This is a genomic window from Cypionkella psychrotolerans (genome assembly GCF_001294535.1).
Taxonomy (GTDB): Bacteria; Pseudomonadota; Alphaproteobacteria; order Rhodobacterales; family Rhodobacteraceae; genus Cypionkella; species Cypionkella psychrotolerans.
The window spans coordinates 57,672-113,570 of the sequence record NZ_LGIC01000037.1 but is presented as its reverse complement, the minus strand read 5'-3'; the positions used below and the strand labels follow the sequence as shown (position 1 = coordinate 113,570).

55 protein-coding genes and 1 tRNA gene (2 of these 56 running past the window's edge) are annotated in these 55,899 nt (G+C 60.1%); 23 read left to right on the top strand and 33 right to left on the bottom strand.

What is annotated here, in order from left to right; genetic code table 11:
- On the bottom strand, positions 1 to 1,453 hold the 5' portion of the coding sequence (guaA, locus tag AKV04_RS09110) for a glutamine-hydrolyzing GMP synthase (RefSeq protein WP_054006133.1). Its footprint begins 104 nt before the window's first position; the window shows 1,453 of its 1,557 coding nt (coding positions 1–1,453); the start codon lies at positions 1,451 to 1,453; its stop codon lies off the left edge, out of view.
- 271 nt (positions 1,454 to 1,724) lie between these two features.
- Here guaA and AKV04_RS09105 point away from each other — a divergent pair, with 271 nt between their 5' ends.
- A complete protein-coding gene (locus tag AKV04_RS09105; protein ID WP_054006188.1) occupies positions 1,725 to 3,275 on the top strand; it encodes a trimethylamine methyltransferase family protein in 1,551 nt (516 codons plus the stop codon).
- Positions 3,276 to 3,365: 90 nt separating this feature from the next.
- On the opposite strand, the gene AKV04_RS09100 is transcribed toward AKV04_RS09105, so the two are convergent.
- Complete coding sequence (locus AKV04_RS09100; protein WP_054006132.1) at positions 3,366 to 3,653, bottom strand: DUF6477 family protein; 288 nt, start codon at positions 3,651 to 3,653, stop codon at positions 3,366 to 3,368.
- Positions 3,654 to 3,875: 222 nt separating this feature from the next.
- Here AKV04_RS09100 and AKV04_RS09095 point away from each other — a divergent pair, with 222 nt between their 5' ends.
- Complete coding sequence (locus AKV04_RS09095) at positions 3,876 to 4,988, top strand: DUF6456 domain-containing protein (protein WP_054006187.1); 1,113 nt, start codon at positions 3,876 to 3,878, stop codon at positions 4,986 to 4,988.
- 117 nt (positions 4,989 to 5,105) lie between these two features.
- Here the strand turns inward: AKV04_RS09095 and AKV04_RS09090 are convergent, their stop codons facing one another.
- Entirely contained in the window at positions 5,106 to 5,678 is a 573-nt protein-coding gene (locus AKV04_RS09090; protein ID WP_054006131.1) for a LysE family translocator, read from the bottom strand.
- A gap of 192 nt (positions 5,679 to 5,870) precedes the next feature.
- On the opposite strand from AKV04_RS09090, the gene lipA reads away from it, so the two are divergent.
- Complete coding sequence (lipA, locus tag AKV04_RS09085) at positions 5,871 to 6,821, top strand: lipoyl synthase (RefSeq protein WP_054006130.1); 951 nt, start codon at positions 5,871 to 5,873, stop codon at positions 6,819 to 6,821.
- 36 nt (positions 6,822 to 6,857) lie between these two features.
- On the opposite strand, the gene AKV04_RS09080 is transcribed toward lipA, so the two are convergent.
- Positions 6,858 to 7,328, bottom strand: a complete 471-nt coding sequence (locus tag AKV04_RS09080) for a c-type cytochrome (RefSeq protein WP_235815579.1) — start codon at positions 7,326 to 7,328, stop codon at positions 6,858 to 6,860.
- Between AKV04_RS09080 and AKV04_RS27530 the strand changes: the two genes are divergently transcribed.
- The gene (locus tag AKV04_RS27530) at positions 7,327 to 7,455 is read left to right on the top strand and encodes a hypothetical protein (RefSeq protein WP_268871786.1); all 129 of its coding nucleotides are present in this window, start codon (positions 7,327 to 7,329) and stop codon (positions 7,453 to 7,455) included. The genes AKV04_RS09080 and AKV04_RS27530 overlap by 2 nt on opposite strands.
- A gap of 79 nt (positions 7,456 to 7,534) precedes the next feature.
- On the opposite strand, the gene AKV04_RS09075 is transcribed toward AKV04_RS27530, so the two are convergent.
- The 4 genes from AKV04_RS09075 to hpt form a co-directional block, all read right to left on the bottom strand.
- A complete protein-coding gene (locus AKV04_RS09075) occupies positions 7,535 to 8,170 on the bottom strand; it encodes a glutathione S-transferase family protein (protein WP_054006129.1) in 636 nt (211 codons plus the stop codon).
- Complete coding sequence (locus AKV04_RS09070) at positions 8,171 to 9,061, bottom strand: cytochrome c (protein ID WP_054006128.1); 891 nt, start codon at positions 9,059 to 9,061, stop codon at positions 8,171 to 8,173.
- Positions 9,062 to 9,174: 113 nt separating this feature from the next.
- Positions 9,175 to 9,348: a hypothetical protein gene (locus AKV04_RS26645; protein WP_202905590.1), complete on the bottom strand. Its 174-nt coding sequence runs from the start codon at positions 9,346 to 9,348 to the stop codon at positions 9,175 to 9,177.
- On the bottom strand, positions 9,348 to 9,887 hold the full coding sequence (gene hpt, locus AKV04_RS09065; RefSeq protein WP_054006127.1) for a hypoxanthine phosphoribosyltransferase: 540 nt from the start codon (positions 9,885 to 9,887) through the stop codon (positions 9,348 to 9,350). The genes AKV04_RS26645 and hpt overlap by 1 nt, the downstream gene beginning before the upstream one ends.
- A 67-nt stretch (positions 9,888 to 9,954) precedes the next feature.
- On the opposite strand from hpt, the gene AKV04_RS09060 reads away from it, so the two are divergent.
- The gene (locus AKV04_RS09060; protein WP_054006126.1) at positions 9,955 to 10,413 is read left to right on the top strand and encodes a type II toxin-antitoxin system RatA family toxin; all 459 of its coding nucleotides are present in this window, start codon (positions 9,955 to 9,957) and stop codon (positions 10,411 to 10,413) included.
- 78 nt (positions 10,414 to 10,491) lie between these two features.
- On the opposite strand, the gene AKV04_RS09055 is transcribed toward AKV04_RS09060, so the two are convergent.
- Genes AKV04_RS09055 through AKV04_RS09045 form a run of 3 tightly spaced genes read right to left on the bottom strand, consistent with a single transcriptional unit; the run spans position 10,492 to position 12,584 of the window.
- Complete coding sequence (locus AKV04_RS09055) at positions 10,492 to 10,956, bottom strand: CinA family protein (protein ID WP_054006125.1); 465 nt, start codon at positions 10,954 to 10,956, stop codon at positions 10,492 to 10,494.
- A gap of 3 nt (positions 10,957 to 10,959) precedes the next feature.
- Entirely contained in the window at positions 10,960 to 11,463 is a 504-nt protein-coding gene (locus tag AKV04_RS09050; RefSeq protein WP_054006124.1) for a phosphatidylglycerophosphatase A family protein, read from the bottom strand.
- Entirely contained in the window at positions 11,460 to 12,584 is a 1,125-nt protein-coding gene (locus AKV04_RS09045; RefSeq protein ID WP_054006123.1) for a bifunctional 2-C-methyl-D-erythritol 4-phosphate cytidylyltransferase/2-C-methyl-D-erythritol 2,4-cyclodiphosphate synthase, read from the bottom strand. Before AKV04_RS09045 ends, AKV04_RS09050 begins: the two co-directional genes overlap by 4 nt.
- Positions 12,585 to 12,775: 191 nt before the next feature.
- Here AKV04_RS09045 and dusB point away from each other — a divergent pair, with 191 nt between their 5' ends.
- From dusB to hflX, 7 genes are all read left to right on the top strand, one after another.
- Positions 12,776 to 13,768, top strand: coding sequence for a tRNA dihydrouridine synthase DusB (gene dusB / locus AKV04_RS09040; RefSeq protein WP_054006122.1), 993 nt, complete (start codon positions 12,776 to 12,778; stop codon positions 13,766 to 13,768).
- Positions 13,765 to 14,850: a two-component system sensor histidine kinase NtrB gene (locus AKV04_RS09035; RefSeq protein WP_054006121.1), complete on the top strand. Its 1,086-nt coding sequence runs from the start codon at positions 13,765 to 13,767 to the stop codon at positions 14,848 to 14,850. The genes dusB and AKV04_RS09035 overlap by 4 nt, the downstream gene beginning before the upstream one ends.
- A complete protein-coding gene (locus tag AKV04_RS09030) occupies positions 14,851 to 16,218 on the top strand; it encodes a sigma-54-dependent Fis family transcriptional regulator (protein ID WP_054006120.1) in 1,368 nt (455 codons plus the stop codon).
- A 147-nt stretch (positions 16,219 to 16,365) separates the two neighbouring features.
- Entirely contained in the window at positions 16,366 to 18,576 is a 2,211-nt protein-coding gene (locus AKV04_RS09025; protein ID WP_054006185.1) for a sensor histidine kinase NtrY-like, read from the top strand.
- A complete protein-coding gene (gene ntrX / locus AKV04_RS09020) occupies positions 18,573 to 19,970 on the top strand; it encodes a nitrogen assimilation response regulator NtrX (protein WP_054006119.1) in 1,398 nt (465 codons plus the stop codon). Before AKV04_RS09025 ends, ntrX begins: the two co-directional genes overlap by 4 nt.
- Positions 19,971 to 20,121: 151 nt before the next feature.
- On the top strand, positions 20,122 to 20,355 hold the full coding sequence (hfq, locus tag AKV04_RS09015; RefSeq protein WP_054006118.1) for an RNA chaperone Hfq: 234 nt from the start codon (positions 20,122 to 20,124) through the stop codon (positions 20,353 to 20,355).
- A 47-nt stretch (positions 20,356 to 20,402) separates the two neighbouring features.
- On the top strand, positions 20,403 to 21,686 hold the full coding sequence (gene hflX, locus AKV04_RS09010) for a GTPase HflX (RefSeq protein ID WP_407638413.1): 1,284 nt from the start codon (positions 20,403 to 20,405) through the stop codon (positions 21,684 to 21,686).
- Between the two features lie 28 nt (positions 21,687 to 21,714).
- On the opposite strand, the gene AKV04_RS09005 is transcribed toward hflX, so the two are convergent.
- Positions 21,715 to 24,186, bottom strand: a complete 2,472-nt coding sequence (locus tag AKV04_RS09005) for a penicillin acylase family protein (protein WP_054006116.1) — start codon at positions 24,184 to 24,186, stop codon at positions 21,715 to 21,717.
- A gap of 79 nt (positions 24,187 to 24,265) precedes the next feature.
- Between AKV04_RS09005 and AKV04_RS09000 the strand changes: the two genes are divergently transcribed.
- Positions 24,266 to 25,126, top strand: a complete 861-nt coding sequence (locus AKV04_RS09000; protein WP_054006115.1) for an NAD(P)-dependent oxidoreductase — start codon at positions 24,266 to 24,268, stop codon at positions 25,124 to 25,126.
- Positions 25,127 to 25,200: 74 nt separating this feature from the next.
- On the opposite strand, the gene AKV04_RS08995 is transcribed toward AKV04_RS09000, so the two are convergent.
- Positions 25,201 to 25,767, bottom strand: coding sequence for a lipid-binding SYLF domain-containing protein (locus AKV04_RS08995; protein ID WP_054006184.1), 567 nt, complete (start codon positions 25,765 to 25,767; stop codon positions 25,201 to 25,203).
- 86 nt (positions 25,768 to 25,853) lie between these two features.
- Positions 25,854 to 26,864 (bottom strand): porphobilinogen synthase, encoded by a 1,011-nt coding sequence (hemB, locus tag AKV04_RS08990; RefSeq protein ID WP_054006114.1) that lies wholly within the window; start codon positions 26,862 to 26,864, stop codon positions 25,854 to 25,856.
- 124 nt (positions 26,865 to 26,988) lie between these two features.
- Between hemB and AKV04_RS08985 the strand changes: the two genes are divergently transcribed.
- Together AKV04_RS08985 and mfd are read left to right on the top strand one after the other, a co-directional pair.
- Positions 26,989 to 27,513 (top strand): hypothetical protein, encoded by a 525-nt coding sequence (locus AKV04_RS08985; protein WP_054006113.1) that lies wholly within the window; start codon positions 26,989 to 26,991, stop codon positions 27,511 to 27,513.
- 3 nt (positions 27,514 to 27,516) lie between these two features.
- Complete coding sequence (mfd, locus tag AKV04_RS08980; RefSeq protein WP_054006112.1) at positions 27,517 to 30,963, top strand: transcription-repair coupling factor; 3,447 nt, start codon at positions 27,517 to 27,519, stop codon at positions 30,961 to 30,963.
- Between the two features lie 61 nt (positions 30,964 to 31,024).
- On the opposite strand, the gene AKV04_RS08975 is transcribed toward mfd, so the two are convergent.
- The gene (locus tag AKV04_RS08975; RefSeq protein WP_054006111.1) at positions 31,025 to 32,221 is read right to left on the bottom strand and encodes a multidrug effflux MFS transporter; all 1,197 of its coding nucleotides are present in this window, start codon (positions 32,219 to 32,221) and stop codon (positions 31,025 to 31,027) included.
- 1 nt (position 32,222) lies between these two features.
- Positions 32,223 to 32,870, bottom strand: coding sequence for a DsbA family oxidoreductase (locus AKV04_RS08970; RefSeq protein WP_054006110.1), 648 nt, complete (start codon positions 32,868 to 32,870; stop codon positions 32,223 to 32,225).
- A 147-nt stretch (positions 32,871 to 33,017) separates the two neighbouring features.
- Here AKV04_RS08970 and AKV04_RS08965 point away from each other — a divergent pair, with 147 nt between their 5' ends.
- From AKV04_RS08965 to AKV04_RS08955, 3 genes are all read left to right on the top strand, one after another.
- Complete coding sequence (locus tag AKV04_RS08965) at positions 33,018 to 33,647, top strand: helix-turn-helix domain-containing protein (RefSeq protein WP_054006109.1); 630 nt, start codon at positions 33,018 to 33,020, stop codon at positions 33,645 to 33,647.
- Between the two features lie 113 nt (positions 33,648 to 33,760).
- On the top strand, positions 33,761 to 34,501 hold the full coding sequence (locus AKV04_RS08960) for a metallophosphoesterase family protein (RefSeq protein ID WP_054006108.1): 741 nt from the start codon (positions 33,761 to 33,763) through the stop codon (positions 34,499 to 34,501).
- Positions 34,502 to 35,917 (top strand): serine/threonine protein kinase, encoded by a 1,416-nt coding sequence (locus AKV04_RS08955; RefSeq protein ID WP_054006107.1) that lies wholly within the window; start codon positions 34,502 to 34,504, stop codon positions 35,915 to 35,917.
- A gap of 3 nt (positions 35,918 to 35,920) precedes the next feature.
- On the opposite strand, the gene AKV04_RS25455 is transcribed toward AKV04_RS08955, so the two are convergent.
- Together AKV04_RS25455 and AKV04_RS08950 are read right to left on the bottom strand one after the other, a co-directional pair.
- Entirely contained in the window at positions 35,921 to 36,037 is a 117-nt protein-coding gene (locus AKV04_RS25455; RefSeq protein ID WP_082351572.1) for an entericidin EcnA/B family protein, read from the bottom strand.
- 4 nt (positions 36,038 to 36,041) lie between these two features.
- On the bottom strand, positions 36,042 to 37,868 hold the full coding sequence (locus tag AKV04_RS08950; protein WP_054006106.1) for an extracellular solute-binding protein: 1,827 nt from the start codon (positions 37,866 to 37,868) through the stop codon (positions 36,042 to 36,044).
- A gap of 253 nt (positions 37,869 to 38,121) precedes the next feature.
- On the opposite strand from AKV04_RS08950, the gene AKV04_RS08945 reads away from it, so the two are divergent.
- Positions 38,122 to 38,892, top strand: coding sequence for a 3-hydroxybutyrate dehydrogenase (locus tag AKV04_RS08945; protein WP_054006105.1), 771 nt, complete (start codon positions 38,122 to 38,124; stop codon positions 38,890 to 38,892).
- An 80-nt stretch (positions 38,893 to 38,972) separates the two neighbouring features.
- Here the strand turns inward: AKV04_RS08945 and AKV04_RS08940 are convergent, their stop codons facing one another.
- The 4 genes from AKV04_RS08940 to sthA are packed head-to-tail and all read right to left on the bottom strand — an operon-like array spanning position 38,973 to position 42,963.
- Complete coding sequence (locus AKV04_RS08940) at positions 38,973 to 39,662, bottom strand: DUF502 domain-containing protein (protein WP_082351571.1); 690 nt, start codon at positions 39,660 to 39,662, stop codon at positions 38,973 to 38,975.
- 56 nt (positions 39,663 to 39,718) lie between these two features.
- Positions 39,719 to 40,639 carry a pseudouridine-5'-phosphate glycosidase gene (locus AKV04_RS08935; protein WP_054006104.1) on the bottom strand — a complete coding sequence of 307 codons (921 nt, stop codon included), beginning with the start codon at positions 40,637 to 40,639 and terminating at the stop codon, positions 39,719 to 39,721.
- A complete protein-coding gene (locus AKV04_RS08930; protein ID WP_054006103.1) occupies positions 40,636 to 41,526 on the bottom strand; it encodes a PfkB family carbohydrate kinase in 891 nt (296 codons plus the stop codon). Before AKV04_RS08930 ends, AKV04_RS08935 begins: the two co-directional genes overlap by 4 nt.
- A 45-nt stretch (positions 41,527 to 41,571) precedes the next feature.
- Entirely contained in the window at positions 41,572 to 42,963 is a 1,392-nt protein-coding gene (gene sthA / locus AKV04_RS08925; protein ID WP_054006102.1) for a Si-specific NAD(P)(+) transhydrogenase, read from the bottom strand.
- Positions 42,964 to 43,120: 157 nt separating this feature from the next.
- Between sthA and AKV04_RS08920 the strand changes: the two genes are divergently transcribed.
- The 3 genes from AKV04_RS08920 to tsf all read left to right on the top strand — a co-directional run bounded on the left by AKV04_RS08920 (position 43,121) and on the right by tsf (position 46,066).
- Positions 43,121 to 44,065: a homocysteine S-methyltransferase family protein gene (locus tag AKV04_RS08920; protein WP_235815577.1), complete on the top strand. Its 945-nt coding sequence runs from the start codon at positions 43,121 to 43,123 to the stop codon at positions 44,063 to 44,065.
- A 257-nt stretch (positions 44,066 to 44,322) separates the two neighbouring features.
- Positions 44,323 to 45,081 carry a 30S ribosomal protein S2 gene (rpsB, locus tag AKV04_RS08915; protein WP_054006100.1) on the top strand — a complete coding sequence of 253 codons (759 nt, stop codon included), beginning with the start codon at positions 44,323 to 44,325 and terminating at the stop codon, positions 45,079 to 45,081.
- Between the two features lie 88 nt (positions 45,082 to 45,169).
- Positions 45,170 to 46,066: a translation elongation factor Ts gene (gene tsf / locus AKV04_RS08910; RefSeq protein WP_054006099.1), complete on the top strand. Its 897-nt coding sequence runs from the start codon at positions 45,170 to 45,172 to the stop codon at positions 46,064 to 46,066.
- 331 nt (positions 46,067 to 46,397) lie between these two features.
- On the opposite strand, the gene AKV04_RS08905 is transcribed toward tsf, so the two are convergent.
- The 11 genes from AKV04_RS08905 to iscR form a co-directional block, all read right to left on the bottom strand.
- Positions 46,398 to 47,189, bottom strand: a complete 792-nt coding sequence (locus AKV04_RS08905) for a helix-turn-helix transcriptional regulator (protein WP_054006098.1) — start codon at positions 47,187 to 47,189, stop codon at positions 46,398 to 46,400.
- Positions 47,190 to 47,276: 87 nt separating this feature from the next.
- A complete protein-coding gene (gene rpe, locus AKV04_RS08900; protein ID WP_054006182.1) occupies positions 47,277 to 47,960 on the bottom strand; it encodes a ribulose-phosphate 3-epimerase in 684 nt (227 codons plus the stop codon).
- 160 nt (positions 47,961 to 48,120) lie between these two features.
- A tRNA-Arg gene (locus AKV04_RS08895) sits at positions 48,121 to 48,197 on the bottom strand.
- A 44-nt stretch (positions 48,198 to 48,241) separates the two neighbouring features.
- The gene (locus AKV04_RS08890; RefSeq protein ID WP_054006097.1) at positions 48,242 to 49,462 is read right to left on the bottom strand and encodes a cysteine desulfurase; all 1,221 of its coding nucleotides are present in this window, start codon (positions 49,460 to 49,462) and stop codon (positions 48,242 to 48,244) included.
- 2 nt (positions 49,463 to 49,464) lie between these two features.
- Complete coding sequence (locus tag AKV04_RS08885) at positions 49,465 to 50,040, bottom strand: YIP1 family protein (RefSeq protein WP_054006096.1); 576 nt, start codon at positions 50,038 to 50,040, stop codon at positions 49,465 to 49,467.
- Positions 50,030 to 50,518: a Yip1 family protein gene (locus tag AKV04_RS08880; RefSeq protein WP_054006095.1), complete on the bottom strand. Its 489-nt coding sequence runs from the start codon at positions 50,516 to 50,518 to the stop codon at positions 50,030 to 50,032. The genes AKV04_RS08885 and AKV04_RS08880 overlap by 11 nt, the downstream gene beginning before the upstream one ends.
- Positions 50,519 to 51,805 carry a Fe-S cluster assembly protein SufD gene (sufD, locus tag AKV04_RS08875; protein WP_054006094.1) on the bottom strand — a complete coding sequence of 429 codons (1,287 nt, stop codon included), beginning with the start codon at positions 51,803 to 51,805 and terminating at the stop codon, positions 50,519 to 50,521.
- Positions 51,805 to 52,560 (bottom strand): Fe-S cluster assembly ATPase SufC, encoded by a 756-nt coding sequence (gene sufC, locus AKV04_RS08870; RefSeq protein ID WP_054006181.1) that lies wholly within the window; start codon positions 52,558 to 52,560, stop codon positions 51,805 to 51,807. The genes sufD and sufC overlap by 1 nt, the downstream gene beginning before the upstream one ends.
- 54 nt (positions 52,561 to 52,614) lie before the next feature.
- Positions 52,615 to 54,135, bottom strand: coding sequence for a Fe-S cluster assembly protein SufB (sufB, locus tag AKV04_RS08865; RefSeq protein WP_054006093.1), 1,521 nt, complete (start codon positions 54,133 to 54,135; stop codon positions 52,615 to 52,617).
- A 34-nt stretch (positions 54,136 to 54,169) separates the two neighbouring features.
- Positions 54,170 to 55,213, bottom strand: a complete 1,044-nt coding sequence (locus AKV04_RS08860) for a cysteine desulfurase family protein (RefSeq protein WP_054006092.1) — start codon at positions 55,211 to 55,213, stop codon at positions 54,170 to 54,172.
- Positions 55,210 to 55,686: a Fe-S cluster assembly transcriptional regulator IscR gene (gene iscR, locus AKV04_RS08855; protein ID WP_054006091.1), complete on the bottom strand. Its 477-nt coding sequence runs from the start codon at positions 55,684 to 55,686 to the stop codon at positions 55,210 to 55,212. The genes AKV04_RS08860 and iscR overlap by 4 nt, the downstream gene beginning before the upstream one ends.
- 159 nt (positions 55,687 to 55,845) lie before the next feature.
- On the opposite strand from iscR, the gene AKV04_RS08850 reads away from it, so the two are divergent.
- A protein-coding gene (locus AKV04_RS08850; protein WP_054006090.1) for an alpha/beta hydrolase crosses the window boundary here: on the top strand, positions 55,846 to 55,899 show its 5' portion. The gene runs 606 nt beyond the window's last position; only the first 54 of its 660 coding nucleotides appear in the window; the start codon lies at positions 55,846 to 55,848; its stop codon lies off the right edge, out of view.

Sequence of the window (55,899 nt, the reverse complement as noted above, 5' to 3'; positions counted from 1 at the left end):
AATCATGGGTGAACGGATAGGTGTCGGCGGTCATGCCATCGACACTTGTCACCGCGCGCAGCGCCAAAGCGTAGTCATAGGTGCGCCCGTCGCCCATCACGCCGACGGTTTTCATCGGCAGGATGGCGGCGAAGGCTTGCCAGATTTCGTCATAGAGGCCGTGTTTGCGGATCTGGTCGATATAGACCGCATCGGCTTGGCGCAGGATATCCAGCTTTTCGACTGTGATCTCACCCGGGCAGCGGATCGCGAGGCCAGGGCCGGGGAAGGGGTGGCGGCCGATGAAGCTGGCGGGCAGGCCTAGTTCACGACCCAAAGCGCGGACTTCGTCTTTAAACAATTCGCGCAGGGGTTCGACGAGTTTCAGGCCCATCTTTTCCGGCAAGCCGCCGACGTTGTGATGGCTTTTGATGGTGACCGAGGGGCCACCGGAGAAGCTGACCGACTCGATCACATCGGGGTAAAGCGTGCCTTGAGCAAGGAACTCTGCGCCTTCAATGCCATTGGCGTATTTCTGGAACACGTCGATGAACAGACCGCCGATGATCTTGCGCTTGGTTTCGGGGTCGGAGACGCCGTCCAGCTTGCCCAAGAACAGCTCGGATTCGTCGGCATGGATCAGGTTCAGGTTGTAATTGTCGCGGAACATCGCGACGACCTGCTCGGCCTCACCTAGACGCAGCAGACCATGATCGACAAACACGCAGGTCAGTTGATCGCCGATGGCTTCGTGGATCAGGATCGCGGTGACAGAACTATCAACGCCGCCCGACAGCGCGCAGATCACCTTTTTGTCGCCGACTTGCGCGCGGATCGCGGCGATGGCTTGTTCGCGGTAAAGCCCCATCGTCCAATCGCCGGTAAAGCCTGCCAGCTTCACGAAATTCTCGTAGAGCTTCGCACCCTTCGGGGTGTGATGCACCTCGGGGTGGAACTGCACCGCGTAGAAGTGGCGGGCAGGGTCGGCGGTGACGGCGAAGGGGGCGTTGGGCGAGGTGCCGTAGACCAGGAAGCCGGGGGCGATTTTTGAGACGTGATCGCCGTGGCTCATCCAGACTTGCTCGCGTCCATCTGCAAACCAGCCATCCAGGATCGACAGCTTATCCGTGGTGGGGGTCACAAAGGCGCGGCCAAATTCGGCGGTGCCGTGGCCATTTTCGACCAAACCGCCCAACTGCTGCATCATCGTCTGTTGGCCGTAGCAGATGCCTAAGACGGGCACGCCGAAAGACCAGAGCGCTTCGGGCGCGCGGGGCGAGCCTGCGCGGGTCACCGAATCCGGGCCACCCGACAGGATCACCGCTTTGGGTGCAAAGCTTTTGAGGAACGCGTCATCGACCTTATTGTAGGGGTGGATTTCGCAATAAACGTTCAACTCGCGCAGGCGGCGCGCAATCAGTTGCGTGACCTGAGAGCCGAAGTCGATGATGAGAAGGCGATCATGTTGTGTCATGGCCTCGGGTAGCCGGATGCGTGGAGAATCGCAAGATCGGTTGGCGGGATTTTCGTGCGCAAACGCGGAAAGGGGGCCTTTCAGCCCCCCTCGGCGTGCCGCCTCACCCCCTTGAGGATATTTGAGCACAGAGGATGGGCTTAAGTCGTTTCCAGAGTGGCAACATGTCGGTTTCGTCGCTTATGCGGCGTATTCGATGGGCGGGGGCTGGCGCGTTCACGGCATAAGAGCCAAAACAATGCCGCGCGGGCGGCTGGGGATGGAGATTGCGATGAGCGATGTGGCAGAAGCTGGTGGTCGGCGGGTGCGGGGCGGTGGCGGGGCGACACGTCGGGCCGAGCGCACGGCAGTCTCGTTCGAGACTGCGAAATTCATCCAGCGCAACATCCCGAACTTTGAGATTCTGAACGAGGAGGCGCTGCAGATCATCGAATACAACGCGGAAACCGTGTTGGAAGAGATCGGCGTTAACTTTGTCGAAAACGAAGCGGCACTGGTGCGTTGGCGCGAAGCGGGCGCGGATGTGCGCGGCGAGCGGGTGCATATTCCGCGCGGGTTGGCGCGCAAGCTGTGCTCCACCGCCCCGAAAACCTTCACCCAATACGCCCGTAACCCCGAGCGCAATGTCGAAGTCGGTGGCCGCAATCTGGTGCTGGCCCCGGTCTATGGCCCGCCCTTCGTGCGCGATATCGAAGGCGGGCGGCGCTATGCCACCATCGCGGATTTTGAGAAATTCGTGAAGCTGGGCTATATGTCGAAATGGCTGCACCACTCAGGCGGCACGGTTTGTGAGCCGACCGATGTGCCGGTGAACAAGCGCCACTTGGACATGTTGCGTGCGCATATGGTGTTGTCGGACAAGCCTTATATGGGCTCGGTGACGGAACCTTCGCGGGCTGCGGATTCGGTTGAAATGTCTAAGCTGCTGTTCGGCGCGGATTTTGTCGATCAGAACACGGTGATGACCTCGTTGATCAACATCAACAGCCCGATGACCTTTGACGGCATCATGATGGGGGCTTTGGAGGTTTACGCCAAGAACAACCAAGCCTCGATCGTCTCGCCGTTTATTGTTGGTGGGGCTATGGCTCCGGTGACGGTGGCGGGGACGCTGACGCAGGTGTTGGCGGAGATTTTGGCCGGGGTGTCGTATTCCCAGTTGGTGCGGCCCGGTTCGCCGGTGATCGCGGGGGCGTTTGTGACCTCAATTGATATGAACTCGGGGGCTCCGACCTTTGGCACCCCGGAAGCCGCCCACATCACCTATGGTGTCGGGCAACTGGTACGTCGTTTGAACCTGCCGTATCGCTCGGGTGGTTCGTTCTGTGGCTCAAAACTACCGGATGCGCAGGCGGCTTATGAGACCGCAAACAGCCTGAACATGGCGCTGCTGGCGGGGGTGAACTTCATGCTGCACGCTTGCGGTTGGCTGGAGGGCGGTCTGGTCAGCTCTTACGAGAAATTCGTGATGGACGCCGATCAGTTGGGCACTTTGCACCATCTGGCGCAGGGCGTGATGATGGACACCAACGGGCAGGCGATGGACGCGATCCGCGAAGTGGGGCCGGGGGGGCATTATTTGGGCTGCGAACATACCCAAGCCAACTTCAAAACCGCGTTCTGGCGTTCGGATCTGCTGGATTACAAGCCGTTTGAGACTTGGGCCGAAGAAGGTGCGCGCGACACGCAGACCTTGGCGGCGGAGCGAGTGAAGAAGATGCTCGGCGATTATGTAGCGCCTGCGATTGACGAGGGCGTGCGCGAGAGCATCGACGAATATGTGGCCAAGAAGAAAGCCTCGATGCCGGATGCGTTCATGTAATCTGGCCGAAGACATCAGTTTAACGAGTGCTCTGGTATGAGTGGTGACAGGCCCGCAGCGATGCGGGCCTTTTGCTGTTTGGTAGGCGGCCTAAATGGCTTTCGGCGCGCGCGGCAGCAGCCGCACTTCGGCGATCAGCGCAATCAGCACCTCAATGTGACGCGCGACCGAATAGCTCGCCTCACCGCTGACCCGAATGTCCTCCAGCCGTTCCTCCTCGGCCAACAACCGCGTCACCGCGCGTTCGGGCGAGGGGGTGCTGTCGACCAAGCGCTTCAGATCACGGTCGCGGCGATAATCCAGCACGCCACAGCGGGCAGCACGGATCAACATGCGTGGGCGCTTCAGGGTTTCAAGCAGGGCGCGGAAATCGGTCATTCTAGGAAGCCTCCATGAGTGGTGGAGCCTGCATAGCACGGCACAACTGGGCGTTGCGCAAAGCCGAGTTGCAGCGCACGGGAGCTTCCGAGATTGTTTAAGATTTATAAACAATTATCGGCAACAGCTCAGAAATTAACGATTGGGTAATCAATGCCTTCCACGCTTGTTAACGTTTCGGCAAGGTTTGATCAGGAAGGCGCTGCGGCGCGGCAAAACAAGATGCAAAGCAATCTCTCCCCCCTGCAGTGCTTGCCCGGATGGCTGCCAGACGCCGTGCGGCTATACCTGGATCATACCGAAGATGGTCAATCTTATCGCGCCCTTGCGCGACGTGAGGGTCGACATGCCTCGACCGTGATGCGCGCGGTGCGCCGCTATGAGACCCGGCGCGATGACCCTTTGCTGGATGAGGCGTTGGCCGCCCTGACCAGTGCCCCCGCGCCACGCTTGCCCCCGATCAATAAGGATGACGACATCATGACCGCCCCTTTGCGCCCGCAGAACATTGTTGCCGATGAAGCGACAATCACGTCAGAGGGCAAACGTATTTTACGCCGTCTGGTTGAACCGGGGGCGGTGCTGGCCTTCGCGCCGGATATGGAAAAAGCCGTGGTGATGCGCGAGTTTCCCGATGGCCACACCGCGCGGACGGCGGTGGTGGAGCGGGTGATCGCGCAGGCTTTCGCGCTGAAGGATTGGATTTCCTGCCGCAAGCCGGGACGGGTGGCGACTTATGAGATCAGCTCGGTCGGGCGGGCGGCGCTGAAGCGGATGGTGGATGATGATGCGCGCGCGGGCGGCTTCGCCGAGGCGCAGACGGCGTTTGGCGGTCAACACCGGGAGTGGAACTCGCGTGTCGTCAGTGAGGACGCTGGCCCGCGCCGCATCCGCTATAATCTCGCCGAAAGTCCGGTGGCGGTGCTGGGGCGCAGGCGCGACAAGGACGGCAAGCTGTATCTTGAACCTGAACTAGTGGTGGCCGCCGAACGGCTGCGCGAGGATTTTGAGCTTGCCCAGATGGGGCCGCGGGTGGCGCAGAACTGGGAGCGGTTTTTGACCGGAGCCGACCGGGGCAGTTTCCGCGCCGAGGCTGGCATCGCCGAGGGGCCGCGCGCCGCACGCGACCGGGTGGCAGCGGCGTTGCGTGATCTGGGGCCGGGTTTGGGCGATGTGGCGTTGCGGGTCTGCTGTTTTCTTGAAGGCATCGAAACGGCCGAGCAGCGCCTGGGTTGGTCGGCGCGCTCCGGCAAGGTGGTGCTGCGCATTGCCTTGCAGCGGCTGGGCAAACATTTTCAGGAAACCTACGGGCGCTCAGGGCCGCTGATTGGGTGAGCGGCGACCCCGGCTTTGCCGGGGGAAAAACCCTCCGGTGGAGGGTTCTTAGTCGCGAACGGGCGCGCAAGACTGCGCGCCCCGGCGGCCGAACGCCTCACCCCGCGCGACGTCGCCTTAAGCTCCCAACCCCTTTGCCAGCAGCGTCAGCGACACCACGCTCAACCACACCGAAGCCCCACGCCGAATCCACAGCATCGCACCGCCGTCGCTACCCGACACGCCGCCCATCCACGCGCCAAACCCCGCCCAAGCAGCCGCCACACCCACCACCAAAACCGAAAACAGCGCCAGATGGCTGCCAAGTGCATCCGGCGAGGGCAGCAAAACCAGCCCGAAAATCAAGGCCTTGGGATTAAGCATGGTGGTGGTGAACACCAAAGCCGCACTGACCCGCTGCGTGCCCCTCTGCACGGTCTGCGGCAACCACAGCTTGATCGCCAGCCACGCCACCCACAGCCCAGCCGCAATCGCCACCAAGGCCCGCGCGCGCGGTGCATCGTGCAAAACCGCAACGCCGACCAACGCCAACGGCACCACCATGACCAGATAGCCTGCCAGCTCTGCCGGAATCAGCCGCAAAGCAGACCGCCAGCCGCGCTCGGCTCCGGCCAGAAACAGCAAGGTGTTGGTCGGGCCCGGCGTGATCAGCAGCACGAGGATGGCGAGGGTGAGGTCTATCATGGTCATGGGTTTCCTTAGCGCGGTGAAGGTAACGCGCCCATGACCCAGATCAACCGCAAATGAAACCGAGCGGCAGCTTCAGACCCCCCTCAGCCCTGACCCTTGTTACACCTGCATAGACCTGCGGCCGGAACGCCGTTGCCAAGCCCTGTCAGGCAGACTATTTAGAGTGGATCACCGTTTCAGGGGGAAAAACCGTTGCGCGACCTCAAGCTGCCGGATCAACGTCACCCCGAAAAGGCGCATAAGCCCGACAATGCGCAGCCGAAAAAGCCCGATTGGATTCGCGTCCGCGCGCCAACCTCGGAAGGCTACAAGAAAACCCGCGACATACTGCGCGAGAAAAAGCTGGTGACGGTTTGCGAAGAAGCCGGCTGCCCGAATGTGGGGGAGTGCTGGTCCCAAGGCCACGCCACCATGATGATCATGGGCGAGATTTGCACCCGCGGCTGTTCGTTCTGCAACATCGCCACCGGCAAGCCCAACAACCTTGATGCGTTCGAGCCGGGCCGCGTCGCCCATGCCGTGGCTGAACTGGGCCTGAACCATGTGGTGATCACCTCCGTGGACCGCGACGATCTGGACGATGGCGGCGCCGAGCATTTCGCGCAGACCATCCGCGCCATCCGCCACCGCGCCCCCGGCACCACGATCGAAATTCTGACGCCAGATTTCCTAAAATGCCCGCCGTCGGCGCTGGAAAAGGTCGTCGAGGCCCGCCCGGATGTGTTCAATCACAACCTTGAAACCGTCCCCGGCCTCTATCCCACCGTCCGCCCCGGCGCGCGCTATTTCCATTCGTTGCGGCTGTTGCAGAAGGTCAAAGAACTCGACCCGACGCTGTTCACCAAATCCGGCATCATGGTGGGCCTCGGCGAAGACCGCCAAGGCGTGCATCAGGTGATGGACGACATGCGCGCGGCCGATGTCGATTTCCTGACCATCGGGCAATACCTGCAACCGACTCCGAAACACCACCGGGTAGATCGGTTTGTGACGCCGGACGAGTTCAAAAGCTATGAGCAAACCGCGTTTGGCAAAGGCTTCCTGATGGTGTCGGCCACGCCCTTGACCCGCTCCAGCTACCACGCCGGCGACGATTTCGCCCGGCTGCGGGAAGCAAGGCTGCAGAAATTGGGGCGCGCGTAAGGCTTAAGGGGGGGGCCTCAGCAGCCCCCCGAAAGATCAGCTTTCCGGCTGACGATAGGCCTTATGGCAGGCCGAGCACGCACCGCCCAGCTGCGCCATGCTGGCTTTGATCGCATCGCCACCCGTCGCCGCGGCTGTCTGCATCATCGCGGCGGCATTGTTCAGATCGGTGATCTTGGCCAGAAAATCATCCTGCTTGGCCCAGATATCCGCCAAAGCAAAGCTGTCGGCGGATTTGCCATTTTCCGAGCCGGCCGGGAATTGCGTCGTTGAAATCACCGAAGCCACCGCCGCGACATTCGCCGCCGCTTTGGTTGCAGCAGCTTTGTCATAGGCGACCTCACCCTTGGCCATGCCGCCCAAAGTGCCCAGATCAGAGGCCATTTGCAGCATCAAGCCATGCCGGGTTTCGACCGCATCTTTGAACGGGTCTTCAGCGTCCTGCGCATAGACGCCAAACGCCGTCAGCGCCGCCATGGTGGTAAAGGCAATAAGACGTTTCTTCATGGATCACTCCGCTTGCAAAGCGCCGATGGGGGCGCGGGCTGGCCGGAGCGTGACGCTACCGGATGCGGGCAAGCTTGCGCAGTTGCTGCACTTGCACAAGGGGCGGCGGATGCAGCACCCATGCTAAAGGCTTGAAATACACAAAGAGTTTACAGCAGATCCGCGCTTATGCCGACAGCTTATGGATCAGGCTTGGGGGTTTGGCTTCAGGTCGGCGGCAGGAAAGCTTGATAGTGCGCCTGAAACGCGGGCAGCGCCTCAAGGCGCGCACTCAATCGGCGCAGGTTTGGCAGGCTTGCGGGGTCGATCAACCCCGGATGCGACTCGGTGACAAAGCGCCACGCACAACCCACCGCGATATCGGCATGGCTGAGCGGCCCGAACCAATAGGAGCCCGAATCTTGCCCCGAAACAGCACGCCCAGCCAGATCCGCCTCAAGTGCTGCCAACACCGCGCCGATCTGGCTGCGGCAGCGGGCATCAAAGCTGGGCGAGATGGTGGTGTGCATCGCCCGTTCATAGAACAGAATGACCGCCTTATCCGCCAGCCCACAGCCCAAAGCCGCGATCTTCAGCACCCGATGCCGCGCGGGCTCCGTGCGCGGAAACAGCGGTTCCTCGACCAGCCCATCGAGATAATCCAGTATCATATGGCTGTCGGTCAAAATGAAGCCATCCTCCAGCACCAAAACCGGCACGCGGGTGAGCGGGTTATAGGCACGCAAACGATCGGCATCGCCAAACGACGACCATGGGCGATGCTCAAACCCCATGCCATAGAGCGTTAGGGCCACGCCAACCCGGCGCACAAACGGGCTGTCGTATTGACCGATCAGGATCATTCATTTCACCGCAGGCACAAGTTGCAGATAAGCCGCCACCGCTTGGCGATCCGACTCGGGCAACTTGGCCATATTCTCGACCACATGCGCCATATGGCCACCGACCGAGTCAAACTCAGGTGTGAAGCCCGAGGTCAGATATTCCACCACATCCGCCGCGCTCCACGTCAGCTTTCCCGGCGTGATGTTCGGTATGCGGCCCTTGCCATTGGGGTTCGGCGCCCCCGACAGCCAAGCCGCGCGCTGCAAGCCGCCCAAAGCGTTGCGCGGCGTGTGACATTCGCCGCAATGCGCCAAAGCCTCAGCGATATAGCGGCCTCTGGTTTGCTCGGGGGTCAGATCGCCCGCGATCATCCAATCGGTCTTTTCAAACAGCAGCTTCCATATCCCCAAACTGCGGCGGATGTTGAAGGGAAAGCCGATCTGATGCGGTTTCGAGGGTTCAGCCGAAGCAGGCAGCCCATCCATAAACGCTTTCAAATCCGCCACATCCTGCGGCACCATCTTGTTATAGGCATTATAGGGCAGGGCAGGGTAAAGATGCTCGCCCTGCTTACCCACCCCTTGCGTCACAGCATTGGCAAATTCCACCAGCGTCCAGCCACCAATGCCCTGCACAGGGTCGGGTGAGATGTTGGGGGCGACAAAGGTGCCGAAGGCCGAGGGGAATTCCTGCCCGCCCGCCAGCACCAGCTCCTCCGCGCCCTTGGCATCCACCGTCGCATGGCACGAGGCACAACCCGCCGCCCAGAACACCAACTCGCCCTTGGCCGCATCGCCCTTCAGCCCGTCGTAGAGCCCGACATCAACGGACTGCGGTGCCGAGACCAGCAGAAAACCGCCAAATCCCAACAGCACAACAGCTAAAACGGCAGAGAGCAGACGGGACATGGCACTGACCTTTGAAGGATTTAGCCATCTGGTCTGGCCAATTCTGCCGCACGTTACACCAGAATATGTGTTTGGAAAGGACGATTTCGGCACATAATTGTCGCAGGCCAGTTCTAGCGCAGCTTTGTCTTGCCGTTCACCGTCAGCCACTCGGGCCAGCCCCAGACATGCTCAATTCCGAACAGGATAAGGCACAAAATCCCCACGCCCAGCACCAGCTTCACCCGTCCCATCGACGGCGGACGGCGCGCCCAACGTGCCAAACGGATCAGCCAGATCGGATTCATCAATCTGTAAACCGCACTTTGCCGATATAGGGCAGATTTCGATTTCTCTGCGCAAAATCAATGCCATAGCCTACAACAAACTCATCGGGGATCTCAAACCCGGTCCAAGTCGCCTTGATATCCACCTCGCGCCGGGTCGGTTTGTCAAGCAAAGCGCAGACCTCCAAGCGATGCGGCTGGCGCGACATCAGCAGGTTTTTCACATGATGCAGGGTGAAGCCGGTATCGACGATATCCTCGACCACCAGCACATCTTGGCCTGCAATCTCGCCGCGCAGATCCTTCAAAATCCGCACCTCGCGGCTGGAATGCATCGCATCGCCGTAAGAGCTCGCTTCCAGAAAATCGACTTGCACCGGCAGATCAATCTCGCGCACCAAATCGGCGATGAACACGAAAGACCCGCGCAGCAGCCCGACCACGATCAGCTTGTCGCACCCCTTGTAGTGTTCGGTGATCTCGCGCGCCAAAGCCTCCACCCGCGCGGCGATCGCCTTGGCCGAGATCATTTGGTCGATGACATAAGGACGCGTCTGCATGGGGGCCTCTTGATTTCCGTTGGTTTTCTACTCAATACCTGCGCTCAAGTCACGCGATAGGTTACCTGTGCCGCATCACTCTGAAACCAAGCACCTGCCGTATCAAGCCGTACAAATGTACGGCCTTGTCGCCGATGTTGCACGCTACCCTGAATTTCTGCCTTGGACCGCCGCCGCCCGCATCCGCTCGCGCTCGCCCATCGCAGGCGGTGGCGAGGTGATGGAGGCCGATCTGGTGATCAGCTTCAAAGTCTTCCGCGAGCGTTTCGGCAGCCGCGTCACTTTGCTGCCCGGCGAAAACAAGATCCTCACCGAATATATCGACGGCCCGTTCAAGCATCTGAAATCGGTCTGGACGTTCCAGCAAACCCCAAACGGCTGCGATATCTCGTTCGAGGTAGATTTTGAGTTCCGCAATCCGATCCTCGCTGGTCTGATAGGTCTGGTGTTCAACGAAGCGATGACCCGTGTGGTGCGCGCCTTCGAGGCCCGCGCGGCAAAACTCTACGCCCCGACAAACCCCTAAAACTTATCTAAAATTTGTTTCATCTTGGTTAAAATATCCTGGGGGTGTGGGGGCTAGCCCCCGCTCCGACGATGGCGGCTAAGCCATCGCCCGCAGCAATAACGCCAACGCATGATCCCGCGCCGCGATCCGCACCCGGTCCCGCCCCAAGGCGCCAAACTCCACCGTCTCCACCGCAACCGTCCTACCCTTCACCGCCAGCCCAAAGCATACCCTCCCTTCGGGCTTGAACTCTGACCCGCCCGGCCCGGCAATCCCGGTGGTCGAGACGGCAAGATCGGCTTGCGAATGGCTCAAAGCCCCCTCGGCCATCGCCGCCGCCACCGCTTCAGACACCGCGCCGAACTCTGCCAAAAGCGCCTCAGCCACCCCCAGCATGTCGATCTTCGCCTGATTGGAATAGGTCACGAAGCCCCGATCAAACATATCCGACGATCCCGCCACATCGGTCAAAGCCGCCGCCACCATGCCGCCGGTGCAGCTTTCGGCGACAGCCACCCGATAGCCCCAATAGCGCGCCAGCCGCAGCAGTTCCGCCGTCATGGATCACCTCATCAAGATCAGCGGGATGTGATAGGCCGCCGCCGCCACAATCGTCGCCAACCCAGCAAACAACCCCGCCCACAGATCGTCAAGCATCACGCCCGCCGGATCATGTCTGCGGTCCGCACGCCCGACCAACCACGGCTTCCAGATGTCAAACAGCCGAAAGAACAAAAACGCCGCAATCGGGGCCGGGTAGGGCAAGAATCCCTCATGCCCTCTCCACCAGAATGCCGCCGAAGAAAACAACAGCGCAATCCATTGCCCCGCCACCTCATCAATCACAAACTCCGACGGATCGGCGGAGGGCGTATCGCGCAACTCCACCGAAACCGCCCAAAACCCCAAAGCCGTCACCGCAACCGTTGCCACCAGCAACACCGGAAAACCGAGATAACGGTCGATCAGCAGCGCCATGATCACCGCAACCAGAGATCCCCAAGTCCCCGGCGCAGGCCGCAGCAGCCCCGCGCCAAACCAGATCGCCAGAACCCGCGTCAGTCTCATGCCCGCACCAAAGCGCAAGTCGCCATTGCAGCGATGCCTTCCTCGCGCCCGGTGAAGCCGAGGCGTTCCGAGGTCGTCGCTTTCACCGAAACCCGCTCCACCGCCACCTCCATAATGCCCGCCAAAACCTCGCGCATCGCCTCGGCATGTGGCCCGACCTTGGGCCGCTCGCAGATCAAGGTCACATCGCAATTCGCAAGCTGAAACCCTTTCGCCCGCGCCAGCCGCATCGCGTGGGCGAGGAAAATCTTGCTCTCAGCCCCCTTCCATTGCAGATCAGACGGCGGGAAATGCCGGCCAATATCGCCCTCGGCCAGCGCACCATAAATCGCATCGCTCAAGGCGTGCATGCCCACATCGGCGTCAGAATGGCCCAACAGCGCGCGACCATGCGGCACCTTCACCCCGCACAGCCAGACCCCATCTCCGTCACAAAACGCATGTACATCAAAGCCATTGCCCACCCGCAGATCCATCTGCCGCCCCTTCAAGATCGCCTCAGCCCGGGCAAAATCGCCCGGATAAGTCAGTTTCAGATTATCCTCGTCGCCCACGACGATAGCAACATCCACACCATACGCCCGCGCCACCGCGACATCATCGGCAGCCTCGCCGGGATTTGCGCGATGCGCCGCCAAAATCGGCTCGAACCGGAACCCCTGCGGCGTTTGTGCCCGAAACAAGCCGTCACGCGCCACAGTGCCCACCACCAGCCCCGCATCCCCCCGCCATAACGCATCCGTCACCGCCAGCGCAGGTGCCGCGCCGTCAGCCTGATCGAGTGCCCCGATCACCCGGCCAATCACCGCCTGCGACACCAAAGGCCGCGCGCCGTCATGGATCAACACGCGCGAAACGCCGCGCCCCACCAAAGCCTCCAACGCCGCGCGCACCGAGGCCGTCCGCGAAGCCCCACCCTCGACGATCAACACATCCAGCCCCAAACCTTCGGCCAAGCTGCGGTCGTCAGGATGCACCACCAACACCCGCAACATGCCGTCAAAGGCCGCCACAGCATGTGCCGCCACCGCAAGCCCGCCCAAAAGCTGCCATTGCTTCGGCACGCCGCCTCCAGCACGCAAACCGCGCCCCGCAGCGGTGATGATCGCAGCTGTTGTCATGCTGTTTCCTTTTCGCCCTATCTAAGCCAGCGGCGTAAGCCTGACAATCTGCCCCACCCATATCGAACTGGTCGCGAAATGCAGCACAACAGCCTAATAATTGTGCGTTGCTTAGAAATAGGGCATAAAGTAGAGAGCCAGCCCTTGGCGAACCCCCCGCCCAAGCGCATGTTTCAGCCAAAGGAGCCGCAATGTCCCTGTGTTTAGGCGCACTCTCTCTGCACCACCCGGTGATTCTGGCACCGATGGCGGGCATTACTGATCTGCCGTTCCGGCGGATGGTGGCGCGCTTTGGTGCGGGTCTGGTGGTGTCTGAAATGATCGCGTCTGAGGAAGTGATGAAGGCGCAGCCCTTGGCCCGCGCCCGGGCTGAGTTGGGGTTTTCCGAGGCGGCCACTTCCGTGCAGCTTGCTGGCCGCGATCCATACTGGATGGCCGAGGCTGCCCGCTATGTGGAAGCACAGGGGGCCCGCGTGATCGACATAAACATGGGCTGCCCCGCGAAACGGGTGACGGCGTCGGGCGGTAATGGCGCTTGCGGCTCGGCGCTGATGAAAGAACCCGAACTGGCTTTGGCCCTGATCGAATCCGTCGTGAACGCTGTGACGGTTCCAGTTACCCTGAAAACCCGCCTCGGCTGGGATGACCAAAGCCTGAACGCCCCGCAAATCGCCAAATCGGCCGAAGGGGCAGGGGTGCAGATGATCACCATCCACGGCCGTACCCGCTGCCAGTACTATAAGGGAAGCGCAGACTGGGCCGCCATCGCTGCGGTGAAAGCGGCGGTTTCGGTGCCGGTGATCGCCAATGGCGATATCATCGACATCGCCACCGCCCGCCAAGCTCTGCGCCTCTCGCAAGCTGATGGCGTCATGGTGGGTCGCGGTGCACAGGGGGCGCCGTGGCGGCTGGCCGAGATTGCCCATGCGCTTTACAGCACCGCAGCACCACAAATTCCGCAAGGCGCAGCCCTCGCCGATCTGGTGATCGAGCACTACGATCACATGCTGGACTTCTATGGCCCCGACCTTGGTATCCGCGTCGCCCGCAAACATCTCGGTTGGTATTTGGAATCCGCAGGCATCAAAACCAACCGCGACGCAGTCCTCACCGCCACCCATCCCGCCACCGTCCGCGGCCTGATCCGCGACAGCTTCACCGAACCCCGCGAGGTGGCCGCATGACCCAGTTCAACGGCCCCGCGCTTTGGGCCTCGCTGCCGCTGCCCGCGCTCTTGATCGGCCCCACCGGCCTGATCCTCGACGTCAACCCGCCGGCTGAGACGTTCCTGAACGCCTCGTCAAAAAGCCTCGTCGGCCAGCCGCTGTTGGATCGCCTCTCCATCGACGCCCCGATGGAAGACGCCCTTGCCCGCGTCCATGCCCATGAATCGCCCTTATTCATCGCCGAAGCTGACGTCACCACAGGCGAGCGCGCCCCAGTACAATGCGCCCTGCAAATGGCCCCGCTGCAAGACAGCTCCGGCTGCGTCCTCTTGCTGATTTCCCCGCGCGAAATCGCCGAACGCTTGGGCCGCTCGATGCAGGTGACTTCGGCGGCGAAATCCGCCATCGGCATGGCAGAAATGCTGGCGCATGAAATCAAGAATCCACTGGCAGGCATCTCCGGTGCCGCCCAACTTCTGGCGATGGGTCTCGGCCCCGAAGACCTAGAACTCACGGACCTGATTGTCGAGGAAACCCGCCGCATCGTCAAACTGCTGGAACAGGTTGAGCAATTCGGCAACCTGCGCCCACCAGCCCGCCGCGCCGTCAACATCCATGACGCCTTGGATCGCGCCCGCCGCTCGGCCCTTGTTGGTTTTGGCGCGCATATGAGCATTGTCGAGGATTACGACCCGTCGTTGCCCGCCACCTTCGCCGACAACGATCAGCTGATGCAGGTCTTCTTAAACTTGTTGAAGAACGCCTCGGAAGCCGCTGGCTCCAAAGGTGGAACCATCCGGCTACATACCTTCTACGATCACTCCCTGCGCCGGCGCCGCAAAGACGGCTCCGGCTCCACCCTGCCGCTACAGGTCGAAATCATCGACGACGGCCCCGGCATTCCGCCCGGCATCGCCACCGACATTTTCGAGCCGTTTGTGTCGGGCCGCGAGAATGGCACCGGCCTGGGCCTCGCCTTGGTTTCCAAAATCATCTCTGACCACGAAGGCTGGATCTCCGTTGATTCCGCCCCCGGTCGCACCGTTTTCCGCATTTCCCTACCGCTCGCGCCCCGCGAGTTACCCGAGGAGTCCCACTAAATGGATGGCACCATTCTTGTCGCCGATGACGACCGCACCATCCGCACCGTTTTGACCCAAGCGCTGACCCGCGCCGGGTGTAAAGTGCATGCCACCTCGAGCCTGATGACCCTGATGCGCTGGGTCGAGGAAGGCAAAGGCGATCTGGTGATTTCCGACGTGATGATGCCCGATGGCAACGGCCTTGAAGCGCTGCCGCGCATCGCCCAGCTGCGCCCCGGCCTGCCGGTGATCGTAATTTCGGCGCAAAACACCATTATGACGGCGATTCAGGCGGCAGAAGCCGAGGCGTTCGACTACCTGCCCAAACCCTTCGATCTGCCCGATCTGATGAAACGCTCCGCCCGCGCGCTGGATTTGAAGCGTCACGCGCCGAAACCCAGCCTGACTCCGCGCGAAATGGGCGACGATCTGCCTTTGGTCGGTCGCACGCCCTCGATGCAGGCGCTCTATCGCCTTGTCGCTCGCGTGATGAACGCCGACCTTCCCGTGCTGATCTCAGGCGAATCCGGCACCGGAAAATCGCTGATCGCCCGGGCCGTTCACGATTTCTCGGATCGCCGCAGCCAACCCTTCGTCACCGCACAAGCCACCGATCTGGCGGGCGTGGACGGCATCGCGACCCTGCTGGCGCGCGCCAAAGGCGGCAGCCTCGTGCTGGATGAGGTGTCTGATTTTGACGAAGACGCGCAAGCCCGTCTGGTGCGGATGCTTGATGTGATGGGCGACCACGCGCCGCGCATCATGGCCACCTCGCAAGCTGACCTGAGCCAAAAGATGGAGGCAGGGGTGTTCCGCAAAGACCTGTTCTACCGTCTCGGCGGCGTCACCCTGCAAGTGCCGCCGTTGCGCGAACGCGTTGAAGACATCCCGCTGCTCGCCGAACACTTCCTCGCTCGTGGCGAGCGCGACATGGGCCTGCAACGCCGTCTCTCTCTCGAAGCCATGGCCATCGTGCGCGCCTATCCGTGGCCGGGCAACGTACGGCAGTTGGAGAATCTGCTGAAGCGCCTTTTGGTCACCGCGACCGAGCCGGAAATCTCCAAATCTGAGATTGAGCAAGCCCTCGGCGCAACTCAGCCGGTGCAAATCAGCCGATCCGGTGGCATGGACGGCGAAAAATTGTCGGCCTCGGTGGCGCGACATTTACAGCGCTATTTCGATCTACACGGCGGCCAACTGCCGCCTGCTGGCGTCTACGACCGAATTTTGCGCGAAATGGAGGTGCCTTTGATCGAAATCGCCCTCGACGCCACGGGCGGCAACCAAGCCAAATGTGCCGATCTGCTGGGCATCAACCGCAATACCTTGCGTAAGAAGATCACAGACCTCGATATCCGCGTGACACGGCGACGCAAGCTGATGTAAAACCGCCACAGGGGCAGTGCTTTGCGCGTAACGTTGCGCGGAAAGCACAACGCTGTGGCGGGGGCGACACTCCCCGTGAATGTCGGGGGAAACGTGCAAGGCGCTTACCGCAGTCTCACATGGGCCAAACTGGCGCGCCTGCGCCGGATGCGGCGCGTGCAAAACGGTCTTACCTTTGGGCTGGTGTTCCTTGGCCCGATGCTCGCGGTGGCGACGTTCCTCGCACTAGGGCCCTTCAACCTTGGCGCGTCGTCGCAAAACCTGCGGCTGATTCTGCTCACCGACATGGTCTATATCCTGCTCGTGGCGGGTCTGGTGCTGTCGCGCGTGATGCGGATGATCGCGGATCGGCGCTCGCAATCCGCAGGCTCGGCGCTGCATTTGCGGCTGACCGGGGTGTTCGCTTTCGTGGCGCTGGTGCCGACGATTCTGGTTGCTGTGTTTGCTGTGCTGACGGTGAATATCGGTCTTGAAGGCTGGTTTTCCGACCGCGTCAGCAATGTGGTTTCGGCGTCCTTAACCGCCGCGCAGGCCTATGAAGATGAGCAGACCAAGGCGCTGAAAGACGATGCCTCGGCGCTCGGTGCCTTCCTGAACCTCGCCAAACAAAAGACCTTCTTCCTGCAAGACGATCAGGTCCGCCCGATCCTGACCCAAGGCCAAGCCGCCATTCAGCGCGGCATGAAAGAGGTCTATCTGATCGACGGCACCGCCACCCTGAAGACCCGGGGCGAGCGCTCCTATCTGTTCGATTTTGAGCCGCCAAAGCCCGAAGAACTCAGCAAGGCTAAGCAGGGCGAAGTGGTGGTGATCCAAGATTGGGCCAATGATGAATTCCGCGCTTTGGTGCATCTCGATGCCTTCGCCGACCGCTATCTTTACGTTTCCCGCAAGGTCGATGGCGGGATTCTGTCGCTGCTGGATGAAACCAAGGAAACCGTCCGCCTCTATCAGCAGTTGGAATCCGAGCGCGGCAAGATCCTGTTCAACTTTGGCCTCTTGTATCTCGGCTTCGCGCTGATCCTTGTTCTGGCGGCGGTCTGGCTGGGCCTCTGGTTTGCCGAACGGCTTAGCAAACCCGTGGGCCGCTTGGCCTATGCGGTGGGAAGGGTCAGCCAAGGCGATCTGGATGTGCAAGTGATCGAGGAAGAAGGCGATGATGAGATTGCCACATTGTCACGTGTTTTCAACCAGATGACGCATCAACTTAAAGGCCAACGTGAAGCCTTGCTTGACGGCCACCGCCAAACCGAGCAACGCCGCCGCCTGTTCGATTCCGTGCTCTCCAACGTCACCGCTGGCGTGATCGGTTTAGATGCCGAGGGCGATATTGATTTCGCCAACCGCGCCGCCGAACGGCTGCTGGAACTCGCCGATGGGGCCGGCGAGGTACCACTCGCCGCCGCCGTCCCGGAATTTGCAGCACTTTTTGAGCGTCTGCGCCAGGTGGGCGGCTCTGCGGTGCAAGAGGAAATCCGCCTGACCCGCAAGGGCAAATTGGAAAGCCTCTTGGTGCGCGTGTCGGTGCGGCGTAGCGAGTCCGGGCGGCTGGAGGGCTATGTGGTGGCCTTCGACGACGTGACCGAACTCGTCTCTGCCCAACGTATGGCCGCTTGGGGCGATGTCGCCCGCCGCATCGCGCATGAGATCAAGAACCCGCTGACCCCAATCCAGCTTTCCGCCGAACGCATCAAGCGCAAATTCCGCAGCCAAGTCCAAGACCCCGAAGATCTGGACCAATATACCGAGGTTATTATCCGTCAAACCAATGACTTACGCCGCATTGTTGATGAGTTTTCCAAATTCGCCCGGATGCCCGAACCGGATCGGCGCGAGACCGATCTGGTGGCGCTGCTGCGCGCCGCCATCATGCTGCAAGAGAACGGCCAACCCACCGTCACCTTCCGCCGCACGCTGGTCGAGGGCCCGCTGATGATGGAACTCGACGGTACGATGATCGGGCAAGCGCTGACAAACCTGATTAAGAACGCAGGGGAAGCCATTGAAACCCTGCATGAAAAGTCAAATGCTGAAGGTCACAAACCCGAAATCCGCGTCAGCCTGACGGTGGACGAGTCCGAAGCCGTGATTCGCATCATGGACAATGGCATCGGCCTGCCGCCCGACCGGGCGCGGCTGTTTGAACCCTATGTCACCACCCGCGAAAAAGGCACCGGCTTAGGTCTGCCGATCGTGAAGAAAATCATTGAAGAACATGGCGGTACGCTGACACTTGAAGATGCGCCCGTCTTTGAAAACAACGCCCATGGCGGAGCGATGGCGGTGATCCACCTGCCACGCGCCCCGCGCAAACGGGGCTTGCGCAACACGGGCCAAACGGGCCAGGGGGAAAAATGAGCAATATTCTGATCGTTGACGACGAAAAAGACATCCGCGAGCTGATCGGCGATATTCTGAAGGACGAGGGCTATACCATTCGTCTTGCTGCAAATTCTGACGATTGCATGTCCGAGATCAATGCCGAAGCGCCCAGCCTGATGATCCTGGATATCTGGCTGAAAGACAGCCGGATGGATGGCATAGACATTCTGAAAACCGTCAAGCGCGACAATCCGGATATTCCGATTGTGATCATCTCGGGCCACGGCAACATCGAAATCGCCGTCGCCGCGATCAAGCAGGGTGCTTACGACTTCATCGAAAAGCCGTTCAACATTGATCAGTTGATGGTGGTGGTCAGCCGCGCGATGGAAACCTCGCGTCTGCGCCGCGAGAACGCCGATCTGCGGCGGCGCGATGTCACCTCATCTGAGATGATCGGATCAAGCCCGTCGTTTAGAACCTTGAAATCACAGCTGGAAAAGGTCACCAAGTCGAACGGCCGGGTGATGCTGGCCGGGCCTGCGGGCTCTGGCAAAGAGATGGCCGCGCGCTTTATCCACTCTAACTCCAACCGCGCGACGGCGCCGTTTATCTCGGTATCCTCGGCAACGATTGATGCCGACCGGATGGAGGAAGTGCTGTTTGGCCGCGAAACCTCGGATCGCGGCATCGAAAAAGGCCTGCTGGAACAAGGCCATGGCGGCGTTGTTTACTTTGATGAAGTGGCCGAGATGCCGCTTGGCACGCAATCGAAAATTCTGCGCGTACTGACGGATCAGCAGTTCATGCGGGTTGGAGGCTCCGATAAAGTCCGCGTCGATCTGCGGGTGATTTCCTCGACCAGCCGTGATTTGCGCGCCGAAATTGCCGCTGGGCGCTTCCGGCAAGAGCTTTATGATCGCCTGAACGTGGTACCAATCGCGGTGCCATCCTTGGCCGAGCGTCGCGAAGATATCCCCGAGTTAACAACCACTTTCGTCGATATGTTCCACCGCACCCAGGGCCTGCCGCAGCGCAAACTCACCGAGGAGGCCGAAGCCATGTTGCAGACCATGCAGTGGCCCGGCAACATCCGCCAACTGCGCAACGTGATCGAGCGGGTGCTGATTTTGGGCGATGGCACCGGTCCGATTGAGGCGCGGGAATTGCCGGGGCAAGAAGCCCCAACCGACGCTGGCGGGCGCATGGTGCTTGGGGGGGCTATGGCAACTCTGCCGCTGCGCGAGGCGCGGGAAGTGTTTGAGCGCGAGTATCTGCTGACCCAGATCAACCGTTTTGGCGGCAATATCAGTCGCACGGCGGGCTTTGTTGGCATGGAACGCTCGGCTTTGCACCGCAAACTGAAGTCTTTGGGCGTCGTCACCACCGGCAAATCCGGCGGGCGCGGGGATGACGAGGACGAAGACTAAGCAGACTGTTGCAGAAAGAATCCAAATCAGGAACATCGGCAGCAATTCTGACGTTTTGCGCTGGAAACTGCCAAATTTGCGCGACATAGTTAAACATCGAGGCGCGGCAGGGCGCGCTTTTCGGTGCGATTGGCGATAAGGATAAGAAAAAATGGCCGCAGACAAACAAAATTTGCAAGACGCGTTTCTCAATCACGTCCGGAAATCCAAAGTTCCGGTGACGATTTTCCTGATCAACGGGGTGAAACTGCAAGGTGTGATCACTTGGTTTGACAATTTCTGCGTGCTGTTGCGCCGAGATGGTCAGTCGCAGTTGGTCTATAAACACGCGATTTCAACGATCATGCCGGGTGGCCCGGTTAACCTTTATGAAGGTGAAGACTGATCCCTGATCTTCCAGAAGATGACGATTGGCCGTTTGCTGACGGTGGCATCGCCGCCTATGAAACGGCGGCGGCCCCGACGCGGGCCTATGTCTTGCACCCCGATCTGAAATCGGTCAAATCACGGCGCTTGCCAGAACATGGGCTGGCCGAAGCCGTCAGTTTGGCCGCTGCCTTGCCCGGACTCGAGGTTCTGGGGGCCGAAGTCGTGCGCTTACCACGGGTGCAGCCAGGGACGTTGTTCGGTTCGGGCAAGGTCGAGGAATTGAAAGCCACCATGAACGGGCTGGAGATTGATCTGGTACTTGTCGATGGCCCAGTCACACCGGTGCAGCAGCGCAATCTGGAAAAAGAATGGGGTGTCAAGCTGTTAGACCGCACCGGTCTGATCCTTGAGATCTTCGCTGACCGCGCCCGCACCCGCGAAGGCGTGCTGCAGGTGGAACTCGCCGCACTGTCCTATCAACGCACAAGGCTGGTGCGGGCCTGGACCCACCTGGAACGCCAGCGCGGCGGTTTTGGCTTTGTCGGCGGGCCCGGCGAAACCCAGATCGAATCCGACCGTCGGGCGATTGATGATCAGGTCATCCGCCTGAAACGCCAGTTGGACCGGGTTGCCAAAACCCGCGAGTTGCACCGCGCCTCGCGCCGCAAAGTACCGTTCCCGCTGGTGGCGTTGGTCGGCTATACCAACGCCGGGAAATCAACGCTGTTTAACCATATGACCGGGGCCGAGGTTTTGGCCAAGGACATGCTGTTTGCCACTTTGGACCCAACCATGCGCGGCGTGGTGTTGCCGTCTGGCCGTAAAGTGATCGCTTCGGATACAGTGGGCTTCATTTCCGAACTGCCAACCCAACTGGTCGCCGCCTTCCGCGCCACCCTGGAGGAGGTACTGGAAGCCGATCTGATCCTGCATGTGCGTGACATCAGCCACCCGGAAACCGCCGAACAGGCCGCCGATGTGGGCGATATTCTGACCTCTCTCGGCGTCAACAAAGCTGTGCCGATGTTTGAGGTCTGGAACAAACTTGACCTCGTCGATACCAGCCAGCGTGAGGCTTTGACGGTGCAGGCCGCCAATCGTGCAGGGGTTTTTCCGGTTTCCGCGCTGACAGGGGAAGGCGTTGCGGAACTGCTTGAGGCGGTTTCAACCGCCTTTGAGGAAGAAAAATCGCAAGCGGTGCTGGCGCTCAGCTTCTCCGAGGGCAAGCGGCGCTCGTGGCTGCATGATGCCGGGATCGTGGTGGACGAGACCCAAGACGACGAAGGCTGGCGGATCACCGTACTGTGGACCGAACGCCAGCAGGGGCGCTACCGCGAGTTCAACTAATACCCGAAGATAGCGCCGCAAGGATTTGTTATTGCGGCATTTCCGGCGTCAGGATCATGTCTCCAACCGCCCCAGCCCGCGCCAATTCCGGATCCAGTGACATCGGGATATACTCGCCGCGCCGCCACAATTCGCTGAGATCATCGTAGAACCGCGACAACGGATGCCCGGATTGTCCGGTGGCTTGGATGAACACCGAGGAATCTGGGTCGGCGAAATCGTAGACCCCGCGATAGCCGCCGGCATGGACGTTCAGATACGGGTTCGGCCCGGTGCCTTTCGTGCGGCCGCGCAGCAAGGTGGTGTCGCCGCCAGAGGTCGATTGCCGGATATTCACGAAATAGCGCAGCACTGGCACATCGCCCAATACCGGGTGATCATGCGTCGCCTGATGCGCGTCACCCCAGCGCCAGCTTTCGATGTTCGGACCGTAAGTCTCGGATAACTCTAGCAAAGCCTGATCCAAGGCGATGCGTGCAATGTCGGTGCAGGTTTCAACAGCCGCCGATTGCACCACGTCGCACCAAACCGAAGCACCACCGATGTTGCGATACACCCGCTCAATGAACACAGGCTCAGGGTGGGTGAACTGATCGGCCAGAGGGCCAATTTCATCGCGGGTCAGACGGTCCTGCAAGGCGCGCAGCCAAGCCTCGGCGATCAATGGTTCGGGCAGATGTTCGTTCATCTCACCGTTCCATTTTGCCATCAAATCCAATGCCTTCTGGCGCAGGCGTTCGGGAGTGCCTTCGGCGGCAGGCTCTCCGGTGAACCACAGATCGGCGCCGATCAGCGGCAGCAAATTGCGCGCTGTGGGTGAGACGGTATCCAGCTGCGCCTCGATGAAACTGTCGCGGGTGTGCACCTCGCGGGTTTTCATCAGTGCCAGCCAGCGTTGAATCCGTTGGGTGTCGCCCCAATCAAAACTGACATGCAGCGGGAAGGGGCGGTCGACAGTTTTGTTGTTGGTATTGCCCAGCAAGCCACTGGCCGGGTTCACAAATCGCGGATTGTCCTCATAGGGCAAAATCCCGGTCCAGCGGTTTTTGCCCTGCCAACCGGGCGCCGGCATCCGTCCTTGTGTGGCGTTCGAGGGATCACGCGCGGGCATCGCCCCGATGGTTTGCAGCGCGATTCCCTTCGCATCCGCCAGCATCAGGTTCTGCGATGGGGCGATAAAGCCTTTGCCCGCCTCAATCGCCTGATCGACCGAACCTGCCGACATCAGCTTCATCGCCGCCGTCATCGAGGTATCCGCCCCAGACAAAGCCGTCCATTCCAGCGCCGCAACCGAGCCCGCAGGCGTCACCGAGGCCAGATCGTAATGCGTTCCTGGCAGGATCGGCCCAGCCTCTGACCAGCGCAGGGTCAGCGTCACCGGATCTTCGCCCTTGATGTTCAAAATCGTCTGCCGCGAGGTGAATTTCTTCGGGCCCTCGGGTGTGAGGTATTCCTGTGAATTCTTTGGGTTCAGCTTTTCGATCACCACGTCTTGATCGTCGAGATAGCTAGAGGTCAGACCCCAGCCCAAGCGCTCGGACCGCCCGACCAGCACCAACGGCATCCCCGGAATCGTGCCGCCAATCACCCCGCCGGTTGGCAGTTGCAGCCGTGCCAGATACCAGATCGAGGGGGCCGTCAGCCCCAGATGCGGATCATTCGCCAGCAAACTGCCACCTGCCGCGGCCTTCCCCGGCATCGCCGCCCATGCGTTCGAGGCCCCGGCGAAATCGCGGGAATGGAACGGCGACAGCGGCGTGTCGAGATAGGCGGTCTTGATCGTAGCCCCCGGAAAAGCCCCCGGCATCAGGCTCGCGTAATCGGGCAAAGCGGCGACACCTTGGCCCGGATCATCGGGCAGAATATCGCTGAGACGCGCAGGCGGCAGCACCAGCGACATCTGCGCGCGCAATACCTCGTCCTCCAGATGAGAGGACAGCTGCAGCGCCATCAGCTTCAAGATCGACAGGCTATCGGCAGGCGACCATGCCGCGATCGCATTGGAAAAGAAGAAAAATTCCGGCGCGCCCCGACCACGCGCGCCGAGATTAACCTGCGAAATCCATGCGTTGACGCCAGCCGCATAGGCCTGCAGCGCCAAAGTTGTACGTTCGTCCTGCACCTTCACCGACTGTTGCGCCAGCCCGTAAATATCCAAGCGGCGCACCAATTCATCAATCTTCACCGTGCGTGCGCCGAAAATCTCCGACAGCCGCCCTTGCGCGGTGCGCCGCAGCATCGTCATTTGCCACAGCCGATCCTGCGCATGGGCGAACCCCAAGGCGAAATAGACATCTTCTTCGGTTTTACCGAAGATATGCGGCACGTCGTTGTTATTCCGCACGATTTCCACCGGGGCAGAGATGCCCTTCAGGGTGAAATCCTCGTTGTAATCCGGCAAGCTGCGGGTCAACACATAATAGACCAACACCCCCGCCAGCAGCCCCAAAGCGATCAGCCCGGTGAAGATGCGCATAAGCCAGCGGAAGGCGGTCAACATAAGGCGGAGTCCTTGACGGCAGAGGTTGATTGCCTTCCTAGTCCAAAGCCAGAATAGGGGCAATGCAAGGCGGAAGATCATGGCAAAACTGGCGTTTTTGGGCCTTGGGGTGATGGGCGCGCCGATGGCGGGGCATTTGGCTGCCAAGGGCCATCAAGTCACGGTTTATAACCGTAATCCGGTGAAATCTGCCGCTTGGGTGGCACAGCATGGTGGCACTGCCGCGGCTACCCCGCGAGAGGCCGCAAGTGGTGCCGCATTTGTGATGGCCTGTGTGGGCAATGACGACGATCTGCGCAGCATTTGCCTTGGGCCAGATGGCGCGTTTGCCGGTATGAATGACGCGATCTTCGTCGATCACACCACAGTTTCGGCGGCGGTTACGCGCGAGTTGTCGGCGATTGCCACGGGCCAAGGCCTTGGCTTCGTTGATGCTCCGGTCTCGGGCGGCCAAGCCGGGACGGAGAACGGCGTGCTCTCGGTGATGTGCGGCGGTGCACAGGCTGACTACGACAAAGCCGAGCCGGTGATCGCCGCCTATGCCCGGATCTGCCGCCGTCTGGGCGAAAGCGGGGCAGGGCAACTGGCCAAGATGATGAACCAGATTGCCATCGCGGGGCTGGTGCAGGGCTTGGCTGAGGCTTTGGCCTTTGGCGAGAAAGCAGGCTTAGATGGTGAGGCCGTGGTGGAAGTGATCAGCCAAGGCGCTGCCGGGTCATGGCAAATGGCCAACCGTCACAAAACTATGCTGGCCGGAAAATTCGATCACGGATTCGCAGTGGATTGGATGCGCAAAGACCTGAAAATCTGTCTGGATGCCGCCGACCAGATCGGAGCTTCCCTGCCGGTGACCGCTTTGGTCGATCAGTTCTACAAGGATGTGCAGCGGATGGGTGGCAACCGTAACGACACCTCCAGCCTGATCCGCCGGCTGAAATAGGGTTAACGAAAGCTGAACGGTGTCCGCTAACCCCTTGATCTTAAAAGCGCGTCTAAGCTGCCCCGCGTGGCAACTTAGACGATAATCCGGGTATACTTCACCCCAGACAGCGTCGCCCCCGCCATCAAGCCTTGCTGGCCGAACACGAAAGCGATCACCGGATCAAGCTCGGTGGTCTCTTTGCCAATCGAGCCGCCTTCCTCCGGCGTCGCATAGCGAATATCGGCGCTGGCGGCCCATCCTGGCGAGCGGCGGAAATCCTGCAACGCCTGATCTGTGGTGAAAAACAGCATATGCGCGTATTGTTGCGCGCCAATCTGAAAGCCGATCGAGGCTTTGGTGGCCGAATAGTAATCCACCTTGGCGCCCTTGATCTCCAACACGCCGCGGCCATAAGCGCCGCCAAAGCCGAAGCCCGCCTCGGTCACCAAAGGCATCGTCAAAATCCCGCTGGAGCGGTTCGCCAACTGTTGGGTGCCCGGAAACTTGCCGAACAAATAGGCCTGCGTCTCGCGCACCCGCGCATCAATCTGCGCGCCGCCGTTCGAGCCCACGCCATTGCCGACCACGGTGTTCTGGCAGGCCGAAACCAAACCCACTCCGGTCAGCGCCAGAAAGCCGCGTCTGGAAAAATTCGTCATATCCGCCCTCATGCCTCACAGGGGGTTCTGTGACCCCGTTGCCGTCACATTAGCGCGGTTGCAGCGGCTTGTCATCCCGCGCCTATTCAGGCAAGCGCCGCTCCGCCGAGCAACTTCGCCACCCGGGGCGCAAAATAGGTCAGGATGCCATCACAACCGGCGCGTTTGAACGCCATCAGGCTCTCAATCATCGCCTTGTCGCCATCAATCCAGCCGTTCTGCGCCGCAGCTTGGATCATCGCGTATTCACCCGAGACCTGATAGGCAAAGGTGGGCGCTCCGAACATCTCCTTCGCCCGCCGACAAATATCCAAATACGGCATCCCCGGCTTAACCATCACCATATCCGCGCCCTCGCGCAGATCACGCTCGATCAAGCGCAGCGCCTCATCACTGTTGGCCGGATTCATCTGATAGGTCTTTTTGTCTCCCTTCAGCGCGCCCGAAGCCCCCACCGCATCGCGGAACGGGCCGTAAAACGCCGAGGCATATTTCGCCGCATACGACATGATCGCGACATTGGTATGGCCTGCCGCCTCCAGCGCCACCCGGATCGCGCCAATCCGCCCGTCCATCATATCCGACGGCCCCAGAATATCCGCGCCCGCCTCGGCCTGCACCAAGGCCTGACGCACCAAGGCCTGAACGGATTCGTCGTTCAGAATGATGCCGTCCTTGACCAACCCGTCATGCCCAAGCGCGTTATAGGGGTCGAGCGCCACATCCGTCATCACCGCAATCTGCGGCACCGCCGCCTTGATCGCCCGAATGGCCCGGTTGGTCAGATTGTCCGGGTTCCACGCCTCGGCGCAATCTTCGGTTTTCAGGCTGGGATCGGTGTAGGGAAACAGACAAATCGCTGGAATCCCCAAAGCTGCCGCTGCTTCAGCCGCCTTTACCACCAGATCCACCGACAAACGGTTCACCCCCGGCATCGACAGCACCGGCTCGGACACTCCCACGCCATCGCGCACGAACACCGGCCAGATCAGATCGCCCACCGTCAGGGTGTTTTCCTGCACCAAGGCGCGCAAAGCGGGGGTGCTGCGCAAACGGCGGAAACGAGACTGCGGGGTCGGGGCGGAGATCGGGCGCATTGGTCTATCCTGAAGATGGCAAAAAGGCTTGCGGTTGTTGCCTCTGCCTGACATGGAAAGAGCGGCGTCTCAAGCAGACATTCGGGCGCAGGCCAAGGCAGGCTTAAGGCAGTGAGGGCTTAAGGTGAATTTGTATCAAGTCCTGTTTGAATTGATCGACATGCGGTCGTTTTCAAACTTGTGGTATTGGATCATGCTGGCAGTGATGTGGTCCACCGCCAGCCATTGGGTGCTGGGCGTGCCCTTCGATCTGATCAGCCGCGCGCGGCGGCAAGGTGGCGCGTTGCAGGATGACCTTGAGACTTTGGTGCGGATCAACACCGGTCGGATGCTGTATATCGCGCAAACCGCTGGGGTTTGGCTGGTGGCTTTTTTGTGCTTTATTTTGACCGCACTGCTGGTTCTGGCTATTTATTACAAAATCGAATTCGCCCAAGCCGTGCTGTTCCTGATCGTGCCGATGAGCTTCCTGTCGATGCTGTCTTTGCGCACCGCTGGCCTGATCGTGAGTGGGGAGCATAGCGGTGAGGCTTTGCACCGTCGACTGATCCGTCACAGGATCGCCACGCAAGCGCTTGGCATGGTGTCGATTTTCGTTACTTCGATGTTCGGCATGTACGCCAATCTTTACATCGGCGTGTTGGGGTAGGCCATGGCGGGCGCTGACCGGATCATTCTGGGCGGCGCGCCCGAAGGCTATGACGCCAAGCTGCTGGCCCGCGAACTTGCGCGCGGTGCCCCGGTGATTCATGTTGCCCGCGATGACAAACGCCTAGAGGCGATGCGCGCGGCGCTGAACGTGATGGCCCCCAAAACCGTGGTGCTCGATCTGCCCGCTTGGGATTGCTTGCCCTACGACCGCATTTCGCCCAACCCCGAGATTCTAGCCCGCCGCATGTCGACCCTTGCGGCTTTGGCTTCGGGCTTTAACGGCCCGTTCGTGCTGTTAACCACTTTGAACGCCGCCATGCAGCGCTTGCCCGCGCGGTCTGTGATGCAAACCGCGTCTTTTGTCGCCCGCGTGGGAGATCGCGTTGACGAAAAACAGCTGAAAGGCTTTCTGGCCCGCATGGGCTTTTCGCCCGTCTCGACCGTAGCCGAGCCGGGTGATTTCGCCATTCGTGGCGGGATTGTTGACATCTACCCGCCGGGCGAAGGCGGCCCGGTGCGCTTGGATTTCTTCGGCGACGTGCTGGATGGTGCCCGCCGCTTTGATCCCGTCACCCAGCGCACTACGGAAAAGCTGAAAGCGGTCGAGTTCGCGCCGATGTCCGAGGTGATCCTCGACGATGCCGCGATCAGCCGTTTCCGCCAGAATTACCGTGTTGAGTTCGGCGCGGGCGGCTCGGATGATCCGCTCTATGAGGCCGTATCTGCTGGCCGCAAGCATCAGGGCATGGAGCATTGGCTGCCGTTCTTTCACGCAGGCCTTGAGACGATTTTTGACTACTTGCCAAAGGCTTCCGTGCTTTTGGATGATCAAGTCACCGCCGCCCGCCTGTCACGCTGGGAGGGTATCGCCGACCAATACGACGCGCGGCACGAGGCGATGAACGCCAAAGGCCGGATGGATTCGGTCTATAAACCTTCCGCGCCGGGTCTGCTCTATCTCGACGATACCGCATGGGAAGCCGCTGTCGCCGATCACCGCGTCGTGCAACTGTCACCGCTGCCACAAGCCCCGGGGCCGGGCGTGCTGGATGCACAAGGCCGCATTGGCCGCAGCTTCGCGCCAGAGCGCCAGCAGGAAAATATTAGCCTTTTCAGCGCTCTGTCAGCGCATATTAAAGCGCTATCACAAGAGGCGCAGGTGGTGATCGCCTCGTGGTCTGATGGCGCACGCGAACGGCTCAAAGGGCTACTCGACGACCAAGGCCTGCACGGCGCAAAAGAAATCAAAGACTTCCGCGATCTGCCCGAAGGCCGCGGTGGCCTCTACCTGATGATCTGGGCGCTGGAGGCTGGCTTTACCGCCCCCGGCCTTGCGGTGATCTCGGAACAAGACGTTCTGGGCGACCGTTTGGTCAGCAAACCACGCAAGAAACGCAAGGCCGACAACTTCCTGCGCGAGGTCGACACCCTCAGCGCCGGCGATCTGGTGGTGCATGTCGAACATGGCGTCGGGCGCTATCTGGGCTTGGAAACCATCACCGCCCTCGGTGCGCCCCATGCCTGCGTCGCCTTGGAATATGCTGAAAACGCGAAACTTTATCTGCCGGTTGAGAATATCGAACTCCTTAGCCGCTATGGCCATGAAGAAGGTCTGCTCGACCGTCTCGGTGGTGGTGCATGGCAGGCGAAGAAGGCCAAACTCAAGCAGCGCATCCGCGAGATTGCCGACAAGCTGATGCGCATCGCGGCTGAGCGCGCCCTGCGCCACGCGCCGATTCTTGAAGCGCCGCACAGTATATGGGAGGCTTTTGCCGCCCGTTTCCCCTATACCGAAACCGACGATCAGCTTTCCGCCATTGGTGATGTGGTGGCCGACCTTGAAAAAGGCAGCCCGATGGATCGCCTGATTGTCGGCGATGTAGGCTTTGGCAAAACCGAAGTCGCCATGCGCGCAGCTTTTGTGGCGGCGCTGTCGGGGATGCAGGTCGCGGTGATCTGCCCCACAACCTTGCTGGCCCGCCAGCACTACCGCAGCTTTGTCGAACGCTTCCGGGGCTTCCCGATCAACATCAAACCGCTCTCCCGGTTCGTCAGCACCAAAGACGCCAACATCACCCGCACCGAGATGGCCGAGGGCCGCGTGGATATCGTCATCGGCACCCATGCCTTGCTGGCCAAAGCCATCCGTTTCAAAAACCTTGGCCTGTTGGTGATCGACGAGGAACAGCATTTCGGCGTCACCCACAAAGAACGCCTGAAAGAAATGCGCTCCGAGGTTCACGTCCTGACCCTAACCGCCACGCCGATCCCGCGCACCCTGCAACTGTCGCTGACCGGGGTGCGTGACCTCTCGATCATCGCAACCCCGCCAGTCGACCGACTCGCGATCCGTACTTACATCAGCGAATTCGACACCATCACCATCCGCGAAGCCCTGCTGCGTGAGCGCTTCCGCGGGGGGCAAAGCTTCTACGTCGTCCCCCGTATCTCTGATCTGCACGACATCGAAGATTTCCTGAAAACCCATGTGCCCGAAGTCAGCTATGTCATCGCCCACGGCCAACTTGCGGCGGGTGATCTCGATGAGCGGATGAACGAATTCTACGACGGCAAATATGATGTGCTGATCGCCACCAGCATCGTCGAATCCGGTCTGGATATCCCCAGCGCCAACACGATGATCGTCCACCGCGCTGATATGTTTGGACTTGGACAGTTGTACCAGATCAGGGGCAGGGTGGGGCGCTCAAAAACCAGGGCCTATTGTTATCTCACCACAAAACCGCGTGCGCCACTGACACCGCAGGCCAACAAACGCCTACGCCTGATGGGCTCGCTCGATAGTCTTGGTGCGGGCTTCAACCTTGCCAGCCACGACCTCGATCTGCGCGGCGCGGGCAATCTGCTTGGCGAAGAACAATCCGGCCATATCAAGGAAGTCGGCTACGAACTGTATCAAGCGATGCTGGAGGAGACGATTGCCAAGATCAAATCCGGCGAATTGCAGGGGCTAAGCGCCGTCGATGATCAATGGTCGCCGCAGATCAACCTTGGCGTGCCGGTGATGATCCCCGAAGCCTACATCCCTGATCTGGATATCCGTTTAGGCCTCTATCGCCGCCTGTCCAGCCTTGCCACCAAGGTCGAGCTGGAAGGTTTCGCGGCCGAGTTGATCGACCGTTTCGGTCCAATCCCGAAAGAGGTCAACACGCTGATGCTGATCGTGCGGATCAAGTCGATGTGCAAACGTGCAGGCATTTCCCGCATCGACGCGGGCACCAAAGGTGCCACCGTGCAGTTCCACAACGACAAATTCGCCAATCCGGCGGGGCTGGTGGAATTCATCAAGGCTCAAGGCCCGGCGGCGAAGATCAGCGGCAACAAGATCGTGCTGATGGGTGAGATGAAATCGGACTCCGACCGTATCAAGGGCGCGTTCAACATCGCCCGCGATCTGGCGGAAAAGATCGTCAAACCCAAGGGCTGACCCTTAACCATGAAAAAGCGCGCCCGGTCAGGGGCGCGCTATCACAGATCGAACCTTGAGATCAGCGCTTGATCACCTGCATCAGCGCCAGCGCACCTGCGACAAACACCGCCACCCCCGCCATCAGCGGCAAGGCCGTGCCGTCAAACATCAGCCCGACCGGCACAGCCAGCACCACCGAGGCTACGGTGGCCACCGAAGTCATCACCGAAGCCGCCAGCCCCGCGATGTGGCCGACAGGCTCCATCGCCAGCGCATTCAGGTTGCCCATCGTCATCGACATCATCGAAAAGAGGCCAATGCTCCAAACAATATGCAACGGAAACGCCAGAACCTCTGGCATCGTGCCCGTAGCCATCAGCGCCAGCAGCACCACGGTCAGCGCCAGAACGCTTGCATAGGCCATCATGATCACCGGGCGCATCCCGATCCGCATCACCACGCGCGAGTTGATGATGCTGCCCGAAGCCGAACCCAAGGCGATGAAAGCAAACCACAAGGGAAAGCTTTCGGCACGGTCAAAGCGTTGCTCAAAGATGCCTTGCATCGAGGACAGGCTGGCAAACAAAGCCGCCATCGTCAGCGTCTGTGCCGCGATTGAAATCACCACGATGCGGTGGGTGAACAATTCTTTGGTCGCCGCCACCAGCACGCCAAAATCCAACGGGCGTCGGTGTTCCACAGCCAAAGTCTCATGCTGGCGCAGACCGAACCACAGCATGACCACCGCGACGATCAGGATGTAGACGAGGAAAATGCTCTGCCATCCCGCAATCGCAATGATACCTTGCCCCATCAACGGCGCGACCGCAGGCACCATGATAAACACCATCATCACAAATGACATGATCTTGGCCATCTCGCGGCCCTTGAACTGGTCACGCATGATTGCCATCGACACCACGCGGGCGGCAGCCACCGACATGCCTTGCAGCACGCGCGCGATCAGCAAAGTATCCAGCGAATTGGCAAAATAGCAGGCCAAAGCCGTCAACGCATAAAGCCCCGCACCCGCATAGATCACCGGCTTGCGCCCGTAAGCATCCGACAGCGGCCCGACAAACAGCGTCCCCAGCCCCATGCCAAACACAAAACTGGTGATCACCAACTGCGCCCGGTTTGGCGCATCGGGCGACAAGGCCGCGGCGATTTCCGGCAAAGCGGGCAGCATGGCGTCAATCGAGATCGCCACCATCGCAAACAAGGCGGCCGTCAGGGCGATGAATTCGCCCTGTGAGATGCGTTTGCTCGGGGTCATTTCACTTACTTTCTTCGGCAGCCTTCGCCACCAATTCGTCGATCACCTGCGCCCAAACCTCGGGGGGTTGCGCGCCAGAGACGACATATTGTTGCGCGATCAGGAAGGTCGGCACCGCTGTGACACCCTTTTTGCGCGCATCGACGTCGCGGGCGCGCAGATCGTCGATATCGGCATCGGTTGCCAACAGCCGCGCCACGGCCTTCGGGTCCATGCCGATTTCCTCGGCGATATCGCAAAGTTCCTCGCTATCGCCAATATCGCGGCCATCGCGCCAATAGGCCCGGAACAGTGCCGAAACCATCGCCGCCTGTTTGCCCTCGATCCCCGCCCAATGGATCATCCGATGCGCGTTCATCGTGTTCGGCAGCATCTCGGGCTTGTCGGGGTCCATCGCCACGCCCGCCTCTTTGGCAATCTGACGCAAGCGGTCATGGATCGCCTCAACCTTGGCCTCACCGCCCAGACGCTTTACCAAATACGGGCGCTTTTCGACGCCTTCCACCGGCATATCGGGGTTCAACTGGAACGGATGCCAGGCGATGACAAACGGATGATCGGGATGCGCCGCCAAAGCGCGGTCCAGATGGGCTTTGCCGATCAGGCACCACGGGCAGACCGGATCAGAGAAAATATCAAGGCGGATCATTGCAGGCTCCGAAAGCTTCGCATCTGGCCCATTCAAACCGAATGGTTCAGTTAGATACCGCTATCAGCCCGCCGCCGCAATCCGCCATCCACGCACAGTTGCGTTGCATTGGTTGCACGCAAGGCGGCCTTGCCGTAAGGAAAGCCCATGTCCAGCGATCCCAAACGCATGATCCGTATTGCCCGCGAAACGGGTCCCGACTCTGGCCAAACCGTGCCGGAGCCGCTGGATTTGGGCATCCGGGTGCGCGAGTTGCGCAAAGCCAAGGGCTGGACGCTGGAACAAGCCTCGGTGCAGGCGGGGCTAGCGCGCTCGACCTTGTCGAAAATCGAAAACGGCCAGATGTCACCAACCTACGAGGCGCTGAAGAAACTCGCCCTCGGTATGGGTGTCTCGGTGCCGCAACTGTTCACGCCCGCGCAAGCGCCGCAGGTGTCGGGCCGCATCGTGGTGACGAAATCCGGCGAGGGGCAGGCCCATGCCACCACCACTTATGAGCATGAACTGCTGGCCGGAAGCCTGACCAAAAAGCAGATGCTGCCCTACCGCGCCACCATCCGCGCCCGCGCGATGGAGGATTTTGACGGTTGGGTGCGCCATGAGGGTGAGGAATTTCTCTACGTCCTCACCGGGGTGATCCGGCTGTACACCGAGTTTTACGAACCCGTCGACCTGCGCCGCGGCGATAGCGCCTATTACGACGCCTCGATGGGGCATAATGTGATCAGCCTGTCGGAAGACGATGCGACCATTCTTTGGGTCACTTCGCTGGCCTAGGCCCTGACGCAAAGGCTTGACCTTGCGCTTTGATCCATATCACTGTCAGCCACCACCCTTGGGCTTAGATCAGCATAAAAGCATGACGGGCCAGCGGGTTGAGGAGGGGTTTCATGCGTCTGGCCTTGCTGACGGATATCCACGCCAATCGCGAGGCGTTTGAGGCTGTCTTGGCAGACCTCTCGCAACGCCAGATCAACCGGCTGGTGTTCCTCGGCGATATCGTCGGCTACGGCCCCGATCCCGGTTGGTGCATTGATCAGGTCGAATCCTTTGTGGCCAAGGGGGCGGTTTGTCTGCGCGGCAACCATGATCGTGCTGTTGGCGTGGCTGACAATATCCTGAACCCCAACGCCCGCCGGGTGATCGACTGGACGGTGAACCGCCTGAACGCGCGGCAGAAGCTGTTCCTGTCGGAACTGCCGATGACAGTGCGGGATGGCGACACGTTGTTCGTGCATGCTTCGGCCAATGATCCGGCTGACTGGCTCTATGTCACCTCGGAATCCACCGCGCGGCCCAGCTTTCTGGTCTGCGATGCACGGTTGATCTTTTGCGGCCATGTCCACCGCAACGCGCTTTACAGCTGCGATAGGGTGGGCCGGATCAGCCATCTGAAGGTGGCAGCGGGCCAGCCGATGCCCTTGTTGCAATCGCGGCGCTGGCTGGGCGTGATCGGTTCTGTCGGTCAGCCGCGCGATGGCAGCACTTTGGCTTCATATGCCATCCTCGACCGCACCCGCAATGAATTGACCTTTCGCCGCGTCGGCTATGATGCCACCACCACCGCCCGCAAATCGCGCGAAGCGGGTCTGCCAGAGGCGCTGGCACAGCGTCTGATGAAGGGGATTTGAATGTCTGTGCAACCGCATCCGGGCTTGGAAATCAACGGCTTCACTTTGGGTGAGCAGTTGCACAAAGGCGGCTTCGCCACGATCTGGGATGTCACCCACGCTTTGTATCGCACGCCAATGGTGATGAAAGTGCCAACCATTCTGGATGGCTACGACGGCCCGACCATCGTGGGGTTTGAGGTCGAGCAGATGATCATGCCGCGCCTGACCGGCATTCATGTGCCGCGCGTGATGGGGCAGGGCGATTTCGCGGTGATGCCCTATATCGTCACCGAGCGTATCCCCGGTAACTCGATGTTCCAATATTTCAAACGTGCGCCGCGCCCGGTGGCTGAAGTGATCGAACTCGCCGCCCGTATGGCCGAAGCCGTGCATGACATCCACCGCCAGCATGTCATCCATCTTGATCTGAAGCCCGACAATTTCCTGCAACGCCCAACCGGCGAAATGGTGCTGATCGACTACGGCCTGTCCCGCCACGATCAACTCCCCGATCTTTTGGCCGAAGAATTCACCATTCCGATGGGCACCTTCCCCTATATCGCCCCCGAACAATACCTGCGCCAAAGGGGCGATCTGCGCTCGGACCTCTACGCCTTGGGCGCGATGATCTACGAACTCGCCACGGGCAAGATGCCGTTCGGCCAGCCCGAGAAACTCTCCCAGGTCAAACAACGGCTCTGGCGCGACCCGGTGCCGCCGCGCGCCATCCGCCCAGACATCCCCGAATGGCTGCAAGAGATCATCCTGCGCGCGCTGGAAGTCGATCCGGCCAACCGCTACCAATCCGCGGCGCAAATGATCTTTGATCTCGCGCATCCGATGCAAATCCGCCTCACCGCGCGCGGCCACAAGACCCAACGCGATTCCGCCCTGACCGTGTTCAACCGCTGGCGCAAAATGCGCAACCTCAAGGCCTTCGCCGCACCGCCATCCGTCGCCGCCCAGATCGAGCGCGCGCCGATCCTGCTGGTCGCTGTCGATCTATCGCCCGAGGCCGAACCGCTGGCGCAAGCGATCTATCTGCAAATCAAGCGGATGCTGGTCAATCGCCCCGACGCCCGCGTCGCTTGCGTCAACGTGATCAAAACCGCGCGGCTGGGCATTGACCCCACCACCGACGATGCCGGCACCAACCTGCATGTCGCGCGTCTTGTCGGTCTGAAGACCTGGGCCGAGGGCATTGATCTGACCGACGATCGCCTGACCTACACCATTCTGGAAAACACCGACCCGGCCTCGGCGATCATCGACCACGCCGAAGTCACCCGCGTCGATCACATCCTGATGGGCGCGCGCGGCCATTCCAGCACGCGGCGGTTCTTGGGCTCGGTTTCGGCCAAAGTGGTGGCCGAAGCCGCCTGTTCGGTCACGGTGATCCGGCTGCGCGATAGCGGAGAGCCCGAGGCGACTTAAGCCCTAGTTGAACCAGCCGCCGACCCGCTGCGCCCCGGCTGACACATCGCGGCCCACGCCATCCACCGTCGCACAGCCCGCCAGTGCGCCCAGTACCACAATCATCATCAGTTTGCGCATCGGTCTACTCCTGATACCACCAGACCTCAGGCTGAAACCCCGGCCAGTCGCCGTAAATTGGCAATTTTTCGGGGAAATGCAACTGCTTGGCATGGGCGATGCGGCCAATATTTTGATACCAGAGCGGCACAAAATAGCGACCGCTCGTCAAAACCCGGTCTAGTGCCTGCACCGCCGCCACAAAATCCGCGCGGTCCGTTGACGAAAGCATGGTCTGCACCAAGCCATCCACCGCCGCAGAATGAATCCCCGCCCAGTTGCGCGACCCCGGAGCGGCCCCATTGGCACCGTCCCAATACCGCAACTGCTCGGTCCCCGGTGACAGCGACAACGCAATGAGCTGCTGCGTCATGTCGAAATCATAAAGGTTCGTCCGCTCGGTATATTGCGCCGCATCCACCGTGGTCAGCTTGGCCTGCACGCCGATCTTCGCCAAAGCCTCGATATAGATGTTCGCCGCGGCGATATAATCATCCGCGCCATTGGTCAGCAGGATCTCAAACGTAAACGGCACCCCCTTGGCATCCTTCAACACCCCATCCTGCACCGTCCATCCGGCCTGCTCCAGCAACGCATTCGCCTTGCGCAAATTCACCCGGTTGGTGGGTTTGCCGTCCGAGACGGGCAGGGCATAGCCTTCAATCGCGCCGGGCAGCAGATCGGCCTTATACGTCTCCAGCAGCGCCAAGATCTTGCCCTGCGCCGGATTGACCACATCGCCCGCAAGCTCGGAGTTGCTGTAATAGCTGGTGATTCGCGGCACAGCGCCACCGTTGAGGGTCTGGTTGATCAGCTCGAAGTTGAACACGTCGATCAACGCCTCACGCACCCGCCAATCGGCAAAAATTGGCTTACGGGTGTTGAACACAAAGCCGTCAATCCCCGAGGGCCGCTGATGTGGAATCTCGTCTTTCACCACATCGCCCGCCACCATCGCCGGAAAGCCATAGTTCTGCTGCCATTTCATCGGATTGGTCTCGCGATAGCTGCTCAGATCACCCGATTTGAACGCCTCAAAATGCACATCCGGGTTGCCGAAATATTCCACCCGGATCTCGTCAAAATTGTGCATCCCCTTATAGAACGCCAGATCCTTGCCCCACCAATCCGGGTTTTTCTTATAGCTGACAAAGCGCCCGGCCTCGAATTTATCGACCATATAGGGGCCAGACCCAATCGGCGGCTCCATCGTGGTGGCACTGAAATCCCGCCCCACCCACTGCGCCTTTTCCAAAATCGGGCGCAAACCCAGCAGCAGCGGCAGCTCGCGGTTCTCGGCCCCGAAGGTGAACTTCACTTTCCTGTCACCGGTTTTCTGGGCTTTCGCCACCGCCTTATACGCCGGCGCATAGCGCGGATTGCCCAATGTTCCCAAGGTTTCAAACGACCACAGCACATCTTCCACCGTCACCGGGCTGCCATCCGAGAACTTCGCCCCCTCACGCAAAGTAAATTCGACGTAGGTCCGCGCCGCGTCCGTCTCAACCGATTCGGCCAGAATCCCATACAGCGAGAACGGTTCAGCGAAGGAACGCCCCAAAAGCGTCTCGGTGGTGAACAAAGAAATCCCCGTCGGCGCGCGGCCTTTCAGGATGAACGGGTTCATCGAATCAAAGTTGCCGTTCTCGCCCATCACAATGCGGCCGCCTTTGGGGGCATCGGGGTTGGCATAGGGCAGCGACACAAAATCCGGTGGCAGGGCAGGCTCGCCATACATAGCTATGCCGTGCGTGGGGTCCGCCTGCGCGAATCCCCCCCCAATTCCGGGGGTGGTGATCAGCGCCAGACCAAGCCCAAAGCTGCGCAAAATAGCGAAAAAATCCCGGTTCATTCTGGCAACAATCCCCCGCAGCCTGTTTTTATTGACCCCCAACCTATGCGGGCAATCCAACCTTTTCAAACTTTTAACTTGGAGTGCGCCGCCAACAGGGCTATAAGATACCTACTGCTCGATAGGTTTCTTGCCTGTATGAAACCTGCCTCAATAACTTAACGCCCGCTTCGTGCGGGCGTTTTTTTTGGCAGTTTTGGTTCCCCTTTGCAGATGCAGCATGTAGCGTCACCTCAGCAAAAGGGGGGGCGATATGCTTCAGGGAAAACGCGCGATCATCACTGGCTCCAACTCGGGTATCGGTCTGGGTGTGGCCGAAGAACTCGCCCGCGCCGGGGCGGATGTGGTGCTGAACAGCTTCACCGACCGGGCGGAGGATCATGCCTTGGCGGCGGATCTGGCGGCACGCCATGGCGTCGTGGTGCGCTACATCGCCGCCGATATGTCAAAGGGTGCCGATTGCCGCGCGCTGATCGAGAAAGCTGGCGGCTGCGATATTCTGGTGAACAACGCCGGTATCCAGTTTGTCGCGCCGATCGAAGAATTTCCAACCGAGAAATGGGATCAGATCATCGCGATCAACCTGACCTCGGCGTTCCACACCACGGCTGCCGCTTTGCCTGCAATGCGCGCCAAAGGCTGGGGCCGCATCGTCAACATCGCCTCGGCGCATGGCCTGACCGCCAGCCCGTTCAAATCCGCCTATATCGCCGCCAAGCATGGCGTGGTCGGCCTGTCGAAAACCGTGGCGCTGGAAACCGCAGGGCAGGGCATCACCTGCAACGCTATCTGCCCCGGCTATGTGCTGACGCCACTGGTTGAGGCGCAAATTCCCGATCAGATGAAAGTGCATGGCATGGACCGCGAGACCGTCATTCGCGAAGTCATGCTGCTGCGCCAACCCTCGCGCCAATTCGCCACGGTGGAACAGATCGGCGGCACCACGGTCTATCTGTGCTCCGGCGCCGCGGATCAGGTCACGGGCACCACGATCTCGGTCGATGGCGGCTGGACAGCGCTGTAACAGTTAAGGCCGGGTTAATGAACCCGGCCTAAGTCATTGAAAACATAGAAACCAAAGCTCTGTCCACGCGTGGACAACCGCTATTTCGCCGCCAGCGCCGCCACGGTTTCCTTCGGCTGTGGATAGACCAACCCTGCCGAGACGATCATCTTCACCGCCTCATCCGCCTTCATATCCAGAAAAATCACGTCCCGTTCCGGCACGAACAACAGCATCCCCGAGGTCATCGGGGTGAGTCCGACAAACACCGCCACCATCGGCGTCCCCCCCGGCAGTTTGGCGGCAATTTCCCCCTTAGGGGTCGTCGCCACCATCCCCACCGCCCAATATCCGGCACGGGGAAACTCGACCAGACATGTGCGCTCAAAACTTTTCTCAGACTTGGCAAAGAAAGTCTCGGTGATCTGTTTCACCCCCGAATAGATCGAGCGCACCAGCGGCACCCGGTCCACCACATTCTCGGCCTGCCGCATCACGGTGCGCCCGATCAGCCCGCGCGCGAGCCAACCGACCAGCGCTGTGAACACCAAAAACACCAGCACGCCCACACCGCGCACCGGAAAGTTCACCTCGGGGCCAAACCAGCTGTGCAGAAAAGCCTCGGGCTGATAATTGGCGGGGATCAACGGCAGGATCCAGCCGTCGATATAGCCGATCACCCCCCAGACGACATAGATCGTCAGCCCAACCGGCAGCACCACCACCAACCCGGTGAGGAACGAGGCACGAAAGCCAGCAAACATCGAGCGGCGCGGGGCAGGGTCAGCCATGAAGTCTCCTGAGTTTGACGGCAACCTAAGCAGCCGCCCGCGCCATCACAATGGCCTTACCCGCGCTGCGCCACGATTTCGCGCGCAATCGCCGCCCCAAGCCGCGCGTTGTTCAAAACAAGGGCGATGTTGGAAACCAGCGAGCGACCCTCGGTCAACTCGAAGATGCGGTGCAGCAGGAACGGGGTGACTTCTTTTGCGGCGATGCCTTGCGCCGCCGCCTCGGCCAAAGCCTGCTCAATCGCCGGGTTGATTTCCTCGCGCGGGATTTCATCGGCAAGCGGGATCGGGTTGGCCACCAACTGCCCCCCCGGCAGACCCAACCGCGTCCGCATCAGCTGGGCGCTCGCGATTTCCGCCGCCGTATCCATCCGCAACGGCGCTTTCAACCCCGAGTCGCGCGACCAGAACGCCGGAAACGCATCCTGACCGAAGGCGATCACCGGCACGCCTTTGGTTTCGAGATATTCCAGCGTTTTGGGCAGATCGAGGATGGCTTTCGCCCCGGCAGCGATCACCGTAACAGCAGTTTCGCCAAGTTCCGGCAGGTCGGCAGAAATATCAAACGACAGCTCGGCACCGCGATGCACGCCACCAATGCCACCGGTGGCGAATACGTCGATCCCGGCCAGACGCGCGCAGATCATCGTCGCAGCCACCGTCGTCGCCCCCACAGCACCTTTTGCGATACAAGCGGCAATATCGGCGCGCGAGATTTTCATCACCTCTGGGGCTTGGCCCAACGCATCCAACTGCGCATCGGTCAGCCCGATCAAAATCCGCCCGCCCATCACCGCGATGGTCGCAGGCGTGGCGCCATGCGCGCGAATCTCGGCCTCAACAGCGCGGGCGGCTTCGACATTTTGCGGAAACGGCATCCCATGCGTGATGATGGTGGATTCCAACGCCACGATGGCGGTGCCAGCGGCACGCGCGGCGGCGACTTCGGGTGAGAAGCTGAGCAGATCAAGGGTCATGACGGTTGTTCTCCTGAAACATAAATGGCGGCGGCTTGCAGGGCGGTGGCAAGCGCCACCTCTCGCGCGCAGCCTTGACGTTCGGCGACGATATGGGCGGCCATTAAGGTATCGCCCGCTCCGGTAATTCTGGTGACCATGACGGGCGGCGGCGCGGCGGTGATCACGCCTGCACCGCGACGACCCTCGGCGCAGGTTTTGCCGCCGTTTGTCACCAGCACATGCGAAGCGCCATGCGCCAGCAGGCCTTCGGCGGCATCGGCGGCGGTTTCATAGCGCGCGTGGCCGATCAAACCGGCTTCTTCAAGGTTCACATAGAACGTCGCAGTAGGGTGGTTGAGCAGTGGCAGCAACCGCTCGGCTTTGCCGGGGCTGGCCGGGGCCACGCGCAGATCGGCACGGGCGAACAGCGGCGAATGAGCGATCTCGGACAAAAGTGCGACAGTCAGATTGCCGTCCAAAGCCACCATACCGGACCACGGCTTTGCTTCCGATCCAAGCCTGCCATCCGCCAAGGGTCGCAAAATCTTATCCCCCGCGGCCTCCAGCGAATGGGCGTCGGCAATCGCGGCGATCAAGCCGTTTGCGCCCTCAATCGCCATATAGCGGTCGGTTGGCAGGTCTTCTGATCGGTAGAGATGATCAGTGACCATGCCCATACGTTGACACGCAGCGATCAACTCATGGCCTTCTTCATCCTGCCCCACGGCAGAGAGCAGGGCAGGGGTCAACCCAAACCGGCTGAGCGTCATCGCGATATTCATCGCAACGCCCCCCGGCAAACGGGTGATCCGCCCCGGCACGTCCGAGCCAAGCCGCATCGCGATGGACGAGCGACCGATGATGTCCCACAACACGGAACCGATGCAGAGGATGTCTGGTGTCATAGCGCCGTCATCGCAAAGTTGGCGTGGAAACTCAAGCCAGCGCGCTTAGGCTTGTCCCATCCGGTTCCAGGCATCCAGACCCGCCACCTTATAAGCCTCGGCCAAGGTTGGATAGTTGAAGGTGTTTTGGACGAAGAAATCCACCGTGCCATGCAAGTTGATCACCGCTTGGCCGATATGGATCAACTCGGTCGCCCCCTCACCGACGATATGCGCGCCGAGCAGTCGCCGGGTGTTCACGTCGAAAATCAGTTTGAGGAACCCAGCCGCCACCCCCATGATATGCCCGCGCGAGGTTTCCCGAAACCGCGCGATCCCACATTCATAGGCGATGCCTTGGGCGCGCACCTGTTCTTCCGAAAGCCCGACGGTGGAAATCTCAGGCACCGCATAGATGCCATAGGGAAAGGTTTCCGGCGGTCGCGGCAGAGTGATGCCAAAGGCATGACACGCCGCAACCCGGCCTTGTTCCATCGAGGTTGACGCCAAAGACGGAAACCCGATCACATCGCCCGCCGCATAGATATTCGAGGTCGAGGTCTGGAAGGTGTTCGGATCGACCTTCAGCCGCCCTCGACTGTCGGTCTCAATGCCCACGGCCTCGAGGTTCAAGCTTGCAACATTCCCCGTCCGTCCCGCCGCATAAAGCAGGATCTCAGAATGAACACGGCGGCCATCGGCCAACATTACATCAACGCCAGCGGTCCCCGAGCTGATCTCTTTCACCGCCGATCCCAACCGTATGCTCATGCCGCGTTCGCGCATCTGATGGATGAAGTCCTCGACGATCTCACGGTCAACGAAATCCAGAATGCTGTCGCGGGTTTCAATCAGCGTTACCGGCACATCCAAAGCCGAAAAGATCGTGGCATATTCCACCCCGATCACACCGCCGCCAATCACCGTCAGGGTGCGCGGCAGCTTCTCAAGCTCCAGAAACTCATCGCTGTCAAACACGCGCGTGCGATCAAACGGCACATTCTCGGGCCGATGCGGCCGCGTGCCGACCGCGATCAGCGCGTGCTGAAAGCCAACCTGGCTGACCTCACCCGCTTCGGTGGTCAACTCCACCCGGTTGGCATCGAGAAACCGCGCGGTGGCAAAGATGCTCTGCACCATGTTGCGCATGAATTGGTGCTGCAACACCTCAACCTCGTGGTCGAGGGTCTTACGCAAGCGCTGCACCAGATCGGAGGCCTGAATATCCTGCTTCACCCGGTAGCCACGGCCATAAAACCCACGCTCGCGCCAGCCCGACAGGTTCAACACCGTCTCACGCAGGGTTTTCGACGGGATCGTGCCAGTATGCACCGACACCCCGCCCAACCGTCGCCCCTTATCCACCACCAGCACCGACTTGCCCAGCTTGGCCGATTGCACCGCCGCCCGCCGCCCTGCGGGCCCAGAGCCGATCACCAGCATATCCACCTGATCCATCCCGGCCCCCTTTTGTTTTTCCAAAGCAAACCGACTTTCCCGGTGGACGCAAGCGCGCTGCCACAAGGTCACTGGTTTTCCATGATTTTCTCTATGCGACAGAAATGAAGCATTCGTGATAAAATGCGGCATCCGATTAAAAATGAAGGAGGCCGGCATGCACAGCAAGTCTCGTCATCTGCTGAGCGATATCGGCGATCAGATGTTCCTGACCGACGGCGGCATGGAAACCGTGATGGTGTTTCATGAAGGGATCGATCTGCCGCAATTCGCGTCTTTTACATTATTGAATAGTGAGACAGGCCGCGCGGCGCTGACAAAATATTACACCGCGTTTTTGGATGAGGCCGCAGCGCAACAGGCGGGCTTCATCCTCGACACCCCGACGTGGCGGGCCAGTGCGGGATGGGGGCAGGTGATGGGTTTGGCACCCGAGCAGATTGATGCGATCAACCGCGAGGCCGTGACGCTGGTGCAATCCCTGCGGGCGGATCGACCCCAGCAGCAGCCGATCCTGATCAATGGGGTGATCGGCCCGCACGGCGATGCCTATGCGCCGCAGCAGGTGCTTTCCGCCGAGGCCGCACAAAATTATCACCATCGTCAGGTTGCTGTCCTGGCCGCCGCTGGCGTCGATCTGATCAGTGCAATGACGCTGTCGTCGCATGGTGAAGCCATCGGCATTGCCAAAGCAGCAAACGAGTTTGATCAGCCGGTAACTTTGTCGTTCACCGTCGAAACCGATGGCCGCCTGATCAGCGGCATGAGCCTCGCCGATGCCATCCACCGCACCGATGACGCCACCGATGCAGCGCCGCTGTGGTATGGCATCAACTGCGCGCATCCCGCGCATTTCCGCGATATTCTGCACGGCGATTGGGTGGAGCGGATCGGGTCGCTGCGCGCCAATGCCTCGCGCCGCAGTCATGCCGAGCTGGACGAGGCAAGCGAACTGGATGACGGCGACGTTGACGAACTGGCGCAGGACTATCATCAGCTTTTGCACATGCTGCCGGGGCTGCATGTGGTGGGCGGCTGCTGCGGCACCGATCTGCGGCATGTCGCGGCGATTGGACGGAGTTGTTTGCATCATCAGCATTGAGCGCAGAGCGGTTTTCCGCAACTGTGCCATGGTAAAATTTCCATGCGCGGAACCCTTGCTGCAACCAACGCCCACGGCTTCAAAGCCGCGCTAACCTCCATACTATCCGCTTGCATCCCCGCCGACCTTCGGCTAAAGCCCCCTCACTTCACAGGTGAGGCTTGGGCTTTGCGAGGAGAAATCCCGTAAACTCCGCCGGTTGGACCAGCAGGTCTGAGACAGCTTCACCGAGGATTGAAACCGGAAAAGGATAAGACATGGCTCTACCCGAGTTCTCCATGCGTCAGCTGCTTGAAGCAGGCGTTCACTACGGCCACCAGACCGCACGCTGGAACCCCAAAATGGGCCCGTATATCTACGGCGACCGCAATGGCATCCACATTCTCGACCTGACGCAGACCGTTCCTTTGCTGGACGCGGCGCTGAAAGTCGTGCGTGATACCGTCGCCAAAGGCGGCCGTATCCTGTTCGTCGGCACCAAGCGCCAGGCACAAAAGCCGGTTGCTGAAGCCGCTGAGCGTTGCGCACAATTCTACATGAACCACCGCTGGCTGGGTGGCACGCTGACCAACTGGAAAACCGTTTCCCAGTCGATCGCGCGTCTGAAAACCATCGACGAACTCTTGGGCGCAGGCGGCGAAGGCCTGACCAAGAAAGAGCGTTTGATGATGGAACGCGACCAGTCCAAGCTGCAAGCGTCCTTGGGCGGTATCCGCGAAATGGGCGGCACCCCGGATCTGATCGTTGTCATTGACGTTGGCAAAGAAGATCTGGCGATCCTAGAAGCACAAAAACTGGGCATCCCGGTCGTTGGTATTGTTGACACCAACAACTCGCCCAAAGGCGTGGATTATGTGATCCCCGGCAACGACGACGCCGCCCGCGCGATCCAGCTGTATTGCGAGCTGATTGCTAAAGCTGCCCTCGACGGTATGTCGGCACAAATGGGCGCCGCTGGTATCGACCTTGGCGCTTTGGAAACCGCACCGGAAGAAGAAGCTATCGCTGACGCCTGATTGGCAGTTACGCGACTGATACACGGCGGGGATACGGCTTAGGCCCGGTTCCCGCCGCACTCATTTCTTGAATTTCAGGAGACTGAACATGACCGTAACCGCTCAAATGGTTAAAGAACTGCGCGACAGCACCGGCGCAGGCATGATGGATGCGAAAAAAGCCTTGGTCGAAACCAATGGCGATATGGAAGCGGCGGTCGATTGGCTGCGCACCAAGGGCCTAGCGAAAGCCGCCAAGAAAGCTGACCGTGTGGCCGCCGAAGGTCTGGTTGGCATCGCCGTTTCCGGTGGTCGTGGCGTCGCGGTTGAGATCAACTCGGAAACTGACTTCGTTGGCAAGAACGCTGACTTCCAAGCCATGGTCCACAACATCACCAAAACCGCTTTCCGCGCCAATAGCGTTGAAGAGCTGAAAAACGCTGATCTGGCTGGCCAACCGGTGCATGTCGTGATCTCGGAAGCCGTTGCCACCATCGGCGAGAACATGAACCTGCGTCGCATGGCCTCGATCGAAGGCGATCACGTCGCCGCGTACGTTCACAACTCGGTTGCTGACGGCCTTGGCCGTATTGGCGTTCTGGTTGCGATCAAAGGCAGCGAGCACACTTTCGCCAAGCAAGTTGCCATGCACGTTGCAGCCACCAACCCGCTGGCTTTGTCCGAAGCCGATCTTGACCCGGTTGTGGTTGAGCGTGAATTGGCGGTGCAAACCTCGAAAGCGCTGGAAGAAAACGCAGCCTCGGCCAAGCCGAAGCCCGATGCGGTGATCCAGAACAACATCATTCCCGGCCGGATGAAGAAATTCCTCGCGGAAAACACCCTGATGGGCCAGATGTTCGTGATGAACCCCGACATCACCGTCGCTGAAGCTGCAAAGCAGGCTGGCGTTGAAATCCTCGGCTTCGTCCGTATGGGCGTGGGCGAAGGCATCGAGAAGAAAGAAGAAGATTTCGCAGCAGAAGTTGCGAAAATGGTTTCGGCCTGATCTTTTCGACGATCTTTAGGTGAGGGGGCTGGTGGCAACACCGGCCCTTTTGCTTTTAGTGCCAAGGACGTAAAGAAAAGACGGCACAGCTCCGGGGGCTGTGCCGTCCTGCGCCGCACCACGGGGATGAGGGCCAGCGCATCTGGTGGCACTGCGGGCTGAATAAGCCGCAACGCCAGTCTGGGGCAGGGGGAGCGCCCCCAATTTGTGCAGGGATGTCCTGTCTGAAAATGCAAACCGACATCGCCTGCTGTCCCAAAGGCCGAAGCCTCCACTCACGGAACAAGATCAGGATGTCAGTTTACGCAACGTCAGCCTAGTCGGGTAATCCTTACCTTGCGGCCACTGGAATAGGGCTGGCATCGGTTGGATTGCGCTGAAAGATCAGGTTCATAAGGGCTGCTTTCGCCACGGCCTGTGCCGTGGTGTCCACCGACAAAGTGTCCCGCGCCAGCCGCAGGTGTTTTTCCACCATTGCCGCCGAAACCCCCATCAGCAGCGCCACATCCTGGCTGGTCTTGCCATCGGCGACCCATTCCAAAGCCTCACGCTGGCGGGTGGTCAAGGCACGCCGACGGTTGGAAAACGGCAGTTGGATCAGCCGCAAATGCAGCATATTGGCGACGGCCAGCAACTCATCATGCTTCTCGGCAAACAGCGCATCTACGGCTTCGACGCTGATCCCCGGATCGGCGATCAGCCCCAAAGCGCCCTTGGCCCGCGCCGAGGTTTCGGGAAAGCTGATAGAAATTCCAGCGGTTATGCCCATCGCGACGTTGTGCTTCACCGTCTCGATTTCCTCGGCACTCAGCTTGCCCGCCAGCATCGCTTCGCGCACCCAAGTCCAAGTGCAGGCACCTTCATTGTTCTGCGCCCAGCGAAACGCCGGGGTCTTGGCATAGAACCCATTGCGGAAATAACCCTTGGCATAGGCCTCAGATCCCGTGGTCAGAAACAGCGCATCATCCGGATCGCCAATGGTGCGGGTGGAGCGGAACCGGGTGAAGCCATAGTTCACCAACCCAAACCCCAAGGAGGCAAAATACCGCGTCGCCAGCCGCCAGACATCGTCGGCACTGGTGCTTTGCGCAATATTCACCAACAGCGCATAGCCTGCTGTCACGATCTGTCCTGTCCGGCTGTATCCCCGCACTGATCCATAGGCGCGAATCCGCCGCAAGTCGAGCAGAATGCAGGGCAGGGTTGTGCGCTAAAGCGTGGCAGCCGCCCGGATCGCCGCGATATTCACGCCGTAAGGCGCAGGGTTGGCCACCGAGCCGCCCTTGAACACCGCCGAGCCCGCCACCAGAACATCCGCGCCTGCAGCCACCACCAACGGCGCGGTTTCCACCGTCACACCGCCGTCAATCTCGATATGAATAGGCCGATCGCCAATCATCTTGCGCAACGACCGCACTTTATCCAACTGCGAGTGAATAAACTTCTGCCCGCCAAAGCCCGGATTAACCGTCATAACGCAAACCATATCCACCAGATCCAATAGATGCGCGACGCTATCAATCCCGGTACCCGGATTGATCGCCAGCCCAGCCTTTTTTCCCGTCGCACGAATGGCTTGCAGCGTGCGGTGAATATGCGGACCAGCTTCCAGATGCGCCGAGATCAGATCCGCGCCAGCCTCAGCAAACGCCTCAATGTAAGCGTCGACCGGAGCGATCATCAAATGCACATCCATGAAGCCCGTGATATGCGGCCGGATCGCCGCACAGGTCGCAGGCCCAAAAGTGATGTTCGGCACGAAATGCCCATCCATCACATCGACATGCACCCAATCCGCGCCCTCAGCCTCAATCGCACGACACTCAGCCCCAAAGTTGGCAAAGTCGGCGGCAAGGATAGAGGGCGCAATCTTGATCTGGCGGCTGAAGGTCATAGCAGGTTCCATCTGGGTACAAGTTGCGGGTTCATAGGCGTTTTGGCATCTTTGGTCCAGTCCTACATAGCAGTTATATTACATAATATTGATTATCGGATAACTAGACATAACTCAACAATCCCACACCCTGCTCAAGATTTCTTACATTTCAGAGAGTTGGTGCACCCAGCACGATTCGAACGTGCGACCTTCGCCTTCGGAGGGCGACACTCTATCCAGCTGAGCTATGGGTGCCTCCGATTGCTATAACGGTTACCGCCTTGGGCTGCAACGCGAAATCAGCCGAAAAGCTCGTGACACAACTCCAAAGCCGAGATCAGCGCGTCGACCTCCTCGGTGGTGTTGTAAAGGCCGCACGACGCCCTGCATGTTGCCCCGACACCGAAGTGCTGCATTAACGGCATCGCACAATGCGTGCCCGCCCGCACCGCAATGCCGCGCTTGTCCAGCACGGTGGAGATATCATGCGCATGTGCTTGACCTTGCAGCGTAAAAGAGAAAATCGCGCCCTTAGTTTCCGACGTTCCCTGCACGGTCAACCAGTTCAGCCCAGCCAGTTTCGCGCGGGCATAGTCGCGCAAACCGCGCTCATGGGCGGCAATATTTTCCATGCCTAGACCTGTCAGATAGTCCAAAGCCACGCCCAGGCCGATCTGCTGCACGATGCCCGGCGTGCCGGCCTCAAACTTCATCGGAGGATCGTTATAGATCACGCTATCGCGCGTCACCTCGCGGATCATATCACCGCCACCGAGGAAGGGCCGCATCTCGGCCATCCGATCCGCCTTGATGAAGATCGCGCCAGAACCACTTGGCCCGTATAGCTTATGTCCAGTTATGGCATAGAAATCGCAGCCAATCGCCTGCACATCCACTGCGCTATGCACCGCCGCTTGGCTGCCATCGACCAGCACCGGCACCCCCCGCCTCTGCGCACCCCGGCAGATTGCAGTTACATCAACAACGGTGCCCAACACATTGGACATATGGGTAATTGCGATCAACTTGGTGCGCGGTGTGATCGCATCCAGCACCGCTTGCGGATCGAGATCACCCTTGGCATCGACCTCGACCCATCTCAGCACCACCCCCAACCGCTCGCGCAGAAAGTGCCACGGCACGATATTGGCGTGATGCTCCATGATCGACAGCACGATCTCGTCGCCCGCCTGAAACCGCGGTGCCGCCCAAGCGTAGGAAATCAGATTGATGCCTTCCGTAGCACCCGTGGTAAAGACAATCTCATGCTCGGAACTCGCGTTCAGAAACCGCGCGATCTTGCCGCGTGTGGCTTCATACTTGTCAGTCGCAAGATTAGAAAGGTAGTGTAAGCCACGGTGAACATTCGCATATTCCATTGAATAGGCTTGTTTCACCGCCTCAATCACCGCTTTCGGCTTTTGCGCCGAGGCACCATTGTCGAGATAGACCAGCGGCTTGCCGTTGACCTGCCGCGCCAAGATCGGGAAATCGCTGCGAATTTTCTCGATGTCATACATGATCAGCCTTTCATCCCCATCAGGGCCACTGTCAGCACCGCCATTGCGAACGCCAGCACAAACACTGTGGCGATCAGGCCGAGCAGCACTTTGCCGGCCGAGGCAAAGCCGTGCAACTCGGCGATAAAACTCGCCAACACCCAGAGAAACAACACCAATCCGAACAGGCCCAAAGCGGCGGCCAAAGATGGCGACAGCACCAGCAGCACGATCTGCCCCAGTTGCAACAGGCTCAGCAAAGCCTCGGTCCAAGCGATCAACACCAGCGCATCGGTCAAGCGGCCCCTGCCCCCGAACAGCCGCCCGACACCCTGCACCAGCATCGCCATTACCACCATCACAAGGCCTTGCAGAACGGCCACTTGCAGCGGATTTTGGAACATCTTCAAAATATTAGGATCGATCTGCTCGGGTGCCACCAACATGGAAACCCCAGTTAGACCCGCCGAAATCACTGCCATCAGCGCAATCGCCAGAACGGCCGTCGATGCCGGAAACTGCCAATCCAGCAAGCGGCGGGCGGCGCTGCGCGGGCTTTGCAGACTTTGTTGCAGCAAAAGCGTCAGATCAGCTTGCATCTCCACGCTCCGCTTCCCGCAACATCGACATCCAGATCCACAGAAACCCCAAACCGACCAGCGCCGCCACCAGATTGGCTTGTAGACCCGGCCCGATCATCCCGGCAACCAGCCCCTGCAACAGCATCCCCGGTGTCACCGCCAACAGCGCCGAAAACAACGCCAGCCGCGCGGAGTAATAACTGCCCTGCCCGCTCATTGCTTTGGCAATCAAATGGCTTATCGCCGCCAACAGATACCATGCCGGGATCAAAGCAAGTATCGCCAGCCCTGCCCCTACCAACCGCTGCACCATCGGCACATCGGGTTGAAGTACTGTCTGCCGCGACAGGAAAGGCCAACGCGCCACGAAAGCCAACACCATAAACGCCACCAGCAGGCTGAACGCAAACGGCTCAGACTTCGGTCGTTGCAGATGCCGCCGCATCACCACTTTCGGCCGCCGCCACGCCTGCACGATATCGGTTGTGACTGACATTTAATGCTCGTGACGCGCCAGCCAGCTTTGCAACCGCTGCCGGATATCCTCAGAAATCACATCGTCCTCAATTTCCGAAATCGCCTCGGCCAAGAACGCCAGCACCAACAAAGACTGCGCCTGCCGCAACGGCACCCCACGCGAGCGCAGATAGAACAAAGCGGTTTCGTCAATCGCGCCCGAGGTCGAGCCGTGGCTGCATTTCACATCATCGGCGTAGATTTCCAGCTCGGGCTTGGCCAGAAACTGGCTGTCGCCGTCCAGCATCAGCGCTTGACTGATCTGATAACCATCGGTCTTCTGCGCACCCTGTTTCACCAGAATCTTGCCCTGAAACACCCCAATCGCGCCGTTTTTCAGCACTTTTTTGAACACCTGCCGGCTTTCGCAGCGCTCGGCGGCATGGGTGATGAACACGGTGTCATCGTGGTGGAAATCACCGTCACCCAAAGCCGCGCCCGCGACATGCGCCACCGAATCCGCGCCAAGCAGTTCCAGCACCGCATCGTTGCGGGTCAGACGGCCATTGGCGGTCAGGGTGAAAGATTTGAACGCCGCATTGCGGCCAATGCGGGCAAACAGATGCGTCACCGCTTGCCGTGTATGCGCCCGGCCCTGTGCGCGGATGTGATGAAAGCGCGCGCCATCGGCGACCTCAATCTCCATCACATGATTTAAGCGCGCCGCAGCCGCTCCGTTCTCCAGAATGGTCACCTCCGCACCGGATTCAACCTTAATGCAGTGATGCAGTATCACATCAGAAGTCATTGCTTTGTGTTGGTAAATCAAAGAAATGGGCTTAGATGGTGTCTGCGTCACCCGGATCAGCAGGCCATCACCCGCAAAAGCCGAATTCAGTGCCGCGAAGGGACGCTGCACCGGGCTTTGGCCACGGGTTTCCAGCACGCCATAAAGTCCACTCGCCCAGTGAATATCAGCCTCAGCCGCGTCAGACAGCCGCTCAATCTTCACGCCCTCCAGTGCCAGAGCATCGGATTGGCTGGCATCAAACACGCCATCGACAAATACGATCTTCAACCGATCCACGCCGCTAAACGGCGCAGGCTCGTCGCCCGGATCGAACAGATTGACCGAGGCGGCCTCGACCGCATTCAGCCCGGTCGGATCGGTGTAACGCCAGTACTCGTCGCGTTTTCCCGGTAGCCCCATAGCGGTCAGGCGCGCCAAAGCATCGCTGCGCGCAGCTCCCAGCCAGCCCTGCGGTGCAAAGCTTAAAGCGGCAATCCGCGCCTGCAGCGCATCTTGCTTCGATTGCAAAACCGCCATCAGACACCCTCCGCCAAAAGGTCCGCATAGCCGTTGTTCTCAACTTCCAGCGCCAGCTCTGGCCCGCCGGTTTTGATGATCCGCCCCGCCGCCATGATATGCACGAAATCAGGTTTGATATGGTCGAGAAGACGTTGATAATGCGTGATAACGAGGAACGAACGCCCTGCCCCGCGCAAGGCATTGACGCCTTCCGCCACCAGCTTCATCGCGTCAACATCCAGACCGGAATCCGTCTCGTCCAGGATGCACATCTTCGGCTCCAGCATCGCCATTTGCAGGATCTCGTTGCGCTTTTTCTCACCGCCCGAGAAGCCGACATTGACCGGGCGCTTCAGCATCTCAGCATCAATTTGCAGTGCCTTCGCCTTTTCCCGCACCAGTTTCAGGAAATCACCCGCCGAGATTTCCGCCTCACCGCGCGCCTTGCGCTGCGCGTTCACTGCGGTGCGCAGAAAGGTCATGTTGCCGACGCCGGGAATTTCCACCGGGTATTGGAACGCCAAAAACAGCCCCGCCGCAGCCCGCGCTTCCGGCTCCATCTCCAGCAGTTCCGCGCCTTCCAGCTTGGCCGAACCTTCGGTCACCTCATAGCCATCGCGACCCGACAGCACGTAAGACAGCGTCGATTTGCCCGAGCCGTTTGGCCCCATGATCGCATGCACTTCGCCAGCGCCGATCTTTAGGTTAACGCCGCGCAGAATGATTTTATCTTCTTCTTCAAGTTTGACGTGCAGGTTATTGATTTCGAGCATTTTTCCCTCATTCATCTCTTGGCGCAGCCCCAAAGAGCCGCGCGCCACAAATTCTTAGCCGACCGAGCCTTCAAGGCTGATCGCCACCAGACTTTGCGCTTCCATTGCAAATTCCATCGGCAGGGCTTGCAGAACTTCCTTGCAGAAACCGTTCACCACCAGCGCCACCGCTTCTTCCTCATCCATCCCGCGCGAGCGGCAATAGAACAGCTGGTCCTCATCCACCTTGCTGGTGGTCGCCTCGTGCTCCACCCGGCTGGAATTGTTCTTTACCTCGATATAGGGCACGGTATGCGCGCCGCATTTATCGCCGATCAGCAGGCTGTCGCATTGGGTATAGTTGCGGCTGTCGGTGGCTTTCGGGTGCATTGACACCAGCCCACGATAGGTATTTTGCGCCCTGCCCGCCGATATACCCTTGGAAACAATACGCGATTTCGTGCGCTTGCCCAAGTGCACCATCTTGGTGCCGGTGTCGGCTTGCTGGGCGTTGTTGGCGATGGCGATCGAGTAAAACTCACCCTGTGAATCATCACCGCGCAGGATGCAGGACGGGTATTTCCAGGTAATCGCGGAGCCAGTCTCAACTTGGGTCCACATCACTTTCGCCCGGTCGCCCCGGCAATCGGCGCGTTTGGTGACGAAGTTATAGATGCCACCAAGCCCGTTTTCATCGCCCGGATACCAGTTTTGCACCGTCGAGTATTTCACCTCGGCATCTTCCAAAATCACCAGTTCCACCACCGCCGCATGCAACTGATTGGTGTCGCGTTTTGGCGCAGTGCAGCCCTCCAAGTAGCTGACATAGCTGCCTTTATCGGCGATGATCAAGGTGCGCTCAAACTGGCCGGTGTTCTCGGCATTGATGCGGAAATAGGTCGAAAGCTCCATCGGGCAGCGGGTGCCGGGCGGGATATAAACAAACGAGCCATCGGAAAAAACCGCCGAATTCAGCGTCGCAAAGAAGTTATCCGACTGCGGCACCACCGAGCCTATGTATTTCTTCACCAGTTCGGGATGTTCCTTGATCGCCTCGGAAATCGAGCAGAAAATCACCCCCGCTTTCGCGAGTTCCGCTTTGAACGTGGTGCCGACCGAGACGGAATCGAACACCGCATCGACCGCGACCTTGCGCTCACCCATGGTCTCCGCACCTTCGACGCCAGCCAGAATAAGCTGTTCTTTCAAAGGGATGCCAAGTTTTTTGTAGGTGGCCAAAATCTTCGGATCGACCTCATCCAAAGACTTCGGTTTCACAGCCATGCTTTTCGGTTTGGCGTAGTAATACTGATCCTGATAGTCGATTTTCGGATAGTGCAGCATCGCCCAATGCGGCTCTTCCATCTGCACCCAACGCCGATACGCGGTCAGACGCCATTCCAGCATCCATTCCGGTTCTTCGTTTTTCGATGAAATCAGCCGCACGATGTCTTCCGACACGCCCTTCGGCGCGTAATCCATCTCAATCTCAGTCGACCAGCCGTATTTATAGGTGCCAGACATCGCATGAACGGTCTCGATCGTCTCACGATCAACCCCGTCGCGCACTTCCAGATCCAGATCGGTCATCGTCATATTCCTTTTATCCCAAGGTGTTGCCACCTGATATTCACGCGTTGCGCGAACGTATCCGTTTGTAGTCCCGCGCCCAGGCCTCGGCGAAGCGCAGCACATTATCTTCCGTCACATTCGGCCCCAGCGAGATGCGGATCGCCTGACCCGCCGCCGCCTCATCATAGCCCATCGCCTTCAGCACCCGACTGGCGCGCACCTTGCCACTGGAGCAGGCAGAGCCTGCTGAGATCGCAAACCCCGCCAGATCCATCGTCATCACCTGCGTCTCGCCCTTCCAACCCGGCGCGATCAGGTTCAACGTGTTCGGCAAACGTTTCGCCCTATTCCCGACTGAAATAATCTCAAATCCCATGGCGGACAATGCTGAATCTAGAATATTTCTAATTTCCGCCACGCGGTCCCAAACCCCATCCGCCAAATCCCACGCAGCCGCCTCTGCCGCAGCTGCAAATCCCGTGATGCCAATCAGGTTTTCGGTGCCAGCCCGCCGCCCCATCTCCTGCCCGCCGCCTTTCAGTTGCGAGGCCACATCCACCCCCCGCCGCAGCACCAAAGCGCCGATACCCTTCGGCCCGCCCAGTTTATGCGCTGAGACCAGACCCATGTCGCAGCCCAGCCAGTTGAACGCCAAAGGCAGCTTGCCAAAGCCTTGCGTCAAATCAGAAACCGCCAATCCCTGTGGCAAATCCTGCACCACGCCGGTTTCGGAATTGGCCAGTTGCAACGCTGTGCGGCCCGGCTCCAACACCGTCACGCGGCCATCTGAATCCACCACTAACCCAGCCTCGCACCAAGCCGAGACCGCCTCATGCTCCACCTGCGCACAACTCAGTCCCCGCCCCGCGCAAGCCAAAGCCGCAGCCTCGGTCGCCCCCGACGTAAAGACGATATCCGCGCCCTCAGCCCCCAAAGCACTTGCGATCTTCCCCCGTGAGCGCTCCATCAGCGCCTTTGCCGCCCGCCCCTCGGCATGGACGGAAGACGGGTTGCCCACCACCTCCATCGCCGCAATCATCGCCGCGCGGGCTTCTGGGCGCAGCGGCGTGGTCGCGTTCCAATCAAGGTAAATCCGGCTCATTCCTCCACCACATCCACCACCCGAAACAATGCTGGCACCGCTGGGCACGGCGTCATCGCATTGCCGATCACATCGGACAGGCGGGTTTGATGCAAAAACACATAGACATGTGCCGAAAGCCCCTCCCACAGCCGGTTGGTCAGACTTTGCGCACGGCTGCCTGACACGCCACCCGAGGCCCCCGCGCCGGAATGCATCGCATCGACATTCTCCTCAACCGCCTCCATCACCTCGGAAATGCGGATAGAATCCGGGCTGCGCGCCAGACGATAACCGCCGCCCGGCCCGCGCACCGCCTCGACCAATCCCGCGCGGCGCAGCTTGACGAACAACTGCTCCAGATAGGGCAGCGACAGATCCTGCCGCTTGGCAATCGCCGCCAGCGACATCAGCTCATCGCCGCCTTTGACCTCGGCCAAAGCCAGATCGGCCAACGCCACCATGGCGTAACGCCCCTTGGTCGATAGTTTCATGCCCAGCACCCACCCAATTTCGTGACTATCCATTGACGTCGGGGGTGCGTCCGCTTAACTCAACCCCAGTCCATGAGCGGTTTTGCCGCTTTAGAATGGTTCTAGTATATCCGAGCGAATTCGTCAACAATTCGTTCGGAAAACAGGCACGGAGCTTACATGCCCGAAGTTATTTTCGCCGGCCCAGAAGGCCGCCTCGAAGCGCGTTACCAT

What these genes read in the sequence shown, in the direction of transcription:
- AKV04_RS09105 (WP_054006188.1), top strand. Translation starts at nt 1,725, where the DNA reads ATGAGCGATGTGGCAGAAGCTGGTGGTCGGCGGGTGCGGGGCGGTGGC.
- AKV04_RS09100 (WP_054006132.1), bottom strand. Translation starts at nt 3,653, where the DNA reads ATGACCGATTTCCGCGCCCTGCTTGAAACCCTGAAGCGCCCACGCATG.
- AKV04_RS09095 (WP_054006187.1), top strand. Translation starts at nt 3,876, where the DNA reads ATGCAAAGCAATCTCTCCCCCCTGCAGTGCTTGCCCGGATGGCTGCCA.
- AKV04_RS09090 (WP_054006131.1), bottom strand. Translation starts at nt 5,678, where the DNA reads ATGACCATGATAGACCTCACCCTCGCCATCCTCGTGCTGCTGATCACG.
- AKV04_RS27530 (WP_268871786.1), top strand. Translation starts at nt 7,327, where the DNA reads ATGGATCACTCCGCTTGCAAAGCGCCGATGGGGGCGCGGGCTGGCCGG.
- AKV04_RS09080 (WP_235815579.1), bottom strand. Translation starts at nt 7,328, where the DNA reads ATGAAGAAACGTCTTATTGCCTTTACCACCATGGCGGCGCTGACGGCG.
- AKV04_RS09075 (WP_054006129.1), bottom strand. Translation starts at nt 8,170, where the DNA reads ATGATCCTGATCGGTCAATACGACAGCCCGTTTGTGCGCCGGGTTGGC.
- AKV04_RS09070 (WP_054006128.1), bottom strand. Translation starts at nt 9,061, where the DNA reads ATGTCCCGTCTGCTCTCTGCCGTTTTAGCTGTTGTGCTGTTGGGATTT.
- AKV04_RS26645 (WP_202905590.1), bottom strand. Translation starts at nt 9,348, where the DNA reads ATGAATCCGATCTGGCTGATCCGTTTGGCACGTTGGGCGCGCCGTCCG.
- hpt (WP_054006127.1), bottom strand. Translation starts at nt 9,887, where the DNA reads ATGCAGACGCGTCCTTATGTCATCGACCAAATGATCTCGGCCAAGGCG.
- AKV04_RS09055 (WP_054006125.1), bottom strand. Translation starts at nt 10,956, where the DNA reads ATGACGGCGGAACTGCTGCGGCTGGCGCGCTATTGGGGCTATCGGGTG.
- AKV04_RS09050 (WP_054006124.1), bottom strand. Translation starts at nt 11,463, where the DNA reads ATGAGACTGACGCGGGTTCTGGCGATCTGGTTTGGCGCGGGGCTGCTG.
- AKV04_RS09045 (WP_054006123.1), bottom strand. Translation starts at nt 12,584, where the DNA reads ATGACAACAGCTGCGATCATCACCGCTGCGGGGCGCGGTTTGCGTGCT.
- dusB (WP_054006122.1), top strand. Translation starts at nt 12,776, where the DNA reads ATGTCCCTGTGTTTAGGCGCACTCTCTCTGCACCACCCGGTGATTCTG.
- AKV04_RS09035 (WP_054006121.1), top strand. Translation starts at nt 13,765, where the DNA reads ATGACCCAGTTCAACGGCCCCGCGCTTTGGGCCTCGCTGCCGCTGCCC.
- AKV04_RS09030 (WP_054006120.1), top strand. Translation starts at nt 14,851, where the DNA reads ATGGATGGCACCATTCTTGTCGCCGATGACGACCGCACCATCCGCACC.
- AKV04_RS09025 (WP_054006185.1), top strand. Translation starts at nt 16,366, where the DNA reads ATGCGGCGCGTGCAAAACGGTCTTACCTTTGGGCTGGTGTTCCTTGGC.
- ntrX (WP_054006119.1), top strand. Translation starts at nt 18,573, where the DNA reads ATGAGCAATATTCTGATCGTTGACGACGAAAAAGACATCCGCGAGCTG.
- hfq (WP_054006118.1), top strand. Translation starts at nt 20,122, where the DNA reads ATGGCCGCAGACAAACAAAATTTGCAAGACGCGTTTCTCAATCACGTC.
- AKV04_RS09005 (WP_054006116.1), bottom strand. Translation starts at nt 24,186, where the DNA reads ATGTTGACCGCCTTCCGCTGGCTTATGCGCATCTTCACCGGGCTGATC.
- AKV04_RS09000 (WP_054006115.1), top strand. Translation starts at nt 24,266, where the DNA reads ATGGCAAAACTGGCGTTTTTGGGCCTTGGGGTGATGGGCGCGCCGATG.
- AKV04_RS08995 (WP_054006184.1), bottom strand. Translation starts at nt 25,767, where the DNA reads ATGACGAATTTTTCCAGACGCGGCTTTCTGGCGCTGACCGGAGTGGGT.
- hemB (WP_054006114.1), bottom strand. Translation starts at nt 26,864, where the DNA reads ATGCGCCCGATCTCCGCCCCGACCCCGCAGTCTCGTTTCCGCCGTTTG.
- mfd (WP_054006112.1), top strand. Translation starts at nt 27,517, where the DNA reads ATGGCGGGCGCTGACCGGATCATTCTGGGCGGCGCGCCCGAAGGCTAT.
- AKV04_RS08975 (WP_054006111.1), bottom strand. Translation starts at nt 32,221, where the DNA reads ATGACCCCGAGCAAACGCATCTCACAGGGCGAATTCATCGCCCTGACG.
- AKV04_RS08970 (WP_054006110.1), bottom strand. Translation starts at nt 32,870, where the DNA reads ATGATCCGCCTTGATATTTTCTCTGATCCGGTCTGCCCGTGGTGCCTG.
- AKV04_RS08965 (WP_054006109.1), top strand. Translation starts at nt 33,018, where the DNA reads ATGTCCAGCGATCCCAAACGCATGATCCGTATTGCCCGCGAAACGGGT.
- AKV04_RS08960 (WP_054006108.1), top strand. Translation starts at nt 33,761, where the DNA reads ATGCGTCTGGCCTTGCTGACGGATATCCACGCCAATCGCGAGGCGTTT.
- AKV04_RS08955 (WP_054006107.1), top strand. Translation starts at nt 34,502, where the DNA reads ATGTCTGTGCAACCGCATCCGGGCTTGGAAATCAACGGCTTCACTTTG.
- AKV04_RS25455 (WP_082351572.1), bottom strand. Translation starts at nt 36,037, where the DNA reads ATGCGCAAACTGATGATGATTGTGGTACTGGGCGCACTGGCGGGCTGT.
- AKV04_RS08950 (WP_054006106.1), bottom strand. Translation starts at nt 37,868, where the DNA reads ATGAACCGGGATTTTTTCGCTATTTTGCGCAGCTTTGGGCTTGGTCTG.
- AKV04_RS08945 (WP_054006105.1), top strand. Translation starts at nt 38,122, where the DNA reads ATGCTTCAGGGAAAACGCGCGATCATCACTGGCTCCAACTCGGGTATC.
- AKV04_RS08940 (WP_082351571.1), bottom strand. Translation starts at nt 39,662, where the DNA reads ATGGCTGACCCTGCCCCGCGCCGCTCGATGTTTGCTGGCTTTCGTGCC.
- AKV04_RS08935 (WP_054006104.1), bottom strand. Translation starts at nt 40,639, where the DNA reads ATGACCCTTGATCTGCTCAGCTTCTCACCCGAAGTCGCCGCCGCGCGT.
- AKV04_RS08930 (WP_054006103.1), bottom strand. Translation starts at nt 41,526, where the DNA reads ATGACACCAGACATCCTCTGCATCGGTTCCGTGTTGTGGGACATCATC.
- sthA (WP_054006102.1), bottom strand. Translation starts at nt 42,963, where the DNA reads ATGGATCAGGTGGATATGCTGGTGATCGGCTCTGGGCCCGCAGGGCGG.
- AKV04_RS08920 (WP_235815577.1), top strand. Translation starts at nt 43,121, where the DNA reads ATGCACAGCAAGTCTCGTCATCTGCTGAGCGATATCGGCGATCAGATG.
- rpsB (WP_054006100.1), top strand. Translation starts at nt 44,323, where the DNA reads ATGGCTCTACCCGAGTTCTCCATGCGTCAGCTGCTTGAAGCAGGCGTT.
- tsf (WP_054006099.1), top strand. Translation starts at nt 45,170, where the DNA reads ATGACCGTAACCGCTCAAATGGTTAAAGAACTGCGCGACAGCACCGGC.
- rpe (WP_054006182.1), bottom strand. Translation starts at nt 47,960, where the DNA reads ATGACCTTCAGCCGCCAGATCAAGATTGCGCCCTCTATCCTTGCCGCC.
- AKV04_RS08890 (WP_054006097.1), bottom strand. Translation starts at nt 49,462, where the DNA reads ATGTATGACATCGAGAAAATTCGCAGCGATTTCCCGATCTTGGCGCGG.
- AKV04_RS08885 (WP_054006096.1), bottom strand. Translation starts at nt 50,040, where the DNA reads ATGCAAGCTGATCTGACGCTTTTGCTGCAACAAAGTCTGCAAAGCCCG.
- AKV04_RS08880 (WP_054006095.1), bottom strand. Translation starts at nt 50,518, where the DNA reads ATGTCAGTCACAACCGATATCGTGCAGGCGTGGCGGCGGCCGAAAGTG.
- sufD (WP_054006094.1), bottom strand. Translation starts at nt 51,805, where the DNA reads ATGGCGGTTTTGCAATCGAAGCAAGATGCGCTGCAGGCGCGGATTGCC.
- sufC (WP_054006181.1), bottom strand. Translation starts at nt 52,560, where the DNA reads ATGCTCGAAATCAATAACCTGCACGTCAAACTTGAAGAAGAAGATAAA.
- sufB (WP_054006093.1), bottom strand. Translation starts at nt 54,135, where the DNA reads ATGACGATGACCGATCTGGATCTGGAAGTGCGCGACGGGGTTGATCGT.
- AKV04_RS08860 (WP_054006092.1), bottom strand. Translation starts at nt 55,213, where the DNA reads ATGAGCCGGATTTACCTTGATTGGAACGCGACCACGCCGCTGCGCCCA.
- iscR (WP_054006091.1), bottom strand. Translation starts at nt 55,686, where the DNA reads ATGAAACTATCGACCAAGGGGCGTTACGCCATGGTGGCGTTGGCCGAT.